Annotated in this window: 48 protein-coding genes and 4 tRNA genes (1 of these 52 running past the window's edge); 32 read left to right on the plus strand and 20 right to left on the minus strand. The window is 61.0% G+C overall.

The features are described from left to right. The first annotated feature begins 567 nt into the window (after positions 1–567). From kdpA to HMPREF9452_RS08295, 4 genes are all read left to right on the plus strand, one after another. Positions 568–2391 (plus strand): potassium-transporting ATPase subunit KdpA, encoded by a 1824-nt coding sequence (gene kdpA / locus HMPREF9452_RS08280; RefSeq protein ID WP_009141691.1) that lies wholly within the window; start codon positions 568–570, stop codon positions 2389–2391. 16 nt (positions 2392–2407) lie between these two features. Then, on the plus strand, positions 2408–4462 hold the full coding sequence (kdpB, locus tag HMPREF9452_RS08285; RefSeq protein ID WP_009141692.1) for a potassium-transporting ATPase subunit KdpB: 2055 nt from the start codon (positions 2408–2410) through the stop codon (positions 4460–4462). Between the two features lie 12 nt (positions 4463–4474). Then, complete coding sequence (gene kdpC / locus HMPREF9452_RS08290; RefSeq protein ID WP_009141693.1) at positions 4475–5065, plus strand: potassium-transporting ATPase subunit KdpC; 591 nt, start codon at positions 4475–4477, stop codon at positions 5063–5065. A gap of 177 nt (positions 5066–5242) precedes the next feature. Continuing rightward, positions 5243–6613, plus strand: coding sequence for an FtsX-like permease family protein (locus HMPREF9452_RS08295; RefSeq protein WP_009141694.1), 1371 nt, complete (start codon positions 5243–5245; stop codon positions 6611–6613). On the opposite strand, the gene HMPREF9452_RS08300 is transcribed toward HMPREF9452_RS08295, so the two are convergent. The 4 genes from HMPREF9452_RS08300 to HMPREF9452_RS08310 form a co-directional block, all read right to left on the minus strand. Continuing rightward, positions 6593–7789: an ABC transporter permease gene (locus HMPREF9452_RS08300; protein WP_009141695.1), complete on the minus strand. Its 1197-nt coding sequence runs from the start codon at positions 7787–7789 to the stop codon at positions 6593–6595. The two genes, HMPREF9452_RS08295 and HMPREF9452_RS08300, sit on opposite strands and share 21 nt — an antisense overlap. Beyond that, positions 7776–8399 (minus strand): ABC transporter permease, encoded by a 624-nt coding sequence (locus HMPREF9452_RS12190; RefSeq protein WP_232205046.1) that lies wholly within the window; start codon positions 8397–8399, stop codon positions 7776–7778. Before HMPREF9452_RS12190 ends, HMPREF9452_RS08300 begins: the two co-directional genes overlap by 14 nt. A 65-nt stretch (positions 8400–8464) precedes the next feature. Beyond that, positions 8465–8956, minus strand: coding sequence for an ABC transporter permease (locus HMPREF9452_RS12195; RefSeq protein ID WP_009141697.1), 492 nt, complete (start codon positions 8954–8956; stop codon positions 8465–8467). Positions 8957–8968: 12 nt separating this feature from the next. Continuing rightward, a complete protein-coding gene (locus tag HMPREF9452_RS08310) occupies positions 8969–9937 on the minus strand; it encodes an ABC transporter ATP-binding protein (RefSeq protein ID WP_009141698.1) in 969 nt (322 codons plus the stop codon). Positions 9938–10003: 66 nt separating this feature from the next. Between HMPREF9452_RS08310 and HMPREF9452_RS08315 the strand changes: the two genes are divergently transcribed. Next, positions 10004–10885 carry a helix-turn-helix transcriptional regulator gene (locus tag HMPREF9452_RS08315; protein ID WP_009141699.1) on the plus strand — a complete coding sequence of 294 codons (882 nt, stop codon included), beginning with the start codon at positions 10004–10006 and terminating at the stop codon, positions 10883–10885. A 46-nt stretch (positions 10886–10931) separates the two neighbouring features. Here HMPREF9452_RS08315 and HMPREF9452_RS08320 read toward each other — a convergent pair whose 3' ends face one another. Together HMPREF9452_RS08320 and HMPREF9452_RS08325 are read right to left on the minus strand one after the other, a co-directional pair. Continuing rightward, positions 10932–11456, minus strand: coding sequence for a GNAT family N-acetyltransferase (locus HMPREF9452_RS08320; protein ID WP_009141700.1), 525 nt, complete (start codon positions 11454–11456; stop codon positions 10932–10934). A gap of 6 nt (positions 11457–11462) precedes the next feature. Further along, positions 11463–11795, minus strand: a complete 333-nt coding sequence (locus HMPREF9452_RS08325) for an MGMT family protein (protein WP_009141701.1) — start codon at positions 11793–11795, stop codon at positions 11463–11465. Positions 11796–12090: 295 nt separating this feature from the next. Between HMPREF9452_RS08325 and HMPREF9452_RS08330 the strand changes: the two genes are divergently transcribed. Next, positions 12091–13335, plus strand: a complete 1245-nt coding sequence (locus HMPREF9452_RS08330) for an MFS transporter (protein ID WP_009141702.1) — start codon at positions 12091–12093, stop codon at positions 13333–13335. A gap of 302 nt (positions 13336–13637) precedes the next feature. Here the strand turns inward: HMPREF9452_RS08330 and HMPREF9452_RS08335 are convergent, their stop codons facing one another. From HMPREF9452_RS08335 to HMPREF9452_RS08345, 3 genes are all read right to left on the minus strand, one after another. Continuing rightward, complete coding sequence (locus HMPREF9452_RS08335) at positions 13638–14480, minus strand: HAD-IIB family hydrolase (protein ID WP_009141703.1); 843 nt, start codon at positions 14478–14480, stop codon at positions 13638–13640. A gap of 159 nt (positions 14481–14639) precedes the next feature. After that, complete coding sequence (gene trpS, locus HMPREF9452_RS08340) at positions 14640–15689, minus strand: tryptophan--tRNA ligase (protein ID WP_009141704.1); 1050 nt, start codon at positions 15687–15689, stop codon at positions 14640–14642. A 119-nt stretch (positions 15690–15808) separates the two neighbouring features. Then, positions 15809–17053 (minus strand): glycosyltransferase family 4 protein, encoded by a 1245-nt coding sequence (locus HMPREF9452_RS08345; protein ID WP_009141705.1) that lies wholly within the window; start codon positions 17051–17053, stop codon positions 15809–15811. A gap of 210 nt (positions 17054–17263) precedes the next feature. Here HMPREF9452_RS08345 and HMPREF9452_RS08350 point away from each other — a divergent pair. Continuing rightward, positions 17264–17336, plus strand: a tRNA-Ala gene (locus HMPREF9452_RS08350). Between the two features lie 217 nt (positions 17337–17553). Here the strand turns inward: HMPREF9452_RS08350 and HMPREF9452_RS08355 are convergent. Next, the gene (locus HMPREF9452_RS08355) at positions 17554–20199 is read right to left on the minus strand and encodes an excinuclease ABC subunit UvrA (RefSeq protein ID WP_009141706.1); all 2646 of its coding nucleotides are present in this window, start codon (positions 20197–20199) and stop codon (positions 17554–17556) included. Positions 20200–20916: 717 nt separating this feature from the next. Between HMPREF9452_RS08355 and HMPREF9452_RS08360 the strand changes: the two genes are divergently transcribed. From HMPREF9452_RS08360 to proB, 7 genes are all read left to right on the plus strand, one after another. After that, positions 20917–21333 carry a DUF2871 domain-containing protein gene (locus HMPREF9452_RS08360; protein WP_009141707.1) on the plus strand — a complete coding sequence of 139 codons (417 nt, stop codon included), beginning with the start codon at positions 20917–20919 and terminating at the stop codon, positions 21331–21333. A 231-nt stretch (positions 21334–21564) separates the two neighbouring features. Then, positions 21565–22524, plus strand: a complete 960-nt coding sequence (locus HMPREF9452_RS08365; RefSeq protein WP_009141708.1) for a radical SAM protein — start codon at positions 21565–21567, stop codon at positions 22522–22524. A 161-nt stretch (positions 22525–22685) separates the two neighbouring features. Continuing rightward, positions 22686–23072, plus strand: a complete 387-nt coding sequence (locus HMPREF9452_RS08370) for a hypothetical protein (RefSeq protein ID WP_009141709.1) — start codon at positions 22686–22688, stop codon at positions 23070–23072. A 136-nt stretch (positions 23073–23208) separates the two neighbouring features. After that, a complete protein-coding gene (locus tag HMPREF9452_RS08375) occupies positions 23209–24726 on the plus strand; it encodes a nicotinate phosphoribosyltransferase (protein WP_009141710.1) in 1518 nt (505 codons plus the stop codon). Between the two features lie 80 nt (positions 24727–24806). Then, positions 24807–25034, plus strand: a complete 228-nt coding sequence (locus tag HMPREF9452_RS12360; RefSeq protein ID WP_083821890.1) for a DUF4160 domain-containing protein — start codon at positions 24807–24809, stop codon at positions 25032–25034. Between the two features lie 10 nt (positions 25035–25044). Further along, a complete protein-coding gene (locus tag HMPREF9452_RS11605; RefSeq protein WP_009141711.1) occupies positions 25045–25290 on the plus strand; it encodes a DUF2442 domain-containing protein in 246 nt (81 codons plus the stop codon). Between the two features lie 181 nt (positions 25291–25471). Beyond that, a complete protein-coding gene (gene proB / locus HMPREF9452_RS08380; RefSeq protein ID WP_009141712.1) occupies positions 25472–26596 on the plus strand; it encodes a glutamate 5-kinase in 1125 nt (374 codons plus the stop codon). A gap of 34 nt (positions 26597–26630) precedes the next feature. Here the strand turns inward: proB and HMPREF9452_RS08385 are convergent, their stop codons facing one another. Next, a complete protein-coding gene (locus HMPREF9452_RS08385) occupies positions 26631–28049 on the minus strand; it encodes an alpha/beta fold hydrolase (RefSeq protein ID WP_009141713.1) in 1419 nt (472 codons plus the stop codon). A gap of 189 nt (positions 28050–28238) precedes the next feature. Here HMPREF9452_RS08385 and HMPREF9452_RS08390 point away from each other — a divergent pair, with 189 nt between their 5' ends. Continuing rightward, positions 28239–29507 (plus strand): glutamate-5-semialdehyde dehydrogenase, encoded by a 1269-nt coding sequence (locus HMPREF9452_RS08390; RefSeq protein ID WP_009141714.1) that lies wholly within the window; start codon positions 28239–28241, stop codon positions 29505–29507. A 147-nt stretch (positions 29508–29654) separates the two neighbouring features. Here the strand turns inward: HMPREF9452_RS08390 and HMPREF9452_RS08395 are convergent, their stop codons facing one another. The 3 genes from HMPREF9452_RS08395 to HMPREF9452_RS08405 form a co-directional block, all read right to left on the minus strand. Beyond that, the gene (locus HMPREF9452_RS08395) at positions 29655–29924 is read right to left on the minus strand and encodes an Hsp20/alpha crystallin family protein (RefSeq protein ID WP_040362758.1); all 270 of its coding nucleotides are present in this window, start codon (positions 29922–29924) and stop codon (positions 29655–29657) included. Positions 29925–29931: 7 nt separating this feature from the next. Next, positions 29932–30153: a hypothetical protein gene (locus HMPREF9452_RS08400; RefSeq protein WP_040362759.1), complete on the minus strand. Its 222-nt coding sequence runs from the start codon at positions 30151–30153 to the stop codon at positions 29932–29934. Positions 30154–30613: 460 nt separating this feature from the next. Further along, the gene (locus HMPREF9452_RS08405) at positions 30614–31222 is read right to left on the minus strand and encodes an HD family phosphohydrolase (protein ID WP_009141716.1); all 609 of its coding nucleotides are present in this window, start codon (positions 31220–31222) and stop codon (positions 30614–30616) included. 611 nt (positions 31223–31833) lie between these two features. On the opposite strand from HMPREF9452_RS08405, the gene HMPREF9452_RS08415 reads away from it, so the two are divergent. Next, a complete protein-coding gene (locus tag HMPREF9452_RS08415) occupies positions 31834–34968 on the plus strand; it encodes a M14 family metallopeptidase (protein ID WP_009141717.1) in 3135 nt (1044 codons plus the stop codon). Positions 34969–35230: 262 nt separating this feature from the next. Here the strand turns inward: HMPREF9452_RS08415 and HMPREF9452_RS08420 are convergent, their stop codons facing one another. Then, a complete protein-coding gene (locus tag HMPREF9452_RS08420; RefSeq protein ID WP_009141718.1) occupies positions 35231–35719 on the minus strand; it encodes a CarD family transcriptional regulator in 489 nt (162 codons plus the stop codon). Positions 35720–36082: 363 nt separating this feature from the next. Here HMPREF9452_RS08420 and argS point away from each other — a divergent pair, with 363 nt between their 5' ends. From argS to rho, 3 genes are all read left to right on the plus strand, one after another. After that, on the plus strand, positions 36083–37936 hold the full coding sequence (argS, locus tag HMPREF9452_RS08425; protein WP_009141719.1) for an arginine--tRNA ligase: 1854 nt from the start codon (positions 36083–36085) through the stop codon (positions 37934–37936). Between the two features lie 358 nt (positions 37937–38294). After that, positions 38295–38975 carry a transaldolase family protein gene (locus tag HMPREF9452_RS08430; RefSeq protein ID WP_009141720.1) on the plus strand — a complete coding sequence of 227 codons (681 nt, stop codon included), beginning with the start codon at positions 38295–38297 and terminating at the stop codon, positions 38973–38975. Continuing rightward, positions 38975–41527 carry a transcription termination factor Rho gene (rho, locus tag HMPREF9452_RS11610; RefSeq protein ID WP_009141721.1) on the plus strand — a complete coding sequence of 851 codons (2553 nt, stop codon included), beginning with the start codon at positions 38975–38977 and terminating at the stop codon, positions 41525–41527. Before HMPREF9452_RS08430 ends, rho begins: the two co-directional genes overlap by 1 nt. A gap of 90 nt (positions 41528–41617) precedes the next feature. Here the strand turns inward: rho and HMPREF9452_RS08440 are convergent, their stop codons facing one another. Next, positions 41618–42394: an SDR family NAD(P)-dependent oxidoreductase gene (locus tag HMPREF9452_RS08440; RefSeq protein WP_009141722.1), complete on the minus strand. Its 777-nt coding sequence runs from the start codon at positions 42392–42394 to the stop codon at positions 41618–41620. Between the two features lie 309 nt (positions 42395–42703). On the opposite strand from HMPREF9452_RS08440, the gene HMPREF9452_RS08445 reads away from it, so the two are divergent. The 7 genes from HMPREF9452_RS08445 to HMPREF9452_RS08475 all read left to right on the plus strand — a co-directional run bounded on the left by HMPREF9452_RS08445 (position 42704) and on the right by HMPREF9452_RS08475 (position 47673). Further along, positions 42704–44068: a hypothetical protein gene (locus tag HMPREF9452_RS08445; RefSeq protein ID WP_009141723.1), complete on the plus strand. Its 1365-nt coding sequence runs from the start codon at positions 42704–42706 to the stop codon at positions 44066–44068. 6 nt (positions 44069–44074) lie between these two features. Further along, a complete protein-coding gene (locus HMPREF9452_RS08450; RefSeq protein ID WP_009141724.1) occupies positions 44075–44536 on the plus strand; it encodes a VanZ family protein in 462 nt (153 codons plus the stop codon). Positions 44537–44703: 167 nt separating this feature from the next. Beyond that, positions 44704–46110, plus strand: coding sequence for a cytochrome ubiquinol oxidase subunit I (locus HMPREF9452_RS08455; RefSeq protein ID WP_040362763.1), 1407 nt, complete (start codon positions 44704–44706; stop codon positions 46108–46110). Next, a complete protein-coding gene (cydB, locus tag HMPREF9452_RS08460) occupies positions 46111–47139 on the plus strand; it encodes a cytochrome d ubiquinol oxidase subunit II (protein WP_009141726.1) in 1029 nt (342 codons plus the stop codon). Positions 47140–47391: 252 nt separating this feature from the next. Next, a tRNA-His gene (locus HMPREF9452_RS08465) sits at positions 47392–47468 on the plus strand. Positions 47469–47491: 23 nt separating this feature from the next. Further along, positions 47492–47568: transfer RNA gene (locus HMPREF9452_RS08470), tRNA-Lys, on the plus strand. Positions 47569–47596: 28 nt separating this feature from the next. Continuing rightward, positions 47597–47673 (plus strand) — tRNA-Lys (locus HMPREF9452_RS08475). A 620-nt stretch (positions 47674–48293) separates the two neighbouring features. On the opposite strand, the gene HMPREF9452_RS08480 is transcribed toward HMPREF9452_RS08475, so the two are convergent. From HMPREF9452_RS08480 to HMPREF9452_RS08490, 3 genes are all read right to left on the minus strand, one after another. After that, positions 48294–49940 carry an FAD-dependent oxidoreductase gene (locus tag HMPREF9452_RS08480; RefSeq protein ID WP_009141727.1) on the minus strand — a complete coding sequence of 549 codons (1647 nt, stop codon included), beginning with the start codon at positions 49938–49940 and terminating at the stop codon, positions 48294–48296. Positions 49941–50071: 131 nt separating this feature from the next. Continuing rightward, positions 50072–50530, minus strand: a complete 459-nt coding sequence (locus tag HMPREF9452_RS08485; RefSeq protein ID WP_009141728.1) for a GyrI-like domain-containing protein — start codon at positions 50528–50530, stop codon at positions 50072–50074. Between the two features lie 75 nt (positions 50531–50605). Then, entirely contained in the window at positions 50606–51592 is a 987-nt protein-coding gene (locus tag HMPREF9452_RS08490; protein ID WP_009141729.1) for a D-isomer specific 2-hydroxyacid dehydrogenase family protein, read from the minus strand. A gap of 230 nt (positions 51593–51822) precedes the next feature. On the opposite strand from HMPREF9452_RS08490, the gene HMPREF9452_RS08495 reads away from it, so the two are divergent. Next, positions 51823–52290, plus strand: coding sequence for an HTH domain-containing protein (locus HMPREF9452_RS08495; protein ID WP_009141730.1), 468 nt, complete (start codon positions 51823–51825; stop codon positions 52288–52290). Next, positions 52275–53747: a BglG family transcription antiterminator gene (locus tag HMPREF9452_RS08500; protein ID WP_040362765.1), complete on the plus strand. Its 1473-nt coding sequence runs from the start codon at positions 52275–52277 to the stop codon at positions 53745–53747. Before HMPREF9452_RS08495 ends, HMPREF9452_RS08500 begins: the two co-directional genes overlap by 16 nt. 146 nt (positions 53748–53893) lie before the next feature. On the opposite strand, the gene HMPREF9452_RS08505 is transcribed toward HMPREF9452_RS08500, so the two are convergent. Continuing rightward, positions 53894–55084: a MalY/PatB family protein gene (locus HMPREF9452_RS08505; protein ID WP_009141732.1), complete on the minus strand. Its 1191-nt coding sequence runs from the start codon at positions 55082–55084 to the stop codon at positions 53894–53896. A 280-nt stretch (positions 55085–55364) separates the two neighbouring features. Between HMPREF9452_RS08505 and HMPREF9452_RS08510 the strand changes: the two genes are divergently transcribed. The 4 genes from HMPREF9452_RS08510 to HMPREF9452_RS08525 all read left to right on the plus strand — a co-directional run. Next, positions 55365–56414 (plus strand): zinc-binding metallopeptidase family protein, encoded by a 1050-nt coding sequence (locus HMPREF9452_RS08510; RefSeq protein ID WP_009141733.1) that lies wholly within the window; start codon positions 55365–55367, stop codon positions 56412–56414. Between the two features lie 85 nt (positions 56415–56499). Next, on the plus strand, positions 56500–56826 hold the full coding sequence (locus HMPREF9452_RS08515; RefSeq protein WP_009141734.1) for a PTS lactose/cellobiose transporter subunit IIA: 327 nt from the start codon (positions 56500–56502) through the stop codon (positions 56824–56826). 32 nt (positions 56827–56858) lie between these two features. Further along, positions 56859–57215, plus strand: a complete 357-nt coding sequence (locus HMPREF9452_RS08520) for a PTS sugar transporter subunit IIB (RefSeq protein ID WP_009141735.1) — start codon at positions 56859–56861, stop codon at positions 57213–57215. Between the two features lie 37 nt (positions 57216–57252). Beyond that, positions 57253–57671, plus strand: the 5' end (the start) of a protein-coding gene (locus tag HMPREF9452_RS08525; RefSeq protein ID WP_009141736.1) for a PTS sugar transporter subunit IIC. It continues 934 nt past the right edge of the window; 419 of the gene's 1353 nt are visible here — the first part of the coding sequence; its start codon is at positions 57253–57255; its stop codon lies beyond the right edge, outside the window.

A 57671-nucleotide genomic window follows, 5' to 3' on the forward strand; every position in this document is an offset into this window, starting at 1 on the left:
CGAAGTGCCAACCGCCGCCTGCAGGACAGGCGCGACGCCATGTCGCAGGCGGGAAAGAGGCCCTGCGTGGCGAACTGCGCGACGGCCCGCGAGATGGCCTGCTGGGTCTGGGCGATAGCGCTCATGGTCCGGTAGCGCCCGCGGCGAGATAGGAGTCCGACCCCGGGGCGCGCCGCGCTCGAGGCCGTTGGGAGGCCATTCCAGTTCCTTTTTCTGGGCAGCGGGGGACCGCCACGCCCGCCACGAGACTGCGATGAAGCCGGAGGCCCCCAGCCGTAGCAACGAAATGCGGTTCCGACCCGCGGATATTAGAGTGCCGAACGTGCGTCGAGCAGACACGCCCTCAAGCGGCGCGTCCCCCGGGTGAAGATAGGTCGTCCCCGCCCCCCGCGGTAGCTCCCCGGGGGCGGGGACGTTTTGCCACTTGACAATGTTCAACTCATATTAGAAAGCCATCGTGAGTGAAAGGGGCGGTGAATGAACGTTCTCATTCCCATTATAGGAGTCACCTGCATCGGGCTCCTTATCTATTACATCTATATTCTCATGAGGAGTGATTCTTAAACCATGAGCGCTGCAATTCAGTACATCCTGTACTTTGTCGTGCTCGTCGTCCTGGCCATTCCGCTCGGTCGGTTTATGGCCCATGTCATGGACGGTGAGCATACGTTTCTGTCGCCCGTGCTGGATCCGGTGGAGCGCGGCATCTATCGCCTCCTGCGTATCGACGCCAAGGAGCAGATGGGCTGGAAGCGCTATCTGGTGAGCGTCCTCGCCTTCTCGGGTATCGGGCTCGTGGTGCTCATCGCGCTCCAGATGCTCCAGGCTGTCCTGCCGGGCAACCCGCAGCACCTGCCGGGCGTGTCGTGGGACCTGTCGTTCAACACGGCGGCCTCCTTCATCACCAATACCAACTGGCAGTCCTACTCCGGTGAGACCACCCTGTCCTACCTCGTGCAGTTCATGGGCCTCACCGTGCAGAACTTCGTTTCAGCCGGTACCGGCATCGCGGTCATGTTCGCTCTGATCCGCGGTTTCCGTCAGGTCAAGGAGCAGGGTCTGGGTTCCTTCTGGGTCGACCTCACCCGTACCGTCCTGTACGTGCTCATCCCGCTGAACCTCGTGTTCGGCATCTGCCTGGCTGCCGGCGGCGTCATCTCCAACTTCCAGCCGGCTCAGAAGGCCGAGCTCGTCGAGCCCGTTGCCGTTCAGCCCAATGCAGACGGCGGCTGGAGCGTTATCGACGGCGCCCAGATCGAGGGCGACACCGTCAAGGTCGACGGCAAGGTTGTCGAGGACGCGCGCGTGGTCACCGAGCAGTTCCTGCCCCAGGGCCCCGCTGCGTCTCAGGTTGCCATCAAGCAGTCCGGCACCAACGGCGGCGGCTTCTTCGGCGTGAACTCCGCCCATCCGTATGAGAACCCCAACGCCTTCACCAACATCATCGAGATGACCAGCCTGCTGCTGATCCCGGCCGCCTGCTGCTTCACCTTCGGTATCGGCGTCAAGAACACCAAGCAGGGCAAGGCCATCTTTGCCGCCATGTTCATCCTGCTGGTGATCTTCACCGGCGTCATCGCCGTCAACGAGCATGCGGGCACCCCGCAGCTGGCCGATAGCGGCGCGGTCAATATCGAGATGACCGACGGCCAGGCCGGCGGCAACATGGAGGGCAAGGAGAGCCGCTTCGGCATCGCCACCTCCTCCACGTGGTCGGCTTACACCACCGCCGCTTCCAACGGCTCGGTTAACTCCATGCACGACTCTTACACCCCGCTGGGCGGTTTTGTCCAGATGCTCCAGATGGCTTTGGGCGAGGTCGTCTTCGGCGGCGTGGGCTGCGGCCTGTACGGCATGATCGGCTTTGCCATCCTCACGGTGTTCATCGCCGGCCTCATGGTCGGACGCACGCCTGAGTTCCTGGGCAAGAAGATCGAGCCGGGCGAGATGCGCTGGGCAGTTGTCCTGTGCCTGGCAACTCCGTTTGCCATTCTGGTGTGCTCTGCCATCGCCTGCATGGTGCCCGGTCTTGCCGACCAGCTCAACAATGGCGGCGCGCACGGCTTCTCCGAGGTGCTGTATGCCTTCATCTCATGCGGCGGCAACAACGGCTCGGCGTTTGCAGGCATGAACTGCAACATTCCCTGGATCAACGTCATGCTCGGCCTCGAGATGTTGTTCGCCCGTTTCATGCCCATCGTCGGTACGCTGGCCATCGCCGGCTCGCTGGCCAAGAAGGGTAAGGTCGCCGAGAGCGCCGGTACCCTGTCTACCACCAACGGCATGTTCGTATTCCTGCTCGTGTTCATCGTTCTGCTGATCGGTGCCCTGAGCTTCTTCCCGGCCCTGGCGCTTGGCCCCGTTGCCGAGTTCTTCCAGATGATTGCGTAAAGGAGGGCGCAGATTTATGGCTATGCAAAAAGACATGATGGGCCGCGCGGTCCGCGACTCGTTTGCCAAGCTGGATCCTCGCGTCCAGATTCAAAACCCGGTCATGTTCCTGGTGTGGCTTTCCGCCGTCATGACCTCCGTCCTGGCCGTCGCTTCCATCTTCGGTGTGCAGGACGCGGGTGTGCCCACCTACTATGTGGTCGCCATCGCGGTCATCCTGTGGCTCACCGATCTGTTCTCGAACTTCGCCGAGGCGCTTGCCGAGGGCCGCGGTAAGGCTCAGGCCGATTCCCTGCGTGCGGCCAAGAAGGATGTCGAGGCCCATCGCATCGAGTCCGTTGAGGACAAGGAGCACTTCACCGTCGTGCCCGGCACCGAGCTCACGCGCGGCGACCTGGTGGTCGTGCGCGCCGGCGAGCAGATTCCCGGCGACGGCGACGTCATCGAGGGAGCTGCCTCCGTTGATGAGTCCGCCATCACCGGCGAGTCCGCGCCCGTGGTCCGCGAGGCTGGCGGCGACCGCTCTGCCGTTACCGGCGGTACCACGGTGCTGTCCGACTGGATCATTGTCAAGATCTCCAGCGAGCCCGGCCAGAGCTTCCTGGACAAGATGATCGCGATGGTCGAGGGCGCCGCGCGCAAGAAGACGCCCAACGAGATCGCCCTGGAAATCTTCCTGGTGGCCCTCTCCATCGTCTTTATCTTGGTCACGCTGGCCCTCTATTGTTACTCCTGCTTCTCGGCCGGCCTTAACGACATGGTCAATCCCACGTCCGTGACCACGCTCGTGGCGCTGCTCGTGTGCCTGGCTCCCACTACCATCGGCGCGCTGCTGTCCGCCATCGGCATCGCCGGCATGAGCCGTCTGAACGAGGCCAACGTGCTGGCCATGTCCGGCCGCGCCATCGAGGCCGCCGGCGACGTCGACATCCTCATGCTCGACAAGACCGGCACCATCACCCTGGGCAACCGCCAGGCTTCCGAGTTCATCCCGGTCGACGGCGTCGATCCCGCGGAGCTGGCCGATGCCGCCCAGCTCTCCTCGCTGGCCGACGAGACGCCCGAGGGCCGTTCCATCGTCGTGCTCGCCAAGGAGCAGTTCGGCCTGCGCGGCCGCACACTCGAGGACAAGGGCATGGAGTTCATCCCGTTCACCGCGGCAACGCGCATGTCGGGCGTGAACTACGAGGGCAATGAGATTCGCAAGGGCGCTGCCGATTCCGTGCGCGCCTACGTGGAGGCAGCCGGCGGCGTGTTCTCCCAGGAGTGCGACGAGGTCGTCGAGCGCATCGCCAAGGCCGGCGGCACCCCGCTGGTCGTGACCAAGAACTGCCGCGTGCTGGGTGTTGTGTACCTCAAGGACATCATCAAGTCCGGCGTTAAGGAGAAGTTCGCCGACCTGCGCAAGATGGGCATCAAGACCATCATGGTGACGGGCGACAACCCGCTCACGGCGGCTGCCATCGCGGCCGAGGCGGGCGTGGACGACTTCCTAGCCGAGGCTACCCCCGAGGGCAAGCTCGAGAAGATCCGCGAGTTCCAGCGCGAGGGCCATCTGGTCGCCATGACCGGCGACGGCACCAACGACGCGCCCGCTCTGGCCCAGGCCGACGTGGCCGTGGCCATGAACACGGGCACCCAGGCTGCCAAGGAGGCCGGCAACATGGTCGACCTCGACTCCAGCCCCACCAAGCTCATCGATATCGTGCGTATTGGCAAGCAGCTGCTCATGACCCGCGGTTCGCTCACGACCTTCTCGGTGGCCAACGACGTGGCGAAGTACTTCGCTATCATCCCGGCCCTGTTCTCGCCGATCTACCCGGGCCTTGGCGCGCTCAACATCCTCGGTTTGGTAAGCCCGCTGTCCGCGGTTCTTTCGGCCATCATCTATAACGCGCTCGTTATTATCGCGCTGATCCCGGCCGCCCTCAAGGGTGTCAAGTGCCGCGAGGTCCCGTCCGGACAGCTACTGACCCACAATCTGCTCGTGTGGGGCCTGGGCGGCATCGTTGCCCCGTTCGTATTCATCAAGCTCATCGACATGCTGCTCGCGTTCTGCGGCATTATGTAAGCGGAGGTTTGTATGTTCAAAGGTGTTGCATCGCGCGCACTGGGCGTGTTCGCGCTGTTTACCGTTGTCTGCGGCCTGGGCTACACGCTCGTCGTGACCGGCATCGCACAGGTCGCCTTCCCGTATCAGGCGAACGGTTCGCTCATCAAGGTCGACGACAAGATCGTGGGCTCCGAGCTCATCGGCCAGAACTTCGAGGATGAGGACCACATGTGGGGCCGCATCCAGAACGTGTCGGTGGTCGAGGACGAGAACGGTGAGCTCATGGCTTACTCCGCTCCGTCCAATCTGTCTCCCGCAAGTGAGGAGTATCAGGAGCTCGTGGATGCGCGCGTCGAGAAGATTCGCGCCGCGAACCCCGATGCCGACATGGATGCGGTCCCGGTGGACCTGGTGACCTGCTCCGGTTCCGGCCTCGATCCCGAGATCTCTCCGGATGCGGCCGAGTATCAGGTTCCGCGCCTGGCCAAGGCTACCGGCAAGAGCGAGGACGAGGTGCGCGATATCATCGCAAAATGCTCCAAGGGCCGTCTCCTGGGCGTTTTCGGCGAGCCTACCGTTAACGTCCTAAAGGTCAATCTCATGCTCGACGGCAAGCTGTAATCGGTATTTCGTGGATGATTCTTTAAGGAGCTCGGTTTGGATTGATCCCAGCCGGGCTCCTTACATTTTCGTTAGTCCTCTGTAAGGTGAATCGATGGCTGCGGCGGGCGGTATTTCAGACAATGGTTGCCAGGTAAACAACGATGCAAGCGTATCGATAGGTAAAGGATGGCCGCCATGGGTCTGTATCTCAAGCTCGCGTTTGGCAACGTGCGGAGAAGCGCGCGCGACTACTCGGTCTATTTCGCCACACTTGGCTTTGCCGCGTGCCTGCTCTATTCCTTTGTAGCGTCTTCCGACTACCTCAACCGGCTCGACCTCTCGCCCGACCAGACGAGCGTGGTGGCGAGCTCCGGCGATATCCTGCAGGCGTTTTCGATCTTCACCGTGTTTGTGTTTTTGTTCTTGGTGCGCTATGCCAACCGCTTTTTGCTGCGTCGCCGCAGCCGCGAGTTCGCATTGTACAAACTTGTGGGCATGGATCGCGGCGCCGTGTCATGCGTGCTTGTGATGGAGACCGCCTGCGTGGGCGTGCTAGCGCTTGCGCTGGGAGTGCTGCTGGGCGTGGCGCTGTCGCCGGCCTTCGGGGCCATCACCGCGTTTGTGTTTGATGTGCCCTGGCGACCCATGGTGGCGTTCTCGTCCCAATCCGCCGTATGGACAAGCGGGTGCTTTGCTGCGGTGTTTGCGCTCAACGCATTTGACGGCGCGCGCAACATAGGCAGGCGCCCCTTGATCCAGCTGATCGCTGCCGAGCGCGCGCCGGAGGTCGCCTCTACGGGAGGGCGCCTGGCTCGTGGCGTGCAGGTTGCGGTGGCGGCGGTGCTGCTCGCCGTGGTGTGGGGCGCGTGCGTGTTTCAGCCCGTCTACTTCATCGCCTTCATCATCCCCATGGGGTTTGCGGCATGCTTCGCAACCGCGCTGGTGGCGCGCATCGTCGTAACGGGCTGGGCCGCCCGCGCCCGCAGCCGCACGGAGCGGTACTGGTGGGGCCTGCGCGCGTTCACCGTGCGGCAGGTGGAGTCCCGCGTGGCAAGCTCGTCTATGGCGCTTGCCTGCGTGTGCGTGCTCATCGCGGTTTCCGTGTGCATGATGGTGGCGGGCTTTGCCTTCAGCGTGGGCATGCGCACCCCGGAGCTTGTCTCCCAAGGGCTTGCGGCTTCCATGGCGCCCATTGGATTCATCGGTATCTTTTACGGATCCGTCTTTTTGCTGAGCGCCGTGGCGGTGCTCTCGCTGCAGCAGCTTTCCGGTGCGGCGGATGCCCGCCATGCGTACGCCTCGCTTGCAAAGCTTGGATGCGAGCGTGCTGACATGGCCCTGTCCGTACGCAAGCAGGTGCTGCTCTACTTTGCCGCCCCGTTTGCGGGGGCGATGGTGCACGACATGTTCGGTCTGTTTTTGGTGGCGTTTCTTGCGTTCGCGCTGGGTACAAGCGGCTTTTTCGCCATCACGGGCGGCGTGTTGCTGTTCACGGCCGCGCTGCTTGCGGTCTATGGCGTGCTGACGTCGCTTGCGGTGGAGCGCCTATGCCTCGCGGACGCGTAGGCGCGCGGCGACAAGTCCGGCAGAGGTTATTGCCGCCGCTAATAGGACGATGATGCCCAGGCTGCTCGCTACGGTTGCGAGTACATCAAGAGTGATGGCTGGCGCTCCCAGCGCCTCCGTGATGGCGTTGTACATCCAGTAGGTGGGGGTAAAGCGCGCCGTCGCCTGCACGCCGGGACCCATGAGCGACAACGGAACCCACGCTCCACCCAAGAACGACATGACCATGCCGCCCAAATTTGCGATGGCGTTGAGCGCGTCCTCTTGAAAGCCGCATTGCGCAAGGGTGTAGGCAAGCGAAAGCGGAACCAGGGCGAATGTCGCAAACGAGATCAAAGCGAGTGCGAGTTGCGGTAAAGTCTGCGAGACCAGGGGCGCGGCCCCTGAGGCTACAACGCCAACCACGGCGACCCACACGCACACCGCTAGGGCGAGCACGCCGCAGCCGGCGATGCTGCCCAGTCCCAGGCGCCAGGTACTCATGGGGGACGAGAGCTGGCGGCGGCGGACGTCGGGTGCGTTGAGCGTAGCCAGCACCACTCCTGCGACCACAATGATGGATGAGGTTATGGTATAGGAGCTAAAGGTTAGGTAGAACGCAAGTCGCGACGCTGCGGCGTTGCCGGGGGTTGTTTCGAGTACCTGCACGGACGGCTCGACGCTGCTGCTTTGCGCAACTGCGCCGACAATGCTGTCCGCATCAAGCGCGGGCTCCAACGCGGCTTGTGCGGCGGCCAGGGACGCCCAGCGGATCGCACGCTGGGATGCCAGCGCCGCGGCTTGCATGTTTGACCCGGCGGCCATGTTGAGCTGCGGCGGGTCCCGGCCTGCATGCGCCGCGTCAATAAGCTGGTCGCCAAATCCCTCGGGGATTATAAGGACTATGTCCGCCTGGTCTTTTGCTAAAACGTCTTGCAGCGCGGTGGGTTCATCGTCCACGTCTACAAGCTCATCCGTTGTTTCAAGGGCGGCGCGAAGCGCGCGTGAAATGGGCGAGCCGTCGCGGTCGACCAGCACGATGGCGGCCTGAGAAGACGCGGATGAGGGCACGGGGGCTTGCGCGGTGCCTACCTCTCCCATAAGCAGGACTCCCATTGCGGAGAGAAAGCCGATGTAGATGGCGAGGTAGAGCGGGTGGCGCAGCGCGATGATGATTGCTCGCTTACAGATGTTCATGGGTGTACCTCCTCATGAAGGCGGCGGAGATCGCAAGGAAGACGGCGGCCATCGTCGTTCCGGCGGCTATGCGCAGGGCGAACGGCGCGAGCGCATCGTAGTAGTAGACGCTGTAGAACAAATCGCGTACAAGGCAAACCGGATTGATCCAGGTAGCAGCGGGGAAAGCTTTGGCTACCGAGTCGGCTAGCTCCATGGTGGGCTGACCGTAGAGGCCCGCAAACAGCGAGAGCAGGCACGTGACGGCCGTGAGGAGACCGCGGCGGGAGTCTGATCCCATGCGACCGGGGAGCGAGCCCACCAGTGCGCCCAGGCCGCAAGAAAGCAGGCTGGCGACGGCGATTCCTATAAGGCAGAGCGGCTCGCGTCCAGCGAAGTCGATGTGCGCGGTAAGGCAGATATAGCCAAAGGCGATTGCGAGGAAAGCGGTCGACACAACCCAGCAGCCGGCGATGGTGGGGATGAGCAAGCGCATTCGGCTGGTGCCCGACACGGCGCGCCGCGCGCCCTCTGCAGAAGCGGTGGGCTGCAGGCGCCACACGCTTTGCTCTGCGAGCTGGGCGGCGAAGATGGAGGCCATGCCCAGCAGGGCATAGTAGAAGCGCACCATGGCGTCCGGTTGGGCGCGCGTGAGCGACGCCTGGGCGACGTCGACGGTTTGGGAGAGCGCGGCTTCTACTGCGGATGCGTCGCCAGGGTGGCGGGGTTGTTTTGGGCTACGTTTGCAACCAGGCTTTGGTTTTGCAGGTAGCTGGTAAGGATGGACTCCAGGATGGCGCGGTTGATGCTATGGGACGAGTTACCGCTTGAGTCTGTCGGGGCGAGGACAAGCAAGGGTTCTCCATTTGACTGGATCGAGAAGGCCCCGTCTGCCATGCCATCTTTCACCAAAGATCGGGCATCTTTGGTTGAGTTGACGGGGATGGCGCGCAGCAGGGGCTCGTCCTGCGTCGCGAGTGCGTCGATAACTTGGGAGAAGGGCGAGGCGCGCCATGCGTCATCGTCCAGAACCGCTACATCGATGGCCTCGACGGACTCTTGGGCGCGCAGCGGCTCGAACATGAAGTTGAACACGGTGGCGAGGACGATGGGGAAGACGAGCGTCCACACCACGGCGCTGGGCGTGTGCAGCAGCGTGCGAACGGTTGTTGTAAAGGTGGTCCACATGGGCGTTTCTCCTTAATCGCGCAGCTCGCGACCGGTGATCTCGAGGAAGACGTCGTTGAGGGTGGGCGGTGCGCATGTGATGCGCCCCATGCGGACGTTGCCTGCGCGCAGCGCCGCCAGAACGTCGGTGAGGTTGTGCTCGCTGGCTTCGCATGAGACGGCGAGCAGGTTGTCGGTGAGCGCGACGTCGATGACGTGGGGGAGCGCCCGCAGGCGGTCGAGCTCTCGTTTGTCGATGGACGATGCGGCAGCTTCTCGCGTTCCCGATGCCGTCTGGAGTTCCACCACGATGCGTTCGCCAGTTTTAATGGAGCGCTTGAGTTCATCGCACGTGCCCTGAGCCAACGCGCGCCCATGGTCCATGATCATGACGCGGTCGCAGATCTGCTCGACCTCCTCCATATAGTGGCTGGTATACACAACCGTCGCGCCTTCTGAGCGCAGTCGTTGGATGCCGGTGAGAACGGCGTTGCGGCTCTGCGGGTCCACGGCCACCGTGGGTTCGTCGAAGAAGATAAGCTCCGGTTTGTGGGCGATGCCGCAGGCGATGTTGAGACGTCGTAAAAGACCGCCAGAGAGCTTTCCGGGGCGAAACGCCGCGAATTCTTCCAGGCCAACAAACTCGATCGCCTCGTCCACCAACGTGCGGCGGCGCGTGCGGTCGCTTACGTAGAGCGAGCAGAAGTAATCGATGTTCTCGTGGACGGTGAGCTCGTTGATGACGGCGACCTGCTGCGGCACGACGCCGATACGGCGTTTGAGGTCGTAGCGCGCAGGGTCCATGGGTTCGCCGAACAGCCGGATGGTGCCGCGGTCATACGTGAGCAGCGCGAGCATGCAGTTGATGCTGGTGGTTTTGCCCGACCCGTTGGGGCCCAGCAAGCCAAAGATCTCGCCTTGGGTTACGTGTAGATTGAAGTGGTCGAGGGCAAGTAGGTCGTCATAGCGCTTGACAAGATTCTCTACGGCGATGATATCCATGGATCCTCCGTATGGTCTCGCTGTCGATTGGTTCGCTGGCCCTTATGCTGCCTGAGGAGCGGGAATGTGGATAGTGACAATTGTCACGACCGCGTTTTGCTACCATACAAACCCATGGAGAGGATAGTTGACATAACGGTTGTGTATGCGTGCTGCGTGCTGTCGATGCTGCTTGCGCTGTGCTGTCCCGCTGCGACGTCGGCGGTTCTTGCGCTGTACGGCGGGTTGACGGGGTTGGCGTCCGTTGCCTGTTTTCTGGTATCTGTCATTTGCGTTTTGGGATGCGAATGGTCCGGCTGTGGCTGGCGCGCAGTCCTGCCCGCTGCGTATTGCGTGATCGCTGTGGCTGTGCCCGCCGGCGTCTTCTTTGTGCCCGCTGCGCTCTATGAGCTCATGCGGTCTGTGCATGAACCTTTGCCGTGGAAGGTTGCCCCTGCCGCTGCTCTTTTCCCCGCCGTCGCATTGGCGGCGCGTGGCGGGGTGGCGCCCGCATTGCTGCTGGTTGTTGCGGTAGCGGCTCTTGCGGCGCTTCTATCCATGCGAACCTGCGCGCTTACGGCCCAGCGCGACCTGACACGACGTACGCGCGACGATCTTGTTGAGCGCGAGCTTTGCGTGCGTGACGCTTTGGCGGCGGTGCGGGCGGCGCCCGGTGGCCCTGGCGTGACGGACGAGGGGGCCGCTGCAGGTGCTGGCGCCATTGCGGGCGCGTCTGCTGCCGCCGCCGCGGAGCCCGACGCCCGTCCGCGCGAGTTTGAATGCTTGACGGAGCGCGAATACGAGATTGTTCGCCTGGTGGCCGAAGGGCTCGACAACCACGAGATCGCAGCGGAAGCGTTTATCAGCGAAGGTACGGTGCGAAACCGGATTAGCTCGGTGCTTTCCAAGACCGGCTACAAGAATAGGACGCAGCTCGCGGTCGCTTGGTGGCGCTCGCGTTCGTTGTAGCGAGTCCTTTGCCCCGTTGATCAGCGCGCCTTTCGCCCGCCCGCCGCTATAGCTCCTTTTTAAAGAACACGTCCATCGTGGTGTGGGGGCTTCCCGGCAGCGGTCTATCGTCTTCAGCGTAGTCCAGCGCGCGGTACAGGGCGATGGCCGCCATAAGGTCATGATGGGTTTCCAGGTAGAGCGTGCTAAAACCGGCGCGGCGCGCAAAGTCTTCGACCGCGAGGGTGAGCGCGGTCGCGATGCCGCGTCGCTGCGCTTCGGGCGCCACGTAGAGCTTCTGCAGCTCCGCCGTGCCCGTCGCGCCGGCGACCGGTGACGCGCCCGCGCCGCCCACCACGGTTCCATCCAGTTCGGCGATAAAGTAGGCGCGATGCGGCGAGGCCAAGTAGTACCTGCTTAGGTTGTCGAGTTCGGGATCGAAATACGCCGTGCCCGGTCGGTCAAGACCGCATACCTCGAGGTTGTGCCGGATGATGCGTGCGATCGCCACGTCGTCGCGCGCCTCGATCGCACGGATAACCAGGCGCTCGTTTTGCTTATCGCGCTCGTCTTGCAATCGTTGCTCCCCCATATCCGCCTACTCAATCCCTGCGGGCCAGCGGTTGGCGGACAGGTCCACGCGGCCGTCTGCAAGAAAGCTCACGCCTTCTGCTTCCAGCAGTTCGCGCTGCGCTTCCGGGCCGCCAAAGGCGAAGCCGGGGGCGAGGCGACCGTCCGCGAAGACGATGCGATGACAGGGGATGATACCAGGGCGGGGGTTTACATGCAGGGCATAGCCCACGTAGCGTGCGCGGCGGGGCTCGCCAACCAGCTTGGCTATCTGCCCATATGTGGCGACCATGCCTTCCGGCACCTGCTCGACCATCTGGTAGACTCGCTCGAAGAATCCCTCTTTTGCTGTCGGTTCCATATATCTCCCTGCGATGAAGATGGTTTTGCGGCTAAGTGTATCGCATCGCGGCGGCCGGGCGGTGGGGAGACCCCGCCCGTCAGCGTTCTCTACGCTTGGTAGAGCGGGGGGCGGTTGCCAAGCGGCATGTTGCCATGTAGTATCGTTCGATACTCACGACTGCTGTAGTCTTTCATATTTTGGGAAAGGGGAGCGTCACCATGCTTGCTTCCATGAGGATTTGGCTCTAGCCACGGTCGCGTGAGCGACCGGTCGCATTGCATTTCAACCGATCGCATCAAAAGGAAAAATCAATATGCATAAGAATGATCGCTCTTCTTGGAAGCGTTCCGTTGCCCTTGTCTGGCTGGGAGAGGCGTTTTCAGTTCTTACCAGCTCCGTGTTGCAGATGGGGCTTATCTGGCACGTCACGCTGACTACAGGCTCCGCTGGCGCCCTGTCGTTGGTGAGCCTCGCGGGCTTTCTGCCCATGGCGGTGCTCGGGGTGTTTGCCGGAACCATCGTCGACCGATCGTCGATCAAGCGGTTGATGATAGGCGCCGACCTCTTCATTGCGGGTGTGAGCTGCACGCTTGCGTTTGGATCGGCGGCGGGCGGTCTTCCCGTGTGGGCCGTCGCCGCGGTGGTGTTCGTCCGCGCCCTTGGCACCACGCTGCACACGCCGGCGTTCAACGCGTTGACGCCCATGCTCGCTCCGCCGGAGATGCTGGGCCGTCTTGCCGGCATCCAGCAGTTCATGCAATCCGGCAGCTATATCTTGGGAAACGCCATCGCGGCGGTTCTCTATCCCATGTTCGGTCTTACCGCCATGGTCGCGCTCGACGTCGCCGGCGCGGTGATCGCGAGCGTCGCCGTGGCTATATCGGGCGTGGAGACGCCGCGCGTCCACCGAGAGCAGGTGGATCAAGCGGGAGCCGGGGCGCTGCGCGGGTTCATGCGGGATACCGTCCAGGGCTATCGGGAGCTCAGGCGCCACGCCGGCTTGTTCGCCATGCTGTGGATAGGCTTCGCGTTCTCCGTACTGTTCAGTCCCATTTCCGCCTTGTTCCCGCTTATGACGTTCGAGCATTTCGGCGGCACCACTATGCAGTCAGCCGCTACCGAGATCGTCTTCTCGCTGGGCATGATCGCCTCCAGCGCGTGGATAGGCGCCACGGGAGGTTTCAAGCATCAGGGCGTTTCCTGCGTGCTGGCGATCGCCCTGTTTGGCGTCACGACGCTCGCCTCGGGCTTGCTGCCGGCATCGGACTTCGCCCTGTTCCTGGCGTTTACGTTCGCTATGGGGGTATCGTCCCCGTTGTATAGCAGCCCGCAGATGGCGCTTATGCAGCGCAAGGTCGATCCGGATTGCTTGGGACGAGTTTTTGGCCTGTACGGCGCGGTATGTAGCTGGGCCATGCCCGTGGGCCTCATCTTCTCAACTTTGTTCGCCGACTCAATCGGCGTGACGCGCTGTTTTGTTTTGGTGGGTGTGGCCATGATCGTCCTGGCGGCGCTTTCCTGGTCCATCAAGAGCGTTCGAACCATCGATCAGCATTAAGTTATGGCTGCTCCGTAAACGCAGAAAAGACCCCGCCACGTTGTATGTGACGGGGTCTTTTCCGAGGTACACCATTGGAATTGCCCAGAGGGGAGGGAGGCAATCCTTCTGACAGGACCCCTAATTTCATCGCCTGCGGGGTGGTTCCTGTCGTTGAGTTAACTATAGTAAACAGTTAGCTATAGGTAACTGGAAAAGATGCCCCTCACATTCTCTCCATAAGTTAACTAAGGCTTACAAGTCGCTCATTCATTCCAAGTGCCGCTGTAACAGGTCGGTTCCACCGCGACGGGTCGGTAAGGCTAGAGTGCGGACGAGGGCTCCAAGTATTTCTCGACTAGTTCCTCGAAGGCACCGTCGTCGCCGGTGGATTCGAGTACGGCGTCGCAGTAGGGGTGGACATCGTCCGTGACGTTGGCCACGCCCACGCCCAGTCCCGCGGCCTTGATCATAGCGAGGTCGTTGGCGGAGTCTCCCACGCCGATCACCTGGTCCATGGGGATGCCCAGCATCTCGGCGAGCTTCTTTAGGCCGTAACCCTTGTCGATGCCGGCGGGCATGAACTCAAGGTAGCGTTTGGACGAGAACGTGATCTCGACGCCCAAGCGCTGCGCCATGGGTTCAAGCTCGTGTCCAAGCTGCTGCAGGCCCTCAAAGTCGGGATCCATAAAGATGAGCTTGACTATGTCGCGGCCGTCCAGGAAGGAGAGGTCCGTATGGTCGGCGCTGGAGAAATGCGTGACGCCGGAGATCTTCTCAAGATAGGTGCGCTCCGCCTCCGGCGCGTCGCACACGAAAACATGCCCGTCCGCCACGTTGACGTGCATGCACTTACCCAGCTCGCAGCCAAGGGCGTAGAGCTCCTCGGCGCATGCGCGGCCGATGCCGCAGCTGGTAAGGGGCTTGGGGTCGCCCACGCGGTTGATGAAGCCGCCGTTGTACGAGATAACGTAGCTGCCTTCGAGCAGCGCTGGGTCAAGGTGGGCGAAGTTATCCATGATGGAGGAGTACCACCTGCCGCTGGACGGAACAAAGAGCACGCCCAGTTCTTTCATGCGCTGCATCGCGCGGATGTTTGCCTCGGGAATCTGGTGGTCGTGGTCCAAGAAGGTCTCGTCCATATCAGTTGCTACCAGCTTGTACATGCTTCCCCCTTTACCTGCGCGCCCCGCGCGTCCAAAACACAAGCTGCCGCGTGTGGCCGTACGTTCTCAATCTAGCAGAAACCCGTCCGCCTACCGGGTGCGAGACGGACGGGCTTGTAAAGTTAGGAACAATATGGCGGGCGCTGGCTAGCGAGGGCGCTAGTACACCATGCCCATGGCCTGCTGCACCTCTGCGAGCGTGGCCTCGGCGATCTGGTTGGCGCGGCGGTTGCCCTCATGCAGCACGTCCTTGACGTAGCCCATGTCGCGGGCGAGTTCCTCGCGGCGAGCGCGGATGGGGGCGAAGTACTCGTTCACGCTCTCGGTGACGTACTTCTTGAGCTGGCCGGAGCCACCCATGCCGATTTCCTCCGCGATTTCGGTCTCCGTGCGGCCGGTGCAGATGGCGGCGGTGGAGAGCAGGCCGGATACGCCGGGACGCGCCTCGGGGTCGAAGGTGATCATGCGCTCGCCGTCGGTCTGGCTCTTCTTGATGCGCTTGGCGGTTTCCTCCGCGGTCATGGAGATGTTGATGGCGTTGCCGTAGGACTTGCTCATCTTGCGGCCGTCGAGGCCGGGCAGCAGCGGCGTGTCGGACAGCAGCGCGTCGACCTCGGGGAACACCTTGCCGTAGCGGTTGTTGAACTTGCGGGCGATGGTGCGGGTGAGCTCGATATGCGGCAGCTGGTCGCGGCCGACGGGGACCACGTTGCCCTTGCAGAACAGGATGTCGCATGCCTGGTGCACGGGATAGGTGAGCAGAAGGCCAGTGAGCTCGTGGCCGGACGCTTCCATCTCCGCCTTGACGGTGGGGTTGCGCTGCAGCAGCGCTTCGGAGACCAGCGAGAGGAACGGCAGCATGAGCTGGTTGCACGCGGGCACGGCGGAGTGCGTGTAGATCATGGTCTTATCGGGGTCCAGGCCGCATGCCAGGTAGTCGAGAACCATGTTGTAGACGTTGTCCTGGATGTTGTCGGTGGAGTCGCGGTCGGTTATGACCTGGTAGTCGGCGATGAGCACGTTGGTGTGCACGCCCATGTCCTGAAGCTCCACACGGCTCTTGAGCGTGCCGAAATAGTGGCCCAGGTGCAGGCGACCGGTGGGGCGGTCGCCGGTGAGCATGGTGTACTTCTCGGGGTGCAGCGGCAGGTCGGCGCGGATCTGGTTGCTGCGCTCCAGGCTGACTTCGTAGCTGAGCTCGTTGGGCATGGCGGTCTCCTTTTTTGTCTTGTTGCGGCCATGGGGCCTGCATGGGCATTCGATCGGGCGGGTGCGAACCCGGTTTCTCGGCGCTTTGCGTCGGGTCGTCGGATGCGGCGCCGCAGGGATTAGCGCTTGGTCTTGCTGTGCGGGGTTGGGGCGGCGCCGGGTTTGCGCGGCTTGAGCTTGGCGATGCGCTCCTGGTGTTGGCGGCGCTCCGCCCTGACCTCGTCCGCAAACGCCTCGTCGTCCGGCGTGACGATCTCATCCTTCTTGGTCTTGGGGTTGTAATGATGACGCAAGACGGGCTCGAAGAGATGGAGCCTAAACGCGAAGGCGGCGGAGAGGGCGAGGAGTACCAGGAAGATGACGAAGCGCCAGAAGACCTCTACTTGGTTGATGGCGGCCGCGCCCAGGTTGAGCAGGATGCACCACAGGTAGATGAGAAGCACCGCTTGCCGTTGGTCGTATCCTCCCTGGATGAGGCGGTGGTGGATATGGCCCTTGTCCGCCTGTCCGATGCTCACGTGCGCGCGCATGCGGCGGATGATGGCGGAGAAGGTGTCGATGATGGGCACGCCCGCCACGATGAGCGGGATGATGAGCGAGGTGAGCGCTGCGGTGCGCGATACGTTGAGCAGCGAGATGGAGCCCAGAGCGAAGCCAAGCAGCAAAGATCCGGAATCGCCAAGGAAGATCTTGGCGGGGTGGAAATTGTAGCGAAGGAAGGCGATGCACGAGCCGATAAGCGCGGCGGAGATGGCGGCAGCGTCGCCACGTCCCGCTAGGATGGCGAAGGAGAACATGGAACAGCCCGCGATGGCGGAGATGCCGGTGGCGAGACCGTCCAGGCCGTCGATGAGGTTGATGATATTGGTATAGGCCACCAGATAGATGATGGTGATTGGGTAGGCGAAAAAGCCCAGGGAGATTTCCCCGCCCGCTTCGAACGGGTTGACGATGGCATGGATGAGCAGGCCACTGGAGGCGGCGAGCATGGCGGCGATAACCTGGCCTGCGAGCTTTGCTTTGGGCGAGAGCTGAAGTACATCGTCCAGCGCGCCCGTGGCGACGATGGTCAGAAAAGAAAGGCCCAGCATGGGGTAGTTGATATCCATGCTGGGATGGGGGACCAACGCGGAAGGCCAGCCCCAGTTGAGGGTGCCGAAGATCTGCAGCGCGCACGCGACGATAAGGCCGGCGAACACGGCGAGTCCGCCCATGCGCGGGGTGGGCACGGTGTTGACGCGGCGCTTGGACGGGTAGTCCACGGCGTCGAGCTTGATGGCAATCTTCTTGACGACGGGCGTCAGCACATAGGTGGTGGCGAAAGCCGCGAGCGCCAAACAGATGTAGGGAAGCAGAGACTCCACGTGAATACCGCTTATCGTAGATATGTACAGAATCTCACTTATGATAGCCGAGATGCGACGACTAAAGGGGGCGGGCGGCTCGACAACACCGTCATAGCAAAAGTGCGCGCTAGTCGGTGGGATGGATGTGCGATGGGGTGCGCTCCGCTCAAGTTTTCAACTTTTCTCATTGACAGATGCCCAGAGTTGTTTAGAATAGTCACTTGTCTTGGGGACGTAGCTCAGTTGGGAGAGCGCTGCCGTCGCATGGCAGAGGCCGAGGGTTCGACTCCCTTCGTCTCCACCCATTGACTTGGAAAGAGGATCTCAAAAGAGGTCCTCTTTTTTTCATTTTGCGCCCGCAATCGCTGCGGCGGTCTTGCCGCCCATGCCCGTTATTCATGTTCGATATAACGCTATCTGCGGAAAAGCCATAATCGTATTCATGCAAAAACAGGGCTGGAAAACCGTCCCCCTTTGGGATGGCAGCTGAGCGCCGCGAAGTGTTTATCGCTTTCGCGTTATGCCAGGTAGCGGCCGGTCGTGCTTTTAGGGCAGGCCGCGATGCTCGCCGGCGTGCCGCACGCGACGATGCGACCGCCCTCCTCGCCGCCGCCGGGACCCATGTCGACAACGTAGTCGGCGTGGCGGATGACGTCCAGGTCATGCTCGATGACAATCACCGTCGCGCCCCGGGTCACCAGTCGGTCGAATACGCCTAGCAGCACCTGCACGTCCAAGGGGTGCAGGCCTATGGTGGGCTCGTCGAACACAAAGACGCTGCCCTGCTGGTCTCGCTTCATCTCGCTGGCGAGTTTTAGGCGCTGGGCCTCGCCGCCGGACAGCGACGGCGTCGCCTCGCCCAGTGTGAGATACCCCAGCCCCAGATCATGGAGCATCCTCAGCTTGTCGTGCGTGCGCTTAAGGTCGCCGGTCACTTCCAGCGCCTCGTCTACGCTCATCGCCATGAGGTCCGGGATCGATAGCTCGGTTTGGTGGCCGCCGCAGGCGCGCTTGATGGATTCGGCTCGCGATGCGTAGCGGGTTCCGTGGCACTCCGGGCATGTGACCTCGACGTCGGGTAAGAACTGGACGTCGAGCGAGATTGAGCCCGTGCCATCGCATGCGGGGCAGCGCAGCGAACCGGTGTTGTACGAGAAATCGCCCGCCTTAAGGCCGGCATCGCGCGCGGCGTCGCATTTGGAAAACGCGCGGCGCAGCTCGTCGTGAACACCCGTGTAGGTCGCAACGGTGGAGCGGACGTTGATTCCGATGGGCGAGGCGTCGATAAGGTTGACCTTGGTCACGTTCTCGGCGTCGACCCATGCGACGTGCGCCGGCATGGCGGTGTCGGGCGCCATGGAGGTTTCGGTGGACGAGGTACCCTTGCCGCGGCGCCCCGCATCATCGCGACCGCGTTGCGCGCAGAGCGCCTGCAGCGCCGGTACCAGGGTCTCGAGCACCAACGTGGTTTTGCCGGAACCGGATACGCCGGTAACCGCGACGAGCCTGCCGCAGGGGATGTCGATCTCGAGGGGCTTGACTGCATGGAGGCCGTGCGAGCTCAAGCGGATGCGACCCAAATCGAACATCTCGTCTTGGTCTACGCGCGGGCCGTCCGCGCGGGATCCAAGTGCCGTCGCAGCGTCGTCGTCGGCTCCTGCGTGTGCGGCTGCGGCGCTTTCTCGTCCTAGCTCGCCGGCAAGAAACGGCGCGATAACGGACTGCTGGTTTGCGACCACCTGCTCAACGTCGCCTTGGGCGATGACGTAGCCGCCGCCCGAGCCCGCCACGGGGCCCATCTCTACCAGATGGTCTGCATGCGTCAGCAACTGCACGTCATGGTCGACCATCACCACGGAGTTTCCGTCCGCAATCAGGTCGCGCATCACGCCAAGCAAGCCGTCTATGTTTGAGGGATGCAGGCCAATCGATGGTTCGTCGAGCACGTAGAGCACGCCTGTGGTGCGGTTTCTCACCGCGCGCGCAAGCTGGACGCGCTGGCGCTCGCCTGTAGACAGGGTGGAGCCCGCTCGGTCCAGCGAGAGGTACCCAAGCCCTAGATCAAGCAGCCGGCGCGCGCCGCCAAGAACGGCATCGCAGATGCTCTCCGCCATGGGGCGCATGCCCTCTGGCAGGGCGGTGGGTACGCCGCGGACCCAGTCGCATAGCTCCCTTAGGGTCATCTGGCACGCCTGCGCAAGGTCTATGCCCCGCACGCGGGGCGAGCGCGCGGCGGGCGATAAGCGGGTGCCGCCGCAGTCCGGGCACGGCCCTTGGGTAAGGAAGCGCGCCAGGCGCTTCAGCCCCTTCTCGTCCTTAACCTTGGCTAGGGCGTTTTCAACCGTGTAGACGGCGTTGTAATAGGTGAAGTCAAGCTCGGCGAAGTCGTTGCCCTTCTTGGCTTTGTAGAGAATGTGGCGCTTCTCCGCCGGCCCGTCAAAAACGATATCGCGCTCGCGTTGGGTGAGTTCGCAAAACGGCACGTCGGTGCGCACGCCCATCTCGCGGGCGACCTGCTTCATGAGGTCCCACATAAGCGAACCCCAAGGCAGCACCGCGCCCTGGTCTATGCTCAGCGACTCGTCGGGTACCAGGGCGGCGCGGTTCACGGTGCGCACCTCGCCCGTGCCCTGGCAGGTGGGGCAGGCGCCGCCGGAGTTGAATGAGAGGTCCTCTGCCGCGGGACCAAAAAAGCTGTGGCCGCATGCAGGGCAGGTCAAGGGTTGCTCGGCTGCGACGGCAAGGCTGGGTTCGCAGCGCGCGCCGCAGGCGGGGCACACGTGCGATCCCACGCGCGAGAACAACAGGCGCAGGCCGTTCAAAAGCTCGGACATGGTGCCAAAGGTGCTGCGCGGGCCTGGAATGGCCGGGCGCTGGTGCAGGGCGAGCGCCGCGGGAACGTAGAGCACCTGGTCCACATCCGCGCGTCCCGCCTGCGTAATGCGCCGCCTGGTGTAGGCGGAAAGCGCCTCAAGGTAGCGTCGCGACCCTTCTGCGTACAAAACGCCCAGAGCAAGTGAGCTTTTGCCTGATCCCGAGACGCCGGCGATGGCCACCAGCCGTCCCAAGGGGATGTCGATATCTACGTTTTTAAGGTTGTGGACGCGCGCCCCGCGCACTTCGATATGGTCGGGTGCAAACGCGTGGCTGCCCGCATTCATCATGGTCAAAGCTCCCGTCACGGGCTGGACTCATGGTCTAGAGACAAGAAGACCGCCCCCCGCATTGCTAAAATGAACCCACCTCTCAGAAGGTGGGCGCCCTCATCGTACTCTCCAGCTTCCTTAACAACGAAGGATATCTGTAACAGCAACGACTGTGTGGGCTCCCTAGAAAAACGCGACGGTTCACCCAGTTGCTCCGCGGGGGGCGGAATACCTATATCTTAGGTCCGCGTACTTTCATTACTAGTCTTGACTTGTAGAAATCGGTATCGGATTATTGAAGCACGCGCCTATTTTTACTCTGACAAGAATCTATCAAGAGAATATTCTCGTTCTTAACACCGCAGGTAGAAGCGTTGTTTATGATGCGCCGTCAGGTTTTATCCGTCGCCGGCAACGCGATCTCCCCTTATCTTCCTCGAGGGCGCGGCCATGGGCTGCAAGATCCGTGGGGTCGCCCCGCCGCCCGCCGCCCAATACGCGCCGTTCAGGATGAACCGCGCATGAAGAAACGGTTTAGAGGCGGTTTCACGTGGACGAGGATATCTGCGAGCCATCTTCGGTCGCAATTCCTCGCATTCATTTATGTGAACGTTGTTCAATCTTGATGAACTCTGTTCATATTCCGCAAATCAATCGATATAGTTGGCTATACGGTATTCGGTGCCCGCGGGTGCCGGAGGCGTTTTGCCGTTTACGCGCTAGGTTAGGAGAACCATGAAAAAGTACGCCAACGCCGCGATCGTCTATTCGTTCCTCGCTTTGGCGGGAGGCGTGTTCTATCGCGAGTTCACCAAGTTCAACGGGTTTGAGGGCGCGACCTCGCTGGGGTTCGTCCATCCGCATTACCTCATGCTGGGCGTCTTCTTCTTTTTGGCGTTGATCGTCTTCGATAAGCTCTTCAACGTTTCGCAGCGCTTGGGCAAGCTCCTTGTCGGCTACCAGGTCGGCCTCAACCTCAGCGTAATCATGATGTTGGTTCGCGGTGTGCTGCAGGTTCTGGGTACCCCGCTTTCTTCCGGCGCCAACGCCGCCATCTCCGGTATCGCGGGTATAGGTCACATCATTTTAGGCGTCAGCCTGGTTATGATCCTGTTCAAGATCAAATCCGCCGTCATGCAGGAGGGCAGGTAATCGGTCTCTAGTGCATCGCCCCTCGCGATTCGCTCGACTCGCAGCTGGAGTACAATTCCATAGCAAGCCGTAGCCGGCGCGCCCGCATCCTGGCAGGCGCGCCGTTTTGCAACCAGCCTCCGGGGCGGGCAGCGCTTGCGCGAATCGCTCCCGTCGCGCGCAGGAATAAAGAAACCGGGGCGCGACCGTGCCCAAAAAGAACCCGAAAGCCCGTTGAAATGGGGATCAACAATGCATACGCTGTTAACGCCTGACGCCCTGGATGCCTGCGATCTCTGCCCGCGATGCTGCCGGGCAGCCCGCGCGAAGGGCGCTCGCGGCGTCTGCGGCGCGGACTCCACGCTCAAGATCGCCCGCGCGGCGCTGCACATGTGGGAGGAGCCTCCCATTTCCGGTGAGGTGGGCTCGGGCACCATCTTCTTCAGCGGATGCCCGCTCAAGTGCATCTACTGCCAAAACCACCAGATCTCTACCGGGGGTTTCGGCATCGAGGTCTCTCCGGAGCGACTGGTTGATATCATGCTCGAGCTGCAAGACCAAGGCGCCCTCAACATCAATCTGGTGACGGCGACGCACTATGCTCATCTGCTGCCCGCTGCGATCACCGCGGCGCGCCAGCGCGGCCTCAAGATCCCGATCGTCTACAACACCAGCGGCTACGAGCGCGTGCAGGCGGTCGCAGAGCTTGCCGGATTGGTAGACGTGTGGCTTACCGATTTCAAATACGCCGACGTCGCGCTCGCGCGCAGCCTTTCCCACGTGCCGGATTACCCGGACGTCGCGGCCGCCGCGCTCGCCCAGATGGTCTCGCAAATCAACGCTGCCGGTGGCGAGCTGCTGGCGCAAGACGGCCATATGCTGCGCGGCATCATCGTCCGTCATCTGGTGCTGCCCGGTCATGCGGAGGATTCCTGCCGCGTGCTCGACCGCATCTGGGAGGTCGCCGGCGACGTGCCCATCTCCGTCATGAACCAGTACACGCCCAACCAGCGCATGCGCGACCAAGGCGGCGACCTTGCACGCGCGGTTTTGGACGAGGAGTACGAGATGGTGCTCGACCATGCAGACGACCTCGGCTTCACCACCATGTTTTGGCAGGAGGGCGGCGCCGTGGATGAGAGCTTCACCCCGCCGTTCGACACCACCGGCGTGCTCGAGTCCGCCGCTATCTCGAATGGGCACATCGGCTAGGTGCGCGCGTTGCCGAACACTGCCGCGAGGGCGGCCAGGGCTGTCCCGCCTGCGCCCTGTCCCACGTCGTACGGAGCCCTGCCAAACGGGTATACTTTTCAAGATTGACTTCACCCAACTCCGGCGCCCCTTGGCGTCGACGCATCAAGGAGGTCGGCTTCATGACCGATCAGAACACCCCGCTTTCGGATGAGGAGCGCGCAGAGCTCGAGGCGCTCCGTGCCGAGAAGGCGCGCTGCGAGGAAGAAGAGCGCGCCCGCAAAGAGCGTGCCGAACTCGAAGCCCTTCGCGCCGAGCAGGCGGCAGCGGACGCCCCTGCGTCGCAGAAGCCCGCCGCCGCCCCCAAACCTCGCCGCGCGCCTGCGCCTCAGGAGCCCGCCATCGATCCGGAGAACCTTACCTTTGGTCAAAAGATGGTCATGACCAAGGACGAGGTTGACGAGGACGGCGTGCCGCCCATGCCCCCGGCGCAGAAGCTCATCATCGCCGTCGGCGTGGTGTTGCTTATCGTTGCGGGCTTCTGGCTCGTAAAGAACAACCTGCATTAGGCTTTTTCGCCGCCGTCGACGCACCAAATCGCCGGCGGCATTTCTCTATCCATCGCTTCAAGGGCGAATTCGACTCGGTCTTCCGCGCCTTCCGCGACGGGGGACCGCGCGCGAATCGCCGCAATAGGAGGACACTATGGCGCTTACCGACATCGCCCGTCCCACCGACGTTTCCATGCTTACCGACCTCTACGAGCTCACCATGGCCCAGGGCCTATGGGAGAACGGCAAGCTCGAGGAGCAGGGCTGCTTCACCGCGTTCTACCGCGATCGCCCCTTTGGCAACGCGTTCGCCGTCATGTGCGGTACCGCGGAGCTGCCGGAACTGGTCGAGAATCTGCGTTTCACGGACGAGGACATCGACTACCTGTCCTCCCTGTCCGCACCCGGCGGCGGCAAGATGTTCAACCCGGATTTCCTCGAGTTCCTGCGCGGGTTCCGCATGCACGTCGACATCGATGCGGTGCCCGAGGGTGAGCTGGTCTTTCCGCGAGAACCCATGGTGCGCGTGACGGGCTCCGCCCTTGAGTGCCAGCTGCTCGAGACCGCGCTGCTCAACACCATCAACTTTCAGACGCTGGTCGCCACCAAGACCGCCCGCGTGGTCCAGGCGGCAAAGGGCCGTCCCGTCGCCGAGTTCGGCCTGCGCCGTGCCCAGGGCCCCGATGGCGGGCTCGCCGTGGCGCGCGCCAGCTACGTCGCGGGCTGCGCTTCCACGTCCAACGTGCTGGCGGGCCGTCGCTACGGCATCCCGGTCTTCGGCACCCACGCCCACAGCTGGGTCATGAGCTTCGATACCGAGCTCGAGGCCTTCCGTGCGTTCGCCCGCTCCATGCCAAAGAACTGCACGCTGCTCATCGACACCTATGACGTGCGCGAAGGCGTGGAGAACGCCATCATCGTCGCCAAGGAAATGGAGGCGCGCGGTGACCGGCTCGCTGCCATCCGCATCGATTCTGGCGACCTCGCCAAGCTTTCCAGCTATGTGCGCTCCCGATTCGACGCGGATGGGCTCGGCTACGTCAAGATCTCCGTGTCCAATGATTTGGACGAGTACACCATCCAGTCCCTCATCGACCAGGGTGCTCCCATTGATTCCTTCGGCGTCGGCACCAAGCTCGCCACGTGCTATGACCAGCCCGCGCTCGGTGGCGTTTACAAGCTCGCCGCCCGCCGCACATCCTCTTCTGACGCCTGGACGCCCGTGGTCAAGCTCTCTGAGCAGCCCTACAAGCGAACCATTCCTGGAATCCAGCAGGTTAGGCGCTATATGGATACATCGGGCTCTCCGGTGTGCGACATGATTGTGGACGAGGCCTTCTTGGAAGGGGAGGGCGACCAGTGCGGCACCACCCTGGTCGCGGTTAACGACGCTGCCTTGGTTACCGACGTGTCCGGGTTTGATTACCGCGAGCTTCTCGTCCCGTGCGTGCGCGATGGCCGTGCGGTGGCTCCGCGAGAGGACCTCTCCGTCGCGCGCGAGCGTTGCACCGCGGCAATCGGGTCCCTCGACCCTGCATACAAGCGCTTTCTCTATCCGCAGTCCTACGTGGTCGGCATGGAATCCGGTTTGGCCCACGTTCGTGACGAGCTCGTTCGCGAACGCATGAGCGAGGTCGCCAGCTCCCTGCCATGGAAGACCACCAAGTTCTAACAGCGCACCGGCGTTTATCGATCGGTGCTTGGAGGCGGTGCCATGCCGGCATTAAGTTTGTTTTTTGAATCATTGTCTACATGTATAGAGAATTGGGCGGAAAACACAATCTGCCTCATATCCATGCGATTTACTCAGGTGATGAGGTGGTTGTCGATTTGGAGGGTAACGTCCTGGAGAGGGCGATTCCAAGGAATAAAACGAGGCTACTACTTGCTTGGATTGAAATATATCGTGAAGAGCTAGAGGCAAATTGGGCTTTGCTGAGTGCGGGAGAGCAATTCTTTAAAATTGATCCGTTGCGTTAGGTGGTGTCTAATGTCGATTCCAAGGTTATTGAAAGTGACGCCTCGCGAGGATCGTTCTCTTGTCCTTGAGTACGACTCCGGCGAGCGCAAGGTTTTCGATGTTAATCCTTATATCTCAGGTTCTTGGTATGGCGAGCTTGGTGAGATTCCTTACTTCAATACTGTATCTGTTGTTTCCGGGGGAAGCGGTATCGCTTGGCCTCACGGCCAAGACATCGCGCCTCATGATTTATATGAATTGAGCGTCTCGTGTTGACGCGCATCCGCTCGTCCGCGAGCGCATGAGCCAGGCCGCCAGCTCCCTGCCATGGAAGACCGCCAAGTTCTAACACCGCGCCGGCATATGTCCGCGCGTCCTGCGCTATGATGGGCTGACGAATTATCCGCGCGCCGTCGCACCCTCGCGGCGGCGCGCCTGCATGTTGTCGAGGTGTTCCATGTCAGTCCAGCGCAAAACCATGGTCGTCAAGATCGGTTCCTCCACCCTGGTTGGGGAAGACCGCCAGATTCGTCGCGATTTCATCGCGGACCTTGCCCGCCAGGCGGCAGAGCTTCGCAATCTGGGATGGAACCTCGTCGTTGTGAGCTCCGGCGCCATCGCGTGCGGCGCGCCCAAGCTCGGCTTCGCTAAAAAGCCCGCCGACATGCCGAGCCTGCAGGCGTGCGCCTCTGTTGGCCAGTGCATCCTTTCGGCCGTGTACGACGAGGAATTCCGCGCCGCAAGCCTGCTCACCTCCCTTGTGCTGCTCACCCGGCACGATACCGCCTGCAGGTCTTCCTATCTTCATGCTCGCGACGCCCTCACGCGTCTGGTGGAACTTGGCGTTGTTCCCGTGGTGAACGAGAACGACACCACCACCGTCGATGAGATCAAGTTTGGCGATAACGACACGCTCGCCGCCTTGGTGAGCTGCCTGGTGTCTGCCGATCTCTGCGTCACCCTGTCTGATATCGACGGCCTGTATACCGCCAACCCGTCGCTTGATCCCACCGCGCAGTTCATCCCGCGCGTCACCAAAATCGACGCCGCCATCATCGGGTCGGCGGGAGACTCCACTACATCGGTGGGTACCGGCGGCATGATCACCAAGATCCGTGCGAGCCGAATCCTCATGACGGCGGGCATCGCAAGCGTCATCTGCAGCGGCGCCGAGGAGAACGCGCTTGTGCGTCTTGCCTCGGGCGAGTCCGTCGGAACGCTTTTCGTTCCCCCTGCGGACCGCTTGGAGATCGCCCCCCGTAAGCTTTGGATTGCCCTGGGCGACTCCGCGCACGGGTCGGTGACGGTGGACGATGGCGCGGCTGCGGCGGTTGTGCAGCGCGGCAGCTCGCTTCTGCCCGTCGGCATCACCGCCGTCGAAGGTTCGTTCTCTACGGGCGACGTGCTCGATATCCGAGATCGCGACGGCTTCGTGATCGCTCGCGGTCGTGCGGAGGCGGGTTCGGACGAGCTCGAGCTGGCGCGCGGCCGTCGTCAAGACGAAATCGCCGGCAACCATCTTCTGGCCGCGCTCTCCGGCAAACCCGCCATCCATCGCGACCAGATGATCGTTTTCGCTTAACGCGGGTTGGTCTCTATCAAAAAGTAAGTTGCATTCAGCGCGCTAGGTGGCCCATCTGGCGCGCTTCTTCATAAAGGTGCTGAAAAACGCTGGTGCCCGCGCGCAGCCCGTCGTGCTCAAACTCATTGGTGACCCAAGGACGGGCGTTGCCGACGCGAGAAAGGGTGTCGAGCTGCAATCCAGAGTCCACATACATGTCATCGAAATAGACCGCGGCGTAAACAGGGGTTTCGTTGGCGACAAGGCGCGCGGGGTCGTAGACCGCATCGAATTCCGTATCCCGCATCAGCTCATCCATCGCAGCGGCGAACGGCTTGAGCTCCGGGCACTCTTCGAACATCCAGGGGAACGCCGCTTCTCCCGTGAATAGAAGCGGGCGGGCGAGCGTGTCGAATTCGGGTCGATGGGCCTTCTCGGCCGCTGCCGCCCAATTGATGGGCGCGCACGTTCCGCTGGCGTAGATGAATTCCTGCAGCGTCCAGTACAAGGGGTTGGCGCAGGTGTTGGTGCGTTCGAGCACGCTCATCAAGAAACCCTCTGAAAGTTCGGGCGCGTCCATGCCCAAGACGCTTCCATCAAGATCCTCGAATGCATGGTCGAAAAGCCAGTGCATACGCTCAAAACTGGGCTTCATGCCAAAGTCGCTGCCCAGAAGCTGCAGGCGCTCAACGGTAAGAGGGCTGCCGTCCGGCAACGTCACATCGCCGCTCTCAAGATAGTTCGCGACAGCCGTCACCCGCTCGACGTCGTCCGGGTAGCGGCGATAGTACGCTTCGGTTTTGGCCTGCATGCGCGGGAAGGTGTGGGCGTAGACCTCGGCGGCGGTGCCGGGAACGTGAGGGATGCCTCCGCATACAAAGCTCTGTTGAATCGCGCCGGGGAACAGCGACAGGTAGCTTAGGGTTATAAAGCCGCCGTAGCTTTGCCCCAGCGTGGTCCAAGGCCTTCCACCAAATTGCGTGAGGCGTAGATACTCGAAGTCGCGGACGATGGAGCTGGCGAGCATGCGCTTCAAGAGGTCTGCCTGGGCGCGAGATGCGCTTGCGCCGGCTTCTGCGGCGGCCTGCCCGATGCGAGCGATCCCCCGTCCGCTTATACGCGAGCTGCGGCCGCATCCGCGCTGGTCCGGAAGGATTACGCGGTAGTGTTTCACGGCCTCTCCAAGCCAGGCGGGATCGGTATCGCTACCGGGACGCGGGCTCTCTCCGCCGGGGCCTCCTTGGAAGAAGACGAGAAGCGGTAGGTCATCGTCCAAATTCTCGGGAGAGCAAGCGATGCGGTAGAACAGCTTGATGCTCTCGGGCGCGCCTGGAATAGGGGAGGGCATGGCGCCGCGGCGCATGGTGCTGCCCAGCGCGAGCAGCGCGGGTTCCAGACCGCGCCAGTCAAGGGGGACGTCGATGGAATGGTCTTCGATATAGAGGCCGGGAACGTAGTAGCTTGCGAGTTTCATGGTGCCTCCCTGGTGCCTGCGATTTGGGCAGCGGCGTTTATCGCGTCCAGTATACCCCTTTTCCAAAAAGAATAGAACACACGTTCTATATTTATGTTAGAATCAATGGCGATCGATGGTGAGGGGAGCTATCGCCAGACCGCTTTCGAGTACTATGGAGTGGTGCTAAATCTGCGAGAGGAGCCACCTATGGCCGATAATATCGCTGCCTATGTAGAAAACCTGGCACAGGCCGCAAAAGCCGCGTCGCGTCCGCTGGGATTCGCGTCCGATGAGCAGCGCGTAGCCGCCGTTCGAGGTATGGCGACCGCTCTGCGCCGCAACGCCGATGCCATCATTGCCGCCAATGCCCTCGATATGGACGCCGCCCGCGCCGCGGGCACCAGCGAGGGCCTGCTCGACCGCCTGCTGCTTACTCCGGAGCGCATCGAGGGGATGGCGCGGGGCCTGGAGTCTCTAGCGATCCTGCCCGATCCGGTGGGCCGCGTCCTTGAGGAGCGCACCATCGACTGCGGGCTCAACCTGCAGAAGGTGAGCGTGCCGCTGGGCCTTGTCGCCATGGTGTACGAGGCGCGACCAAACGTCACCTCTGACGCCGCGGGCATCTGCATCCGTACGGGTAACGCCTGCATTCTTCGCGGCGGCTCCATCGCCCAGAACTCCTGCGTGGCCATCGCCCACGTGCTGGCGGATGCCGTACAGGACGCCGGGCTGCCCCGCGACGCCGTCAGCATCATCGAGACCACCGATCGCGCGGCCACGGACGTGCTCATGGGCCTGCGCGGCACGGTGGACGTTCTCATTCCGCGCGGCGGCGCCGGTCTTATTCGCCACTGCGTGGAGAACGCCTATGTTCCGGTGATCGAGACCGGTACGGGTAATTGCCACATCTACGTGCATGAATCCGCGGACTTTGATAAGGCGCGCGCCATAGTGATGAATTCCAAGACCCAGCGCGTGGGCGTGTGCAATGCTTGCGAGTCGCTGTTGGTGGACGAGAGGATCGCCGACGCGTTCTTGCCGCAGATGCTGGTCGAGCTGGATGCCGCCGGCGTTTTGGTTCATGGCGACGAGCGCACCCGCGACCTTGCGGACATCATGGACTTTGTTGACGCGACGGAAGAGGATTGGGGCCGCGAGTACCTGGCGCTCGAGATCAGCGTCAAGGTGGTGGCGGACGAGGACGAGGCCATCGCGCACATAGGCCGCTACGGCACCGGTCACTCGGAGGCGATCGTCGCGGAGGACGAGCAGGCGTGCGAGCGATTCTTGCGCGAGGTCGATGCCAGCGCCGTGTACGCCAACGCGTCCACCCGCTTTACCGATGGCGGAGAGTTTGGCCTGGGCGCGGAGATTGGTATCTCCACCCAGAAGCTGCACGCGCGCGGGCCGTTTGCCGCCGAGGCTCTGACAACGTATAAGTACGTCGTCCGCGGCGAGGGACAGGTTCGTCCGTAGGGCGATAGCGGTTACGGTTCCTCGGTCCAACGCGAATGAATGCAAGCGAACGAAAACGCCGGTCGGCATCCGCGTTCACGCGCGTAGCCGATCGGCGTTTATCGGCCTTGTTCGTCTAATCGCTTTGCGCATGCGTTAATCGAACTGTTACAGGGCATAAAGCTGCTCTGGTTCATATGCCGGAGCGCCTTCTTCGAACGAGGCAATACATGCCTCTTCGTTGCGCAGCCAGATTTCTTCAAAGTCTGGGACGGAAAAGATGCGGTAGGAGCGCGTTAGCTCGCTTCCGTCCTCGAATGTCGCCGTGATTTCCAGGGTTCTCGAGGAGAGCTCGATAGCGGCGGACAGCTCGACTTCGAGAATCAGGTTATCCCATGCCTCCCCAGTAGGGGTTCCCTGGTTCTCAGCGTCGTGCAACTTGTTTTTACACCGCCGCTGCGATACGTAGGGCGCTTCGCCGTGTCTTACCGGGCGCTTCGTCGCTCGTTGCATGCATGCGCTCGCTCGCGACAGCCCGTTCAAGCAGGGCACGAGAGGCTTCATCGATTCCAATGGATTTTATAGCATCGATATAGCCGTCCATGGCAATCCAGGCTGGGTGGTTCATTACAGTTTCCAGCGCGGAATCCACGGAGTCCTTGTCCATAAGCGCAGGCATCTCCTCGCGCGGTTCGACTCTGCGCCGCTATGCTTGGCGATGCGGGTTCACGCTGATGTCGTGCGTGGCGCGTGGCAACCACGCCTTGAGATGCTCGTCATCATGGAAGCGCGCCTGGCTTTTGAGCAGTTTGATATACTTATTTTTGGGCGATATCCTTGGCGTTGGCCATGTTGCGCGTACGGGCGAGGGCCAGCCTAATGACGGGGGCGTGGTGCCGCGCGATCGCGTGTTCCATAAAGGCTTCCGACTACAGCGCCCGTCCTGCCGTGGAATTGACTGGCGAGCTGTTGGCTCCGTCTGATTTGCATGCTTTCACTATGCTCTCCACCTCCTCACCCTATACACGCCTTGCGCGCATATAGAGGTTACACGTGGATTGAAAAAGCGCCGATCCGAGTGAAACCGGATCGGCGCGGGATGGATGCAGCTTGAGTAGGGGGAGGGGCTACTCGTCCGCGTCCTTACCAAAGGTGTCGCGGTCGGGGGCGAAGCTCTGCATGGCCTCGATGGTGCGGGCGAAGACCTCGTCCAGCTCCCAGCCCAGCATCTCGGCGCCCTGGCGGATCACGTCGCGCGACACGCCGGCGGCGAAGCGCTTGTCCTTGAACTTCTTCTTGAGCGACTTGACGTTGAAGTCCATGACGCTCTTGGACGGGCGCATGATCACGGCGGCGCCGATAAGACCGGTGAGCTCCTCGGTAGCGAAGAGGATCTTCTCCATCATGAGCTCGGGCTTGGGCAGGTCGGTGTTGTAGTCGCTGGTGTGGCTCTGGATGGCGCGGACCAGTTCGGGCGTGCCGCCGGCCTCTTCGATCAATGGGGTGGCGTAGAGGGTGTGCATGGCGGGCTCGTCGTCATGTTCCTCCCAGTCCAGGTCGTGCAGCAGGCCCACGATGCCCCAGAATTCCTCGTTTTCCGGGTCGTATTCGCGGGCGAAGTAGCGCATGGTCTGCTCGACCGTCTCGGCGTGCTCGATGTGGAACGGGTCGTGGTTGTGGGCGCTCAGCAGCTCGAAGGCTGCCTCGCGCGCCATGCCGGCGTTCAGGGTTGACATGGATGTGCTCCCTCCAAAACATTTGAGGCGGGCACCGCGGTGGCGATGCGTGCGTATGTGTCTGTACTATAGCACGGGCATCTATGTGGCCGATGATGCCCGCGCGCGTGCCGGGCAGGCGGAGTTTTTTTGGACCGCATCGTGCCGCGCCGGCAAGGTTCCGAGAGCGAGAATCCTTGATGCGATACATGAAAAGATATGCTCATGGGAAATGCTGCCACTCCGCGTTAGTTGTAACGGACTGCCCTTGTCTATTAGCAAAACGCGGGTATGGCAGCTTTGTGAATGGAAGCGCAATAAGCTCATAATACGGTCTATTAACTGGCAAATGAATAAAATCAAGGCATTTCCGTTTACCGAGCTCCAGCGTCCGTATGTCGAGTAAGGGTTCATTTCCGTAGCGTGTGAACTGATGATACAGGTGCCAAGATATTAAAGACCACTTCCTTTCGAATGCCGCTATTCGCATGTTTCGACGGCGCAGTTTCAAGGCCGCGTATCTTACTGCTGCGATATGGCGACTCCAAAGGATGCGGGTCGCGCCTCCAAGGGGGAATGCCCATGGCATCTAGCCCAATCCCTATTGGTAACTCGCAATGAAAGGAGTCGCGGTGATCGCTAGGAAGAATGCAGTCGTCGCAACTACCGCCGGGCTTGCGCTGGCGCTTGCCCTGTCCGGATGCGCTGGGGGAACCGTCCCGACGGTCTCGTTCCAAAACGTGACGGAGGGCGTGGACGAGTCCGCTCCCGACGTCATCTCCATGACCGACGCCCGCACGTTCGAGGCGACCGTGCCGGTGGATGGGAAATCCGCAGACGACCTAACCGGGCTTATCGAGGACGGCAAGGTTGTCTGGACGCTTAGCCGTGAAGAGGGGATCCGCGACGCGAAGGAGTATCCCGCTCAGTTCCTGGGAGGGGAGCTCTCCGAATGGAAGACGGTGACCACTGAGATTCAGCCGAAGACTGAGTTCTTCACCGACATCAAGAACGAGCCGGTGGAGATCGATGGCAAGACCGGTCTTAAGCTCACGTTCGATACGGAGCTGTTCTACGGCTACGACGGCTTCGACGGCCGCGAGGGCGAGCTCATGAACGACACGCTGCTCGACTATACGGGCACCTATGAGCTGAGCTGCACGATCGATGGCAAGGACGCGGGCTCGACCGAAGTCGACTTCCGTCCCTACGATTCGTACCGTACGCAGGAGGAGGTCGACGCCGAGCTGCCGGAGCTTGTGAAGCAGGCGAAGGAGAACGGCCTGTTCGCCAAGATCGAGAAGATCGGCGAATCCGCTCGCGGCCGCGACATCAACGCGGTGTTTGTCGCGAAATCAGAAAAGGACCTCGATGCCTACCTCGAGCTCGCCGACAAGATGGAGGCTGAGCCGGCGGAGCTGCAAAAGCAGATCGAGGCTGGTGACCTTGAATATAAGGTCCCCGTTGTCTACAGCAACATCCACTCCGACGAGATCATCGGCACGGACAGCGTCATGGAGTTCCTGCGCCTGCTCGTCGCCAACGAGCCCGTCGATTACCGCACGGTCGAGAGCCTGACCGACCTTGGCAAGGAGACGCTCGTTCGCGAGATGGAGGAGGACGGCACCGTTTGGTCCGAGCTTATCAAGGACCAGGCGACCGGTGTGGGCTATATCCAGGGTGACGGCGCGAAGAATCCCACCGATACGGAGGAGAACCCGCACCACACCGTCGATATGACGGACGAGGAGTTCAAGGGCTACTACAACGTCGATGACCGCACGTTCGACGTCGAGAAGGCTTTGGACGATATGTTCTTCATCTTGGTTCCCACCGAGAATCCCGATGGTCGCGCCGACACCCTGCGCACCGGCGGTAACGGCTTCGACCTCAACCGCGACAACACCTACCAGACCCAGCCCGAGACCCAGGCGATGACTTCGATGATCGCCAAGTGGAACCCTATCTCGCTGCACGAGATCCACGGCTACTACACCCAGTACCAGGTCGAGCCCTGCTCGCCTACACATGACCCCAATAACGAGTACGACCTGTTCATCGACACGGCGATGGCGCAGGGCGAAGCGTTCGCCGCGGCGTCTATCTCCAATAACGAGACCATCAACGCCGTGCAGATCCCCATGCGCGATTACCTCGCCCGCGAGGAGGACGGAAGTCTCAATTGGTATCCGTTCGACGACATGTCCTCCAGCTACACCCCGCAGTACGCGATGCTCCACGGCACCAACGCCTACACGGTCGAGCTGCCTTACGGGCACGAGGACGCCGTGGTCGCCACCAAGTACGGCTTCATCGGCAACGCCGAGTTCGTATCCGAGAACAAGGACCAGATGTTCCTCAACTTGCTTGAGCGCTACGAGCGCGGCATCGAGAACATCGACCCCGAAGAGATGCGCCCCTACTACGTGGACCAGCACGATGTTCCCGGTGCCGAGGCGGACGTGTTCCGTCCCCGCTACAAGGAGAACAACAACTTCTTCCCCGAGTACTACGTGATCCCCACCGGCGCCGGCGTGCAGCAGGACCGTGCCGCCGTCAACGAGATGGTCGAGTATCTGCTACGCAACGACGTCAAGGTCAAGCAGCTCTCTGAGGACTTCAAGGCGGGCGAGAAGGCATATGCCAAGGGCGACCTGGTGGTCGACATGCACCAGGCCAAGCGCAACATGGCCAATGCCGCCCTTTACAAGAACATGGTCATCAGCGGCTGGGACTCCCTGTATTCCGAGCCCGTCACCAACTTCCCGGACCAGCGCGGCTTCGATATGGACATCATCACCACACCCGGCGCCTTCGCCGACGCGAAGCTCGACGAGGTCTCCGAGGGTATCGAGCTCAAGACCTTCGTCGACGGAGAGGGTGACGCCGTTCGCATCGAGAACAGCGGCGTCGAGCCCATCCGCGCCGTCAACGCCCTGCTGGGCGATGGCAAGAACGTCGGCTTGGTGACCGAAGGCGAGTTCGCGGGCGACTACGTGGTCTCCGCTTCCGATTTCGAGTCCATCCAGGATTCCTATGTCCTCGACGCCCATAAGACCGGTGACGTTCCTGTCGCCAAGACCATCAAGAAGGACATCAAGGTCTACATCCCCGGAGCCGAACCCGAGTTCTTGTTGGATAACGACGGCAACGAGGTTGGAGTCAGCAACTACATCAACCGCCTCAATACCGATTACAACTGGGATCACTTCGCGCTTGGCAAGCAGATGGGCTTCACGGTCGTCGACAACGCAAAAGACGCTGATATCATCGTCGGCAACCAGTGGCTCTCCGAGGACGAGGTCGCTGCCGTCGTCGCCGGCAAACCCTATGTCGGCTACACCCTGGGGGCGCTGGAGTCCGTCGAGCAGATGGGAATAGGCCTTGAGTATAACGACGACGCCGATCTCATGTACGACGCCCTGACCACCGTCACGTATCCCGAGGCGAGCATCGTCACCGCTACGTATGCGGGGGAGGGCGACAACCTGGTGTACGCATATGGCGGCAGCTTCATCACCGCGGTGCCCGAGGGCGCCAAGGTCATCATGAAGACCACGGCGGACGACCCCGTCGAGGGCTTCATGAGCGATGAGCATATCGCCAAGTACAAGGACTCCATCCAGGCGTTCGATTACACCGAGGGCGGATTTAACATGACCGTCTTCGCGAACACGCTGACCAATAAGGCGCATCAGCAGGACGATTACCGCTTCCTGAGCGCAGCGCTTTACAGCAAGCTTCTCGGCGAGGACTTTAAGCTCTAGGCTTCGTTTGCCTCCTTGCCTTGTATCCGCTCCTGGGTTGGCTGCGAACATGCACACGCCGACGCTGGGTACGGGCGCCCTCTCGGTCTTCTATCGGGCCGAGAGGGCGCCTATTTCGTTCAAACCCCCGAGGGGTGGGCGGTTCGGGGCGCGTTCTCGTCCAGGGCCTCCGTGCGAGCACGTATCCCAGATAAGCTGCGCCCCAAGACAAGGTTGTCCGCAAGCTCGGTTATGGATTGCGCGCCAGTCTATAGAATATGCGCTAGTTAAAGCTGGGGTCGATTTGCGCGAGGCGCTCCTCGATGTCGTCCTCGGTGCATTCAAGCGCCACGGCAAGCTCCTCCAGGGCACGGCGGTGGGCTTCTTTGAGCACGCGCGTGTAATAGCTGCTGGGCTTTTTATCCTGCGCCTCTGCATCGCGGATGCGCTGGCGCATGGTCTTTGCGACGCGAATGGTCTGCGGCGCCCCATATTTGAGCTGTTTCTTAAAGTAGGTCTCCTCAAGCGAGCTGTTGCGCTCCGTAAAGGGGTCGACTTCAATCTCGTCGTAATCGTCCAAAAGACGTTCCGCAACTTCGCGAGAGATGCAGGTGTGCAGGCGATCTTGCTGCGCAACCGGGTACATCATGCGCGTTTTGGCGTGACCGTGCTTTGCTTCCAGGATGATCATGGGGGAGGGCGCGTCTTCATAGCCCATTACGGTGCAGACGCCCTGTCCCGGGTGGATAATGTGCTCGCCGATACTAAACATGCTCTTCTCCATCACTCGTATCTCTGCTATGCTAAACAATTTTGCGACTTCCTAATCATAGCATGCGCATTTGAATATGGACTTGAAGTCTCCATAAAACCATCCCCGTACGCTGCGTGTTTTACATAATTGGCTAATATGTGAAAAGAAAAGCCGCTGGTAGAAGGCAAGGTATGTTTTCTGGTCCAAACGCCGGACGATATGTATGACATTGAGCGCGGTATGCTGATTCGCCGATGTTTTGTCAGCGGACACATATATAAGCTACCAGCAAATACAGCAGTATGTTAAAGTACCAAGCACATCCATGCATGTGCCCCGCGAGACCAACATTTCGGGGCGGGAATTTGAGGAGGATCATTTATGCCAGAGAAGATTGAAGAGCTGGTGCGCGCTGCGCTCGCCGCTGCCCAGGAAGCCGGCGATCTGCCCGCGTTCGACCTGGAGGATTGCGGCCTGGAGCGACCGGCTGACACTTCTCACGGCGAGTGGACCTCCACCTGTGCCCTTAAGTCGGCCAAGCTCGCCCACTGCGCCCCCAAGAAGATCGCCGACGCCATCGCGGCCAACATGCCCGCCGACGCCTCCATCGCTAAGGTAGAGGTCGCCGGCCCGGGCTTCATCAACTTCTACCTCAACGCCGCGGCGAACAACGCCGTCCTGGCAGAGGCCCGCGCCAAGGGCATGGACTTCGCTAAGTCCAACGTCGGCGGTGGTCTCAAGACGCAGGTCGAGTTCGTTTCCGCCAACCCCGTCGGCCCCATGCACGTGGGTCACGGCCGCTGGGCAGCTCTGGGCGATTCGCTTTGCCGCGTGATGAGCCACGCCGGCTATGACATCCAGCGCGAGTTCTACATCAACGACCACGGCTCTCAGATGGACGTCTTTGGCAACTCCATCTCTTATCGCTACATGCAGCTGGTCGAGATCATGGAGAAGCAGGGCATCGACATCGACGCCGCGCGCGACTTCCTTGCCAAGGACCGCGACAACTACGTTCAGGACGAGGCCGACGAGCACCTGGACAGCCATCCCTACATGGACGCCTTCACCCAGGGCCTGGGCGGCAACGCCTACGGCGGCACCTACATCATCGACGAGGCCGCTGCCTTCTATAAGAAGGACGGCGACAAGTGGGCCCACGCCACGGATGAGGAGCGCATGCTCTACTTCCGCGAGGAGGGCTACGCCAAGATGGTGGAGAACATGCGCCAGCTGTGCCATGACGTCCGCTGCGACTTCGACAAGTGGTTCTCCGAGCGCACCGTCTACATCAAGGACACCGAGGGCCCCAACGCCGGCACCTCCGCGGTAGACCGCGCCTTCGCCAAGCTCGATGAGATGGGCTATCTCTACAACAAGGACGGCGCTCTGTGGTTCCGCTCCACCGACCTGGGCGATGACAAGGACCGCGTCCTGGTCAAGGCCAACGGCGAGTACACCTACTTCGCTTCGGACGTCGCCTACCACTGGGATAAGTTCCAGCGCGTCGACCACGTCATCGACATCTGGGGCTGCGACCACCACGGCTACATCAACCGTGTCCGCTGCGTCTGCGACGCTTTGGGCTACCCCGGCAAGTTCGAGGTCCTGCTGGGCCAGTTTGTCAACCTGCTGCGCAACGGTCACCCCATCCGCATGTCCAAGCGCAAGGGCACCATGGTCACCTTCCAGGAGCTCGTGGACGAGGTCGGCGCCGACGCCACCCGCTACACGCTGATCTCCCGCTCTTCCAACCAGGCCATCGACTTCGATATCGAGGCCGTTAAGGAGAAGAGCCAGAACAACCCGGTGTACTACGTGCAGTACGCCCACGCCCGCATCTGCTCCATCCTGCGCAAGGCCGCCGGCGTCACGCCGGAGCAGGCTGCCGAGATGGGCATGGACGCCGTGGCCGCCCAGGCTATCGGCGAGAACGTGGACTACGCGCTGCTGACCGATCCCACCGAGCTTGCGCTCTCCCGTAAGATCTCCGAGCTCGAGGACCTTATCGCCAGCTGCGCCCGCGACCGCGCGCCGTTCCGCCTCACCCACTTCGCAGAGGAGCTGGCCGGCGGCTTCCACAGCTTCTACCAGGCCTGCCAGGTGCTGCCTAGCGAGGGTCGCCCGGTCGACGCCGAGCTGTCCCGCGCCCGCCTTGCCGCATGCGATGCTGTTCGCAACGTGCTGGCGCTCACCCTCTCGCTCATCGGCGTTTCCGCGCCCGAGCAGATGTAGTTCACGAGGCGGCGGCAACGTGCGCCAGTTTTCACAATCCGTGATGTTTGGAGCCCTCGCCCGCGCGGGGGCTCTTTTCATGCCTACTTAGATGCGTCGCGACGCGTCCGGCAACCTAATCCAATTAAGAATTTCAGCCTGGCCGGGGTGTAGACCATAAAAAGCTGTGCCGTTTGTCCAATGCGTTTGTAATACGTGAATGCGCTTTAAGCGACATGTGCTACACTCAGGGTCGTTACGTGCAAGCTGCATGGCGGCGGCACTATTGAACATCCCTTTCCTTATAGCGTGGAAGCGCATGCGCGACCCCATGTGGGCAACTTGTCGTATATCGCGACGCGACATAGGAGGTTTCATCATGAAGTTCTTCATCGATACCGCCAATTTGGATGAGATTGCAGAAGCGAAGAGCTGGGGCTGCCTTGCCGGCGTCACCACCAATCCCTCGCTGTACGCAAAGACAGGCGGCAAACTCGCGGATTTTGAATCCCATATGCTCAAGATCGCCGAGCTTTGCGAAGGGCTTCCCGTTTCCGCCGAGTCTACTGCAGCCACGGCGGACGGCATGGTCGAGGAGGGTTTGCGCCTGGCCGCGCTCGCTTCCAACATTGTCATCAAGCTGCCGGTTTGCGAGGCGGGCCTGGAGGCGTGCCGCAAGCTTGCGGACAAAGGCGTGCGCGTCAACATGACGCTGGTGTTCTCCGCCCCGCAGGCGCTGCTGGCCGCTAACGCCGGCGCGCGCTACATCAGCCCGTTTATCGGGCGGTTCGACGATATCTCCGAAGACGGCGTTGCCCAGCTTGCAGATGTTGTTACCTGCATTGGTAACTATGACTGGAGCGGCAAGAACGTCGACGATAAGGTCGAGATCATCGCCGCGTCCGTACGCACGCCAAACCATGTTACCCAGGCTGCCCTTATGGGCGCCGATATAGCAACGGTGCCCCTTGGGACGCTGAAAAAATGCCTCAGGCATCCCCTGACGGATAGGGGAATCGCTTCTTTTGAGGCTGACTGGAAGAAAGTTGAGCAGGCATAGTGTCAGACGATAACAAGACCGAGTTCGTGGAGGCGTCCGCAGCACCGTCCAGCCAGGTTGAAACTCGCCAGCAGGTTGAGGCCCCCGCGCCCGCGTCGGCTCGTGTGGCGGAGATGAAGCCCGCTGGGGATGCGGCACCCGCAGAGAAACCCGCGCCCGCAATGAAGCCCGCGGCGGCAGAGCGCCCTGCATCCGCAGCGCAGCCGGTAGATGAAAAGCCCGCTGCCGAGAAGCCCACGCGCAAGCCCAGGGCGACTCGTTCCAAAGCCGCTAAGAAGGACGAGGGCGATGCTGCGGTTTCCGATTCCGCAACTCCTAAGGCGGACGATGCGCCGCAGGCGGCAGAGGAAGCTCCAAAGCCCCGTCGCCGTGGCCGCAAGCCCAAAGCGGTAGAGGAGCAGGTGGAGCAGGCGCCCAAGCCGCGCCGCGGTCGCAAGCCCAAGGCCGCCAACAAGGCGGAGGCCGCCCCAGAGCAGGCCCCGTCTGCAGAGGTTGCGCAGGCCCGCGCCCTTGCCCAGATTTCCCAAGCGTCTGTGGTACGCCGCCAGCGCCGTATGGAGGAGCGCGCCGCAGAGATGCTCGCATCCGCCGGTTCCCCTGATAGCGACGCTGCGCCTACCCAGTTTGACGCCGCATCGCTGATCGATCCCGCACTGAGGCCGCACCGCCGCGGCCGCAAGCCCAAGGCATATATCGAGGCCGAGCGCGCCGCCGCTGCGGCCCTGGCAGCCGCGAAGCTCGCCTCGCAGGGGGACGCCCCCGCCCGTGAGACCCAGGACCAGCCCGCGCAGGCCCCGCTCAAAGAGGCATCCGCCTTCGAACCCGTTTCCGCTGACGCAGAGAAGGCGTCTGCTGAATCCGAGAAGAAATCCGATAACCGCCCCGGTCGCGCCCGCCGCGCGGCTTCCAAGGCAAAGCTCCAGGCAGATGAGGCCAAGGATGAGAAGCCCGTGGACGCTGCCCCGGTAGAGGCGCCAGCGGCGCCGGAGCCCTCTCAGGGCGAAGATGATGCCGCCAAGGACGAGAAGCCGGCAGCTCTTACCGAAGAGCAGCCGCAGGGCCGCCAATCTCGCCGCTCCCACTCCACGCGCGCGCGTGATCGCCAGCAGGGCGAGGAGGGCTCGGAGCAGCGCTTCGATCGACCCCAGCGCAACGACCGCAACGATCGCGGCGACCGCAATGACCGTAACGGCAACGACCGTGCCGATCGCAACGACAAGCGAAATAACAAGCAGAACCGCAAGCAGCGCAACAATCGCTTCAACGGTCCCGTGGAGCCCAGCGTCTCTCGCGAAGAGCTTGCCGCCTGCAAGGTCGCCGAGCTGCGCGAGAAGGCCAAGGAGCTCAACATCGACTACGTCGGCAAGAAGAAAGCCGAGCTGGTCGAAGAGGTCTACGCAGCCACCGCCCGCGCCGAGGGCTTCCGCGATATAGAGGGTATCCTGGACATCACCAATGAGGGCTTTGGCTACATTCGCGCCCACGGCTACATGCCCAGCCGCGATGACGCCTTTGTTCCCGCCAACATGATTCGCGCTGCCGGCCTTCGCTGCGGCGACGTGATCGCCGGCACCCTGCGCCCCTCGCGCGCTAACGACAAGTTCCCCGGCCTGGCCAAGATTCGCAGCATCAACGGCCGCGATCCGGAGGAGATGAGGCATCGTCCAAAGTTTGCGGACCTCACGCCCATCTATCCCAACGAGCCCCTCAAGATGGAGCATGGCAAGGAGTCCATCACCGGCCGCGCCATCGACATCGTGGCTCCGGTTGGCAAGGGCCAGCGCGGCCTCATCGTCTCGCCGCCCAAGGCTGGTAAGACCACAATCTTGAAGAAGATCTGCCAGTCCATCGCCACCAACAATCCCGAGGTGCACCTGATCTGCCTGCTGGTGGACGAGCGCCCCGAAGAGGTCACGGACATGCAGCGCTCCATCCGCGGCGACGTGGTCGCCTCTACGTTCGACATGCCGGCGGACAACCACACCCGCGTGTCCGAACTGGTCATCGAGCGCGCCAAGCGCATTGTCGAGATGGGTGGCGACGTAGTGGTGGTGCTTGACTCCATCACCCGCCTTGCGCGCGCGTACAACCTGGCCGCCCCCGCATCTGGCCGCATTCTGTCCGGCGGCGTGGACTCCGCGGCGCTGTACCCGCCCAAGCGCTTTTTGGGTGCCGCCCGCAACATCGAGAACGGCGGCTCGCTCACCATCTTGGCATCCGCGCTGGTCGATACCGGCTCTAAGATGGACGAGGTCATCTTCGAGGAGTTCAAGGGCACCGGCAACATGGAACTCAAGCTCGACCGCGACCTGGCCGACCGTCGAATCTTCCCGGCTATCGATCCCGTCCAGTCCGGTACCCGCAACGAGGATCTGCTTATCGACAAGAACATCCAGCCGTTTGTTTGGGGTATTCGCAGGATCCTGGCGAATATGAACAACACCGAGCGTGCGGCGGCGTCGTTCATCAAGGGTCTCAAGGGCACCAACAGCAACGAGGAATTCCTCATCCGCTCCGCGAAGAAGGCGGCGGATCACTCGGACGCCATGTAGCCGCGGCGTATCCTCGTCCTTATTAACAAATAGCCGGCAGGCGCTTCCTACTTAAGGATTCGCCTGCCGGCCTTTTTTCTATAGGGCCCCTTATAGAGCCCCTATGGCCCGCTCGATCTTGAGGGCGAGCTTATAGGGGACGACGCGCGAGGCGGCGTAGAGCGCTTTCATGTCGGCGGCGGGAATGCACAGGCTTTTGCCCAGCCGCGCGCTGCGCAGGGCCGCCTTGACCACGTGATCGGGCTTTTCGAACCCTATGACGGTCATCTTCTTGGCGGTGCGCTTGTCGCCGGGAGAGCTGAGAAACTCCGTATCCATGAACTTGGGGCACACGGCGGTGACGTGAATGTCCACATCGCCCAGCTCCGCGTCAAGCGAGCGCGAGACGTCCAGGATAAACCGCTTTGCCGCAGAGTATACGGCCAGGCGCGGCTGGGGGATGAAGGATGCCACGCTGGCGATGTTGATGATCCTGGAGCCGGCGCTCATAAACGGCAGCGCGCGGTACATCATCTCGATGGGCGCGCGGACCAGCAGTTCTATCATGCGCGGCGTGTCATCGCGCTTCTGCAGCGCCATATCGCCAAAAACGCCAAAGCCCGCGTTGTTGACCAGCAGCGTCACCCGGGCGTCTTTGGTCTCCGCCAGCGCCCCCTCGACCAGATCGAATGAGAGGGGGTCGGTGAGGTCCAGGCAAAACGGGCGCACGGGCGTTCCGGTGGTCCTTACCAAAGCCTCCAGGCGCTCCGCGCGGCGCGCGATGACCCAGATCTCGTCCACTTTGTCGCATTCGCCTTGGTCTATATGACGGGCAAATTCTCTACCAAGACCCGAGGACGCCCCCGTGACAATCGCGATTTTTGGCATCGATTCCTCCTTTGCAGGCTTACTCGCATACCTAGGTTTCTTCCCCGTTGAGCCGCGTTGCAACCACGCGGTCGCCGTATGCCGCAAATCAGTGTAGCGTTACCAAGTATTCTTGCTTTAAACAGCGGATTCTCGCATAATACGTGTAATGTTCGCGACGGAAAACGCAGATGAATCAAACCACTATCCGTTGCTTGGATGAATGGTCCAACACAACCGTTCTTTGTGATCCCCGCGAGCGTGCACGCACAGATACGCTTTCGCCCCCTGGGCGGCAGCGCCAACTATTCGCAGCATGAGGAGACGGTCATGGCTTCCAAACAGCATGGACACCGCGCAATCGCCGTGGGTATTTCCGGTGGCATAGGCCTCGCCGTGCCGCTTCTTGCCCATGTCGCCACGCAGTCCTCGCCTGAGGCCCAGGCGACCGTGGCCTCCTTAAGCATCCCCTTTGCACTGGGGTCGTTTGCGGGGGTGGGGGCCTACGTGCTCTCGAGCTCGCTGTTCGACATGATGGATCGCCGCGACGCCGAGCGCGCCGCCGAATATGCTTCTGTCGCCGCTGCCGTCCAAGCCGACGCTCCCGCTGCCGCGCAGGGCGCCTTTGTGCAGGAATCCGGCAACGTGGCGCCGTTCGCCGCGGGCGAGTGCGCGCCTGCCGCCGTCACCACGTCATTTGAGGCGGATATCGAGCGCTTCTTTGGCCGTCACGGCAAGCCCGACGATGTCCCCGTGATCGCGCGCGCCGCCGACGCCATGTCCGAGGCCCAGGCGTGGGAGGAAATCGACTCCATGCTCTCGGATAGCTCGCCTGTTAGCTGCGATCCGCTGCAGTCCAAGGACATTTACCAGATCGCGCTCGAGGAGCTCGCCCGCTCAGGCGCTACCGGTGTGGTCGGCAAGGCCTCCGCGGCCCCTGCCGGAGCATCTGCCGCATCCGCTGCCGAAGCCGCCGCGGCTGCCAGCGACGCCTCCGTCCCCGCGGACGCTACAGCCACCTTCATGGCGATAGCCGCATCGTGCGAGAACGTTACCGAGTCTCTTTCCAAAGATCGCTTGGACGAGATCGCCTCGCGCGAGGCCGCCGTGGGCTCTCTCGACATCATGGTCGCAGAAGAGGACATGCCCGCCGTGGCGCCCGTGGCGCAGCCGGCGCAGCCCGTAACGGTCGCTCCGCAGGCGGGCGCTGCCGTGCAGGCAACCTCGCTGATCGATCTTGATTTGGACGAGCCCTCCGGCTTTGTATTCCAGCCCGCTCAGGCAGGCCCCGTCGCCGTTGCCGCAGATGCCGCATATTCCGCAGATGCCGTAGCGGACGTGGCTGCAGAGCCCGTCGCCCCCGCGGCGTCCTCGTCCACGGACAGCGAATCCCAGACCGTCGAGGTCCCCATGGTCGATTATTCCGGTCATGAGGAGATGTGGGCGGAGGCCCTGGCGATTCTGGAAGAGCCCGCCGCGCCCGCGGCGCCCATGGGGGCGCACTTCGCTCCGCGCGTCGCCGCCGTCAACGAGGGACGCCGCGCCACCGCCGTGCATTCCCACGTCAACCAGCTTCTGGACCAAGAGCTCAACCACATCGAGTCGCAAAGCATGCGTCATACCAGCCGCGAGTTCCTGCGCGTTATCCAGGGCGGCACCGCCGCCATGCCGCGCCTGCAGGCGGAGGAGGCGTAGGCTCCCATGCAGAGGCTGCGGTCTTCCATATCGATTCCCTGGCTGGCGGCTTCCGTCGTCATCGTCCTCGCCATATGGTGCAATTCCATGGTTCCGGGATCCGACAGCTCGGAGATCAGCCATGGCGTGCTCGCCATGGTCCAAGGCTTCCTCGTCGACCTCGGTCTGCCCGCAAGTTGGGTCAGCAACTTCATCATCCGCAAGATGGCGCACTTCACCGAGTACGCGGCGCTGGGCGTTTCCGTGTCCGTCGCGCTTGATCGCCATGCGCATCTGGACTGCGCCCGCGTGCTTACCATTGCCTCCACCGTGCTGATCGCGGCTTCTTTGGACGAGGTCATCCAGCTCTTTGTTCCGGGCCGCTGCGGCCAGGTGGCAGACGTGCTCCTCGATTGTATGGGCGCTATAACGGGCGTCGCCGCGAGCTCTTTTGTAAGGCGCAGGATAGCAAAGCGCTCTATAAGCTAACCTATGTTCCCACGGCTTCTCCAGCCTTGTATCATGGTGCAGAAGTATATCCTGTACCTGATTATGCATGTGCTTCTAATCAGGTATCATTACACGCTGTGCATCGTACGGGAAGCGGCTGTCCAGATGGCAGAATCCACGTGGTCCCGTCGGAATAAAGGGAGGGGATGTACGTGGACGCAGCTAGCTTGGCGAGAATGCAATTCGCATTTACCGCGCTGTATCACTACCTGTTCGTTCCGTTGTCCATTGGTCTCGGACTCATCGTGGCCATCATGACTACCAAGGCGTACAAAAGCCATGATGCCCATGACGAGGCCCGGGCGCAGTTTTGGACCAGGCTGTTCACCATGACGTTTGCCGTGGGCGTCGCAACCGGCATCACCATGGAGTTCTCGTTTGGCACCAACTGGGCGGGCTACTCGCGTTTTGTGGGCGACATCTTTGGCGCGCCGCTTGCAGCCGAAGCCCTGTTCGCCTTCTTCCTCGAGTCGGTCTTTTTGGGCGTGCTGCTGTTTGGCCGCTCGCGCGTGTCGCGTCGCTTCTACATGGTCAGCTCCTGGCTGGTGTGGTTTGGCTCCATGCTCAGCTCGCTGTGGATCATCATCGCCAACTCCTGGATGCAGACGCCCGCGGGCTACAAGGTGGTCGATTCCTACAACGGCAGCAAAGCAGTGCTCACCGACTTCTTTGCCGCCGCGCTCAACCACACCACCCTGCAGCGCTTCTTCCATACCGTCATCGCCCTGCTGATCCTGGGCGCCTTTGTGTGCATCGCCGTGGGAGCCTTCTACCTGTGGAAAAAGCGCGATCAGCGCTCCGCCCACATCTTTATCCGCGTGGGCACCATCGTGGGCGTGGTGACCGCCCTGCTCATGCTGCCCGCCGCCCACGCCCAGGCGCTCGCCGTCGCGCGCACGCAGCCCAGCAAGCTCGCCGCCATGGAGGGCCAGTATGAGGAGGGCCCCGTTGCCCTGTCCCTCTTTGGTTGGGTGGACGAGGAGAAGCAGGAGACCTACGCGCTCTCCATTCCCGGCGGCACCTCCTTCTTGGCGGACCAGAGCTTCGAGACCGAGTACCCCGGCCTCAACGACTTCGCCGAGGACGAGCGTCCCGAGTTTGTAAACGCCATCTTCCAGTCTTACCACGCCATGGTCGCGCTGTTCGGCGTTATCTGCATCACGCTGATCCTGTCGTTCCTCATCGTCCGCGGCAAGCTGGCCGGCAAGCGCTGGCCGCTGGTCATCCTCATGCTGGCGTGGCTCGCCCCGTACCTGGCCATCGAGTTTGGCTGGATCACCGCAGAGCTCGGTCGTCAGCCGTGGATTGTCTTTGGCGAGCTCAAGACGGTCGACGCGGCATCGGCATCCGTCGACTCCACGCAGCTCATGATTACCATGGGCCTGTTTGTTGTTGTCTACCTGGTTGTGTTCGCAGGCTGGGTGCGCATGGTCGCCAAGACCATCAAGGCCGGCCCGGATGCGTTCTTGGCTACCAACGGGGACGAGGATTCCTCGTCCGCATCGCTGTCCTTTGCCGCCGATACGGCTACTGCAGAAGGGGAGGTGGAGTAGATGACCGCTTTGGGAATCCTGTGGTTTGTCCTTATCGCCGTGCTGATCTGCGGCTACTTTGTTCTGGACGGCTTTGACTTGGGAGCCGGCGTGCTCTATCCGTTCTTGGCCCGCGATGAGCGCGACCGCGCCGTGGTCCGCCGCGCCATCGGCCCGGTGTGGGATGGTAACGAGGTCTGGCTGCTCACCGCGGGCGGCGCGCTGTTCGCCGCGTTCGCCCCAGCCTACGCCACCAGCTTCTCCGGTTTTTATCTGGCTATCATGTTGGTTCTCTTTGGCCTCATCGTCCGCGCCACCGCGCTTGAGTTCCGCGCGCATGACCCGGCTTGGGCCAAGCTGTGGGACGCGCTGTTCTTTGTCGCCAGCCTTTTGCCCGCGTTGCTGTTTGGCGTCGCGGTGGGCAACGTTGTCCAGGGTCTGCCCCTGAACGCAGCCGGCGACTACACTGGCACCTTCTTTGACCTGCTGAGCCCGTTCGCCCTTTCCTGCGGCGTGTTGGGCCTGGTGCACATGCTGGTGCAGGGGAGCTCCTGGATCGCCCTGAAGGCGCCCCAGGGCAGCGACCTCAAGGCCCGCGCCACCGTCCTTCGCGGACGCCTGGCGATCGCCGACCTGGTTGTCTTTGCGCTGGTTGGCCTGCAGTTCATGATGGTGGTTGCGCCCAATAGCGCCGCCGGCATCACCGCCAACACGGTGTCCTCTGTGTTCGCCCTGGTCTTTGTGGCCTCGCTGGCGGCCGTTGTCGCCTGCAAGGGTACCTGCCGCAAGGCAGACGTCGCCCGCCACGTGCTGGTGAGCCTGGGCTGCGTGGGTCTGGTGGGCATGTTTGCCGCCTCTCTGTTCCCCAACCTTATCCCTGCGACCGCGCCGGCGTTCTCCATCACCATCGCCAACGCCGCCTCGAGCGACCTTACGCTGATCGCCATGACCGTCATCGCCTGCATTGGCGTTCCGCTGGTGCTGGTGTATCACGTGATCTCTTACCGCATCTTTAGCGGTAGCCTGGATGATTCCGACCTTACCTACTAGGAAGGGATGGCGCGCCTCTTTGGCGCCCCCATAGTCTTTCCGGCTTTCACGCGGATAAGATTGTTTTTGAAAGCGCCTTGTCAGGATGACGGGGCGCTTTCTTATTGATAGGGGATAGGTGCGGTGAGCTGCGATGATGACTGCCGGGTTGTGAAGAGCATCCACATGAATAAAAATCTTTTCAAATTGGGTATTGCACGCGCCGCGATTCCGTTGCATAATAGCCTAGCGCTTCGCGCGAGTGAAGACATGGTGGGTGTAGCTCAGTTGGCTAGAGCGACGGGTTGTGGTCCCGTAGGTCGAGGGTTCGAGTCCCTTTACCCACCCCACGCTTCACCTTGAAGACATAGTTGGACCGTTAGCTCAGCTGGCTAGAGCAGGGGACTCTTAATCCCAAGGTCCAGGGTTCGAATCCCTGACGGTCCACCATCCTCTTCACGCGTTGCCTAACATAGTTGGACCGTTAGCTCAGCTGGCTAGAGCAGGGGACTCTTAATCCCAAGGTCCAGGGTTCGAATCCCTGACGGTCCACCATCTGATTTCTCAACTCTCGCAATGGGAGTTTTTTATTATAGATTTACTTATGATCCAATTTACGCCAGGGATTGCCGATATACATTCGGATCCTCCGCTAACTGCGATTTCCACCCGTTGTATCCAGACAAAAACGAGGGCGGAAAACCGACCCGCTTCGGGATGGTCAATGAGTGCCACGAGGTGGGTAAGCTGGGCCATGAAGTGGGCTGTGTGGAGGGGCGTTGAGGCGCAAGACAGCCCCAAGCGAGTCCTCAGGTGGCTTATAGCAACTGCACAGAGTGTTGTTGCGCCGTGTGAGATGGCTACAACTCGCTTAAATTCGATATATAACCTACGCATGTAATGAATAAGCGGCTACGTTTCGGTCTAAATATGCTCCCCGTAGAGCGTGTATAAAAATCCGATCCCCGCCTCGTGGCGCTCATTGACCACACTGAAGGCGAGCGACTTGGTTTTAAGGCGGGGGGGTGGGGTGCAACGAGGCCGCTGAGGCCGCTCTGCGCCTTTAGATGCGTCTTGGGGCGGACGCCGAGCGGGGGCGCCCACCCACAATGGTGCCTTCTTCATAGCGCTTACGCCCTTTCATGGGCATAGGGATATCCTCTTGGCGTCCGGCGCTACCCAATCGTCACGTTGAGCGTGTTGCGCCTACCCGTCAAGAACGCGCGCGACGGGTGGGCCAGCGCGGGATCCTCTTGCGGGTAGTCCGCTCGCGCGTGCGACCCGCGGCTTTCGCTGCGCTCCCGCATCGCTTCGACCATGGCGCGGGCCAGCAACAGCTGGTTGTTCAGGCGATGGTAGAGCATGGCGCTGCGGTTCGCCGAATCGTTTGCCTGCGAGGGCTTCACGGCGATATCGCGAACGGTCTCCTCAAGCTCGACGATCTGTTCAAGCGCGGCATCAAGGCTGTCTTCCGTACGGCGAATCATGCAATGCTCGCTCATTAGGCGGTGCAGCTCTCCGGTGATCTTGGTGGCGTTGTACATCTCGATCGCTCGCGTTTGCACGGGAACCTTCAACGGCGTTTCCGTGCCGCCCATACTTGCGTCAACGTCGCTCGAAGCGGAGGCGACGCGAGCGTATTTCGCCGCGGCCCTGCCTGCAGCCCTGCCAAAGACCACGCCGTTTGCGCTTGAGAGCCCGCCAATGCGGTCGGCGCCGTGCATGCCTCCCGTTGCCTCGCCGCATGCGTACAGGCCTTCCACGCCCGTTTCGCCGCGGCTATTGATGCGAATGCCACCGTTGGAGGCGTGAGCGTATATGCCCAACCGCAGCGGAGTATCCGGTTTGACGCCAAACTCATCTTTAAGCCAGCTGCTAAAGGTTTGGACAAATTCGGGCACGCTGTCTTTGGGGTAGTTCATGGTGACGGGCCAGCCGTCCTCGCCGGCGGAGTCTATGGCAAAGTCAACGGCGCGCGACGCGAGCCTGCTGGTAAAGGGGCCGTAGCCAGAGCGCATCTCAAGCAGGTCGGCCGTTGAGTGGCGCGCGCGGTCTAACGACTCGTGAGGAACGGCGTAGCGAAACGTCTTCTCGTTGAAGATGACGCCGCGGGCGGGCGAGAGCAGTCCCGGCATCATCTGCATGAACTCGATATTTATAAACGTGCATCCGTGTTTTAGGGCGATGCCTTGGACGGACCCCAGCACGTCCCTTGACGTCAGCGTGCGGCCAAACAGCCCGCTGGTGCCGCCGGTCGCCAGGATCACGGCTCGCGCGCCCACGGCGGCGAAGCGCTTGGTAGCGGTGTTGAGGAACAGCGCGCCCGCAAGCCGGTCGCCTCTATCCATAAGGTCAACAAGCTCATGGCGCTCGAGTAGATCGATGCCAAAGCGATCGATCGCGCTTGTAAACGCGTCTTGCATAGATTGGCGGGTAAGGCCGCGCCATTGGCGGTGCTTATGGTCAAAGCAGGGGATAAAGGCCTTCTGGGACGCAGCGTCTGTGGACGAGGGCTCCATCAGCTCTACGCCCACCTCTTCTTGCAGCCACGCCAGCGCCGGGCGGATGCCATGGGCGAATGCATCGACCAGCGAGGGTACGACCACGCCGCACCCTACGCGCTTGATGGTGTCTGCAAGGTCGGCGGCGTCTTCATCGTCCACGGGTGCGATAAGGCCCAGGCCCCAGGTTCCCGGATAGAAGCTCGAACCGGAGAACAGCTTGCCCGCGCTGGCAAGGGCCACCTGCGCGCCCGTCTGCGCCGCGCTCACGGCGGCGGAGAGCCCCGCGATGCCCGTTCCAATTACAAGTACGTCGTACATAGCGCCCCGCTTGATATCGATAGGTTAATCCCGTCCAGTATAGGGGAGGGCGCATGGGCTCTATAAACGTTTACGTAGACGGTGGCTGAGGACGGTGGGTGTTATTGCTCACGCGGCAGGGCGGGGCGAAGCTATTCTATTTTTCGAATGGGAACATAGAGGTGGCAACGGGTTGTCGCTGGGTCAATATACTCATGGACTGCGCCGGCAAGTGGAATGCCTTCAGCGCGCAAATGAGCAATCGCTTGATCGAATGCCCCTTCTTTATTGGCGACAACAAGGTACTCGAAGCTCGGTATAGTCCATTTGGTCCAACCGAGAGGAGCTTCGGCCTCGTCTTCGCATTCGATCCCAGCTAAGTAGAGACCTTCGCTAAAGTTGTCTTCCCATGGTAGATACGAATGGGTGTGGTCCGACATCGCTCCCCATATTCCAACCAAGCTGTCATCCTCGGCTCTTTTCGCCAGGTGTTTTATTTCTGCAAAGTGGCCGTTAGCTTCATTCCACAGGCGCTGAATGAAGCCCTCGCCATCCAAGGTCGAACCCTCTTTTCCAATAACGCTGAAACTGCTCTTGATAAGACGAATCATAGACGGTGCTCCAAGGATGGCGATTTGATTTGGGAAGGAAGGCCAACAATCTGCGGTCATTCCAAACGGACGAGGTTAGAGTTCGGTTGCACAGACGCCCTTGTCCATGGAAACGATGTTGGCAACGCCCTGCTCGATCATGCTATCGACATCAACATCGGTGTAGAAAGCGATGTGATTGGTGAGCAGCACGTTTGGGAACTGGCGAAGGTAGGCCATCTTGCGATTTACCAGGATGTCGTTCATGCGGTTCTCATGGTAAATGCCGGCTTCGTCCTCGAATACGTCCATGGCGAGCGCGCCGATCTTCTCGCGCTCGATACCGTCGATCAACGCATCGGTATCCATAAGTTCTCCGCGGCTCACATTGATGAGCACGACGCCGTCACGCATTTTCGAGATCGCTTCCGCATCGATGATGTTGCGCGTGCTGTCCATAAGCGGCATGTGCACGGTGATAAGGTCACTTTGCTCAATGAGGGTGTTGACGTCCGCGTATGATATTCCACGCGAAATGAGGTCGGCATTGGGGAAGGGGTCATAAGCGAGGATCTTGCACCCAAATCCTGAGAGGTTGTCGATTACGGCGCGGCCTATGCGCCCAGTGCCCATCACGCCCACGGTAAGGGTTCGCAGCTCGCGGCCGAGCAGGCCCTCAAGCGAGTAGTCGTTTACGTGTTGGCGCCAAAGGGCGGGCTTGCATTTGCGCAGCGACATGAGCATGAGCATGACGGCGAACTCTGCCACGCCGTAGGGCGGGTAGGTGGTGTTGCATACATGGATGCCCATTCGATGGGCGGCATCGATATCGATGTGGTTGTAGCCGATGCAACGCGAGGAAAGCAGCTTTACCCCCAGCTCGCCCATGCGCGTGATAAGCTCGGCGGGCAAGATGGACTTGTTGTTGATGACGACGGCCTCGTAGCCGGCGACGCTCTCGATGTTGTCTTCCGAGAGAATGTCGGGAATGGCATCGATGGTATAGCTTTCGGGCAGAGCGGCGACTGCGCGCTCGTAGGCTTGCCTCTCATCGCCTCGCAGCTCGAACAATTTAATCTTCAAGGCTGATTCCTTTCTATGGAGAGTGTTGCTGGGCGCATAGCGCGACGGTCTAGTGACGCGGTGACACCGATTTGTTACAAGCATGATGGTACGTCCGAACATCATCTTTCGTATGGGTATACTTGCGAAATCCAAACGCGAGTCTTTCCCCTATGTGGTGAAAGACTCGGCGTAGCTTGCTACATCTCACTGCTTTAGCATGAAATTCGTAACGGAGAAGGAGGTGCCCTTTGGCTGTTGATCGCAAACGGGGGATTGTTCGCATCTTGTCGGATCGGACATCCTGGGTCACCGCCTCCGCGCTTGCACAGGAAATGGGGTGCTCGTCCAGAACTATCAAGACTGACATCATGCGCTTGAATTCTATGCATGAGGGATTGATCGAAAGCGGCCCAAAGGGCTATCGCCTTGCCGATTCTGCAGCATCTTCTCGTATCCTGTCTAATGTTAGCCCCGAGGTCCCTCAGACGGCTGAGGCGCGAAAGCGCTACATATTGTTTGAACTTCTCATGCGCCATCGTGAGCTCTCTTGCGCGGACCTGGCCGAATCCCTCTACATTTCGCTCGCGACGCTCGACAACGAGCTTGTTGCCATCAAGCGCGAGTTACCGATTACGGTTTGTCGCTGCGGTCACGAGGCGGGTCTATCCATGTGGAAGGTAGTGCACGGGGCGAACGTAAAATGGTTGCTCAGTTGATCTTTGATGAGACAAAGGATTATTTCTCTCAATTTGAAATGATCAACGGGTATTTTCCTGGAATTGACTTGAGGACTCTTCGTGGCCAGATCGATGCGAGTTTAAAATCTCGCGGTTTCTATATCAACGATTACGCCCTCTCGAATCTGATCATCCATATCGCTATTTTTGTGGAGCGCACGCTCAATGGTTTCGATCCTGCCCCCTTGGCGGTCAAGCGTAGCCCGCATTCTGAAAGCAGCTCTGACGTTGCGCTTTCACGCGAACTGGAGCAGTCCGTTGAAGAGATATGCGCGGCAATCGAGAGCGATTACGATGTTGTCGTTGCCGAGAGCGACCGCGAAGCAGTGTACGTGATGCTTTCCGTGAATCTGATTCATACTGGTGGAAATGTTTTGGATGACCCGGAGCATAAAAAGGCGTTTGAAGTTCTGGAGGTAATAGCGCGACGAGTGCGCGATGTGTTCTCGCTTGATTTTTCCGATCATGATTTCATGCTTCGTTTTTCTCTCCATTTGGCCAATTTGTTCTCTCGCGCGGCGCTGAACATGCAGCTGCGTAATCCTCAACTGGGAGATATTAAGAACGGGCAGCCGTTTATCTATGACGTGGCGGTGTTTGTGGCCGATGTCATTCGTAGCGAGACGGGGTTTGAGATTAACGAGGACGAGATTGCGTACATCGCACTGCATGTTGGGTGCCTGATTGAAGAGCAGCGCACAAGCGCGAACAAGCTCCATGCCTTACTCGTGTGCGCCCAGCACAACGTGAATGGTGCCGAACGTATCGAGGCGTTTTCTCGTGAGGTCGAGCGCTCCCTAGTTATCGATGCGGTCGCGTCATCGATTGAGGATGTTGATTCTCTTGATCGTTACGATCTCGTTGTGTCAACGTTTCCAATTTCGGGATATACCTCCGTGCCGGTTGTCCAGATTTCTTCGTTCTTGGGCAGTCGTGATGCGCGTGCTATTGAAGAGCGCGCCGATGCTATTCGTCGAACACGCGAGCGCGAAGAGCTCAATCGCGATATGCGCACCTTCTTTCGTCAGGAGTTTTTCTCCATTGAGCCTGATGTTGCAAATTGGCGTGAGGCGATTGACTTGATGGGAGGCCGTCTGGTTGATGAGGGCTATGCGTTTGATGACTTTTGCGAGCGTTTGCTAGAGCGCGAAGAGATGTCTTCGAGCGCGTACTGTGATATTGCGCTACCGCATCCGGTGGATATGGATGCTAGGCGCACGGCGGTTTCGGTTGCTTTGTTCCCTCGGGGCTTATCGTGGCAGGGAAGAACCGTGCATGCGGTTCTCATGCTGGCCATCAAACGAGATGACCGCGCGTTTTTCTCCGAGCTGTTCAACCATATAGCCGTAGTTCTCACCATTCCTGGCGCCATGCGATCTATCTCTCGGGCGACCACTTACCAGCAGTTCTTGGACGCTATGCTTTCTTACCTGTAATCTCGCTTGCACCGCATGTCTTTAATAATGGCCTGCGGCGCATTGCGTTGATATGAAGATTCAGCTTTTGTACTGTAAAAAAGAGCGACACCCGGGAGCGGACTCTCGGGCGCCGAACTGGGGGCTTCTTGCGGTGCGTGGTCGTGCTATCGCACAAGCTGATGCGCTTCCATGCGAAGGAGCGCCTCGGATGATAGTGCACGAGGACAACCGAGGTTGAGGCGGATGAACTGACTGCCGTTATCTACGTAGAACGTGCCGTCGCCAACAATGACGCCCGCTTCTCGCGCCATGTGCTCGCACAGCTCGGTGGCGGTGGCGCCCGTTCCAGAGATATTCACCCAGGGTAGGTAGGATGCTTGCATATGCATGAGCTCCCAGCCCTTCATGCGGCTTTCAATGAAATCGGCGGTTTGCTTGTAGCTCTCGCGTAAGTAATCGGTGATGGCGTCAAGCCATTCCTCGCCTTCGTTGTAGGCTGCGATGATTGCGGCGCACCCAAAGGTATTGGGCGAGGTGATGGAATTCATCTCCAAGCGATGGCGGAAAACGTCGCGAACGCGCGCTGAAGGAATCATGGAGTAGGAGGTCTTGAGGCCGCCGAGGTTGAATCCCTTGTTGGGCGAGGTGAGCACGATGAGGTTGTCGAGGTAGCGGTCGGGAAGCTGCAGGGCGGAATGAAAATCACCGCTCATAATATGCTCGCAGTGCACCTCGTCCACAACCAGTAAGCAATTGTTTTTATAGCAGATCTCTGCGACGCGCTCGATTTCCTCAAGAGTCCAGATACGTCCGCCGGGATTGTGCGGGGAGCAGAACAGGTGAATGCGAGGATGGAAGCGCTGCATCTGTTCTTCAAACAGGTCAAAATCAATGTAGTAGGTGCGGTCTTGGTAGATAAGCGGATTTGAGATAATGCGGAATCCGTTATTGTGGGCGGCGTAGCCAAACGGGTCATATACCGGCGTGTTGAGAATCACGCAGTCATTCGGTTGGCAAAACGCTTGGTACAAGTAGTGAATGGTGGGGACGGTACCGTATGCGAGCGTGATCCAATCTCGCTCTACATCAACGTTATGGCGCCTGTGCTGCCAGGACATAACGGCGCTATAGAATCCGTCATGGGCATAGCCGTAGCCATACGCCCCGTTCTCTGCAACTTCGACAAGGGCTTTGCGAACGGCGGGCGCAGCGGGGAAGTCCATGTCGGCGATCCACATGGGAATATAGTCCTCTTTTGCATACGGGAACTTTTGCTGGATGATTTCTCGATCCCATTTGCGTGCATGATCGAGCGATCGATCGGCCATGACATCGAAGTTAAACTTCGCAGACATGCGAACCCCTTTCACAATGAACGTGAGATATGCCCCGCGCGCGATTTGCGCTCGAGCATCAGCGTTTCCATTATCCCGTGCTGGGTTTTTCATTCCATCCCTGCACCTTTCACTCCAGGGGTGAAGCCATGGGGGATGTTCGGCTTTGCACCGCAAGGGTGAAGCGGTGGATAAAGCATTTCCCCGCTTTGCCGCATACACTGCAAATTGAACAGCCGCACTCGGCACACGGGGCCTGATCCCTAGAGCCGCGGTCACAACGCATGATGGAAGGAGCATCGTGAACGAAGGACTTATTACCCGCCTGAGCAATGCTGACGCGGTGGCATGCCGCGAGACGGAGGTGCGGGCGGTAATGCACGAGGAGCTCGATGACATTGCCGATGCCGTTGAGTACGACAAGCTCGGCAGCATTATGTTCAAGAGCGCTGGCACCGAGGAGAACCCGGTTCGTGTTCTGTTTACCGGTCATATGGACGAGGCCGGTTTCATGGTTCGCTATATCTCGGATATCGGTATGGTGCACGTTATTGGTGTGGGCGGCCCTCGCAAGAACAGCGTCGAGAGCCAAATCGTTCGCATCAAAACGCGTTCTGGCAAGAAGGTGCGCGGCGTCCTGTTCGCCAAGCGCGCCGACCTTGAGAGCCAGCCGGGTGATATGTATATCGATTTTGGCTGCGAGACGGCAGAAGAGGTTGCTGAGCTTGGCATCCAGATTGGTGACTGGGGCACGTTTGACGCCGATTGCGAGCTCAAGCCCGTGGGCGATATCCTGCTTGGGAAGGCATTTGATGATCGCGCCGGCGTATACGTGGTAACTGAGGCCATGAAGCGCCTTGCGGGCACCCCGCATGCTGCGGAGCTGTGGTTTGCCGGCTCTTCGAGCGAAGAGGTTGGCTGCCGCGGCGCGGCAACTGCCGCTGCACATCTCGACGCGGATATTGTCATTCCGGTTGACATCGCCAATGCTCCCGAGTTTACCCGCAATTGGGAAAACCAGCGCAAGTGCGGCCACGGCCCCATGATCGTTCATTACGACCGCATGCACGTGCCCAACGAGAAGATGCTCCACCACATCATCGACCTTGCTGAGAAGAACAACATCCCCTTCCAGCGCGACATCTTCAAGGGCGGCGGTACGGATGCCGGCACCGCGCACCTGGTCGGCGATGGAAAGCTCGCCACCGTTATCGGCGTGCCCGTGCGTTATTGCCACGGATCTTGGTCCGTTATGCGCGGCGGCGATCTCGATGCCGCAGTCGACCTTGTGTGCGCCATCGCTACGTCGATCGATCGCGCTACATACGAGGAGCTTAAGAGCTTCGACTAGCCCCCTTAAAGGCCCTGGGGGTTGCGTCGACCCCCAGGGTCACTTCTTACCGTACGTATCCACGCAGCAAGGAAGGAACTGTCCCGTGGAAATTAACGAGCAGCAGATTATGACCATCATCGGTGCGGCTGGCGCCAGCAAGGCCAAGGCTTTTGGCGCCCTGGCTAAGGTCCGCGAGCATGATTACGAGGGCGCCCGCGCCATGCTGGTAGAGGCGAAGGAGGCTGATCTCCAGGCGCATCAGGTACAGACCGAGATCATTACCGCGGCACTGTCGGGTTCGGATGACTCTGGTGCAAATCTGCTCATGGTCCATGCTCAGGACCACTATATGACCTCCCAGCTCGCGCGCGATCTCATCGCGGAGATAGTCAATATCTTCGAGGCACGCGACGCAGAGCAGGATAAATAGGCAATCACGCCATACGTAGGAAGGAATCGATCATGGCGAAAATGGACATCGTACTGTGCTGCGCAGGCGGCTTCTCCACCACGATGCTGATGGATCGCATCAAGCAGACCATTCACGAGAGCAAGGCTCTTAACGACGACGACTTCACCCTGAAGGCTATTGCCGCCGACTTCCTCGACCAAGAGGTCGACCATATGGATGCACTCATCATGGGTCCCCAGGTTGCGCATAAGCTGGAGTCCATCAAGCCTCTCATCGAGCCGCGTCACATCCCCTATGTGATCGTTGACCAGGATACGTACGGCAAGATGGATGGCGCAACCGTCCTCAAGCAGCTTCTTATTGCAAAGAGGAAGGCCGACATGGCCCGCGAGGCTGCTGGCGAATAGGACCATCTTGGCATACAACTCCTAGAAAGGAAGATGAATGGAAGACACCACCAAGAAGGTGGGAGCATTCGATAAATTCGAAGACCTCCTTAACCGCTACCTCGGCCCGATCGCCGAGAAGATGGATAAGCAGCGCCACTTGAGCGCGGTCAAAAAGGCCATGGTTGCTATGACTCCGCTGCTGCTTATTGGTTCGTTCTGCCTTATTCCCTCCGCTATCCCCAACATGATTGGAGAGAGCAATCCTCTGTCCGTCTGGATTGTGGCCAACACGTCCTACTTCGACCTTGCCTACACCGTGTCTATGGGTCTCATGTCCGTGTTCGTAGCCGTTGTCGCTGCGTACCACCTCGCAAAGTCCTATGACCTCGATATTCCTGGCTCTCTGTGCATGGCGCTTGTGGCATTCCTGCTTCTCGGCATGGAAATGGACGAGGCGGGCGGAATTTCTTTGTC

This window comes from Collinsella tanakaei YIT 12063 (assembly GCF_000225705.1).
Lineage (GTDB): Bacteria > Actinomycetota > Coriobacteriia > Coriobacteriales > Coriobacteriaceae > Collinsella > Collinsella tanakaei.

What these genes read in the sequence shown, in the direction of transcription:
- proB (WP_009141712.1), top strand. Translation starts at nt 25,472, where the DNA reads ATGTCAGTCCAGCGCAAAACCATGGTCGTCAAGATCGGTTCCTCCACC.
- HMPREF9452_RS08300 (WP_009141695.1), bottom strand. Translation starts at nt 7,789, where the DNA reads ATGAACATCTGTAAGCGAGCAATCATCATCGCGCTGCGCCACCCGCTC.
- HMPREF9452_RS12190 (WP_232205046.1), bottom strand. Translation starts at nt 8,399, where the DNA reads ATGGTGCGCTTCTACTATGCCCTGCTGGGCATGGCCTCCATCTTCGCC.
- HMPREF9452_RS08440 (WP_009141722.1), bottom strand. Translation starts at nt 42,394, where the DNA reads ATGCCAAAAATCGCGATTGTCACGGGGGCGTCCTCGGGTCTTGGTAGA.
- HMPREF9452_RS08325 (WP_009141701.1), bottom strand. Translation starts at nt 11,795, where the DNA reads ATGGAACCGACAGCAAAAGAGGGATTCTTCGAGCGAGTCTACCAGATG.
- HMPREF9452_RS08335 (WP_009141703.1), bottom strand. Translation starts at nt 14,480, where the DNA reads ATGTACAAGCTGGTAGCAACTGATATGGACGAGACCTTCTTGGACCAC.
- HMPREF9452_RS08520 (WP_009141735.1), top strand. Translation starts at nt 56,859, where the DNA reads ATGGCGAAAATGGACATCGTACTGTGCTGCGCAGGCGGCTTCTCCACC.
- HMPREF9452_RS11605 (WP_009141711.1), top strand. Translation starts at nt 25,045, where the DNA reads ATGTCGATTCCAAGGTTATTGAAAGTGACGCCTCGCGAGGATCGTTCT.
- HMPREF9452_RS08400 (WP_040362759.1), bottom strand. Translation starts at nt 30,153, where the DNA reads ATGGACAAGGACTCCGTGGATTCCGCGCTGGAAACTGTAATGAACCAC.
- HMPREF9452_RS08445 (WP_009141723.1), top strand. Translation starts at nt 42,704, where the DNA reads ATGGCTTCCAAACAGCATGGACACCGCGCAATCGCCGTGGGTATTTCC.
- HMPREF9452_RS08295 (WP_009141694.1), top strand. Translation starts at nt 5,243, where the DNA reads ATGGGTCTGTATCTCAAGCTCGCGTTTGGCAACGTGCGGAGAAGCGCG.
- HMPREF9452_RS08505 (WP_009141732.1), bottom strand. Translation starts at nt 55,084, where the DNA reads ATGTCTGCGAAGTTTAACTTCGATGTCATGGCCGATCGATCGCTCGAT.
- argS (WP_009141719.1), top strand. Translation starts at nt 36,083, where the DNA reads ATGCCAGAGAAGATTGAAGAGCTGGTGCGCGCTGCGCTCGCCGCTGCC.
- HMPREF9452_RS08420 (WP_009141718.1), bottom strand. Translation starts at nt 35,719, where the DNA reads ATGTTTAGTATCGGCGAGCACATTATCCACCCGGGACAGGGCGTCTGC.
- HMPREF9452_RS08365 (WP_009141708.1), top strand. Translation starts at nt 21,565, where the DNA reads ATGCATACGCTGTTAACGCCTGACGCCCTGGATGCCTGCGATCTCTGC.
- trpS (WP_009141704.1), bottom strand. Translation starts at nt 15,689, where the DNA reads ATGCCCAACGAGCTCAGCTACGAAGTCAGCCTGGAGCGCAGCAACCAG.
- kdpB (WP_009141692.1), top strand. Translation starts at nt 2,408, where the DNA reads ATGGCTATGCAAAAAGACATGATGGGCCGCGCGGTCCGCGACTCGTTT.
- HMPREF9452_RS08455 (WP_040362763.1), top strand. Translation starts at nt 44,704, where the DNA reads ATGTACGTGGACGCAGCTAGCTTGGCGAGAATGCAATTCGCATTTACC.
- HMPREF9452_RS08390 (WP_009141714.1), top strand. Translation starts at nt 28,239, where the DNA reads ATGGCCGATAATATCGCTGCCTATGTAGAAAACCTGGCACAGGCCGCA.
- HMPREF9452_RS08360 (WP_009141707.1), top strand. Translation starts at nt 20,917, where the DNA reads ATGAAAAAGTACGCCAACGCCGCGATCGTCTATTCGTTCCTCGCTTTG.
- HMPREF9452_RS08480 (WP_009141727.1), bottom strand. Translation starts at nt 49,940, where the DNA reads ATGTACGACGTACTTGTAATTGGAACGGGCATCGCGGGGCTCTCCGCC.
- kdpA (WP_009141691.1), top strand. Translation starts at nt 568, where the DNA reads ATGAGCGCTGCAATTCAGTACATCCTGTACTTTGTCGTGCTCGTCGTC.
- HMPREF9452_RS08485 (WP_009141728.1), bottom strand. Translation starts at nt 50,530, where the DNA reads ATGATTCGTCTTATCAAGAGCAGTTTCAGCGTTATTGGAAAAGAGGGT.
- HMPREF9452_RS08450 (WP_009141724.1), top strand. Translation starts at nt 44,075, where the DNA reads ATGCAGAGGCTGCGGTCTTCCATATCGATTCCCTGGCTGGCGGCTTCC.
- HMPREF9452_RS12360 (WP_083821890.1), top strand. Translation starts at nt 24,807, where the DNA reads ATGTATAGAGAATTGGGCGGAAAACACAATCTGCCTCATATCCATGCG.
- HMPREF9452_RS08385 (WP_009141713.1), bottom strand. Translation starts at nt 28,049, where the DNA reads ATGAAACTCGCAAGCTACTACGTTCCCGGCCTCTATATCGAAGACCAT.
- HMPREF9452_RS08500 (WP_040362765.1), top strand. Translation starts at nt 52,275, where the DNA reads ATGGTTGCTCAGTTGATCTTTGATGAGACAAAGGATTATTTCTCTCAA.
- HMPREF9452_RS08375 (WP_009141710.1), top strand. Translation starts at nt 23,209, where the DNA reads ATGGCGCTTACCGACATCGCCCGTCCCACCGACGTTTCCATGCTTACC.
- HMPREF9452_RS08355 (WP_009141706.1), bottom strand. Translation starts at nt 20,199, where the DNA reads ATGATGAATGCGGGCAGCCACGCGTTTGCACCCGACCATATCGAAGTG.
- HMPREF9452_RS08430 (WP_009141720.1), top strand. Translation starts at nt 38,295, where the DNA reads ATGAAGTTCTTCATCGATACCGCCAATTTGGATGAGATTGCAGAAGCG.
- kdpC (WP_009141693.1), top strand. Translation starts at nt 4,475, where the DNA reads ATGTTCAAAGGTGTTGCATCGCGCGCACTGGGCGTGTTCGCGCTGTTT.
- HMPREF9452_RS08370 (WP_009141709.1), top strand. Translation starts at nt 22,686, where the DNA reads ATGACCGATCAGAACACCCCGCTTTCGGATGAGGAGCGCGCAGAGCTC.
- HMPREF9452_RS08405 (WP_009141716.1), bottom strand. Translation starts at nt 31,222, where the DNA reads ATGTCAACCCTGAACGCCGGCATGGCGCGCGAGGCAGCCTTCGAGCTG.
- HMPREF9452_RS12195 (WP_009141697.1), bottom strand. Translation starts at nt 8,956, where the DNA reads ATGTGGACCACCTTTACAACAACCGTTCGCACGCTGCTGCACACGCCC.
- HMPREF9452_RS08330 (WP_009141702.1), top strand. Translation starts at nt 12,091, where the DNA reads ATGCATAAGAATGATCGCTCTTCTTGGAAGCGTTCCGTTGCCCTTGTC.
- HMPREF9452_RS08310 (WP_009141698.1), bottom strand. Translation starts at nt 9,937, where the DNA reads ATGGATATCATCGCCGTAGAGAATCTTGTCAAGCGCTATGACGACCTA.
- HMPREF9452_RS08320 (WP_009141700.1), bottom strand. Translation starts at nt 11,456, where the DNA reads ATGGGGGAGCAACGATTGCAAGACGAGCGCGATAAGCAAAACGAGCGC.
- cydB (WP_009141726.1), top strand. Translation starts at nt 46,111, where the DNA reads ATGACCGCTTTGGGAATCCTGTGGTTTGTCCTTATCGCCGTGCTGATC.